The 57,437-nt window shown below is 49.8% G+C and carries 54 protein-coding genes (1 of these 54 only partly in view); 9 read left to right on the forward strand and 45 right to left on the reverse strand.

Going from position 1 to position 57,437, the window contains the following annotated elements:
• The 18 genes in view from rplR to rpsJ are tightly spaced (at most 50 nt apart) and all read right to left on the reverse strand, a layout consistent with a single transcriptional unit that may run on beyond the window.
• Window positions 1-178 carry the 5' portion of a 50S ribosomal protein L18 gene (gene rplR / locus Dia5BBH33_RS07520; RefSeq protein WP_022382695.1) on the reverse strand. 188 nt of this gene lie to the left of the window's left edge, so the window shows 178 of its 366 coding nt (coding positions 1-178); it begins with the start codon at window positions 176-178; the stop codon falls past the left edge of the window.
• Window positions 179-196: 18 nt separating this feature from the next.
• On the reverse strand, window positions 197-739 hold the full coding sequence (gene rplF / locus Dia5BBH33_RS07525) for a 50S ribosomal protein L6 (RefSeq protein ID WP_143332662.1): 543 nt from the start codon (window positions 737-739) through the stop codon (window positions 197-199).
• Window positions 740-756: 17 nt separating this feature from the next.
• Window positions 757-1,155 (reverse strand): 30S ribosomal protein S8, encoded by a 399-nt coding sequence (gene rpsH / locus Dia5BBH33_RS07530; protein WP_022382693.1) that lies wholly within the window; start codon window positions 1,153-1,155, stop codon window positions 757-759.
• 22 nt (window positions 1,156-1,177) lie between these two features.
• Complete coding sequence (rpsN, locus tag Dia5BBH33_RS07535; RefSeq protein WP_022382692.1) at window positions 1,178-1,447, reverse strand: 30S ribosomal protein S14; 270 nt, start codon at window positions 1,445-1,447, stop codon at window positions 1,178-1,180.
• 13 nt (window positions 1,448-1,460) lie between these two features.
• Window positions 1,461-2,000, reverse strand: a complete 540-nt coding sequence (gene rplE, locus Dia5BBH33_RS07540; RefSeq protein ID WP_108850702.1) for a 50S ribosomal protein L5 — start codon at window positions 1,998-2,000, stop codon at window positions 1,461-1,463.
• A gap of 19 nt (window positions 2,001-2,019) precedes the next feature.
• Window positions 2,020-2,349, reverse strand: coding sequence for a 50S ribosomal protein L24 (rplX, locus tag Dia5BBH33_RS07545; protein WP_108850701.1), 330 nt, complete (start codon window positions 2,347-2,349; stop codon window positions 2,020-2,022).
• A gap of 15 nt (window positions 2,350-2,364) precedes the next feature.
• The gene (gene rplN / locus Dia5BBH33_RS07550) at window positions 2,365-2,733 is read right to left on the reverse strand and encodes a 50S ribosomal protein L14 (RefSeq protein WP_022382689.1); all 369 of its coding nucleotides are present in this window, start codon (window positions 2,731-2,733) and stop codon (window positions 2,365-2,367) included.
• 32 nt (window positions 2,734-2,765) lie between these two features.
• Entirely contained in the window at window positions 2,766-3,026 is a 261-nt protein-coding gene (gene rpsQ / locus Dia5BBH33_RS07555; protein WP_022105777.1) for a 30S ribosomal protein S17, read from the reverse strand.
• Between the two features lie 27 nt (window positions 3,027-3,053).
• A complete protein-coding gene (rpmC, locus tag Dia5BBH33_RS07560; protein WP_022382688.1) occupies window positions 3,054-3,260 on the reverse strand; it encodes a 50S ribosomal protein L29 in 207 nt (68 codons plus the stop codon).
• A gap of 1 nt (window position 3,261) precedes the next feature.
• Entirely contained in the window at window positions 3,262-3,687 is a 426-nt protein-coding gene (rplP, locus tag Dia5BBH33_RS07565) for a 50S ribosomal protein L16 (protein WP_022382687.1), read from the reverse strand.
• Window positions 3,687-4,451: a 30S ribosomal protein S3 gene (gene rpsC / locus Dia5BBH33_RS07570; protein WP_022382686.1), complete on the reverse strand. Its 765-nt coding sequence runs from the start codon at window positions 4,449-4,451 to the stop codon at window positions 3,687-3,689. The genes rplP and rpsC overlap by 1 nt, the downstream gene beginning before the upstream one ends.
• Window positions 4,452-4,469: 18 nt before the next feature.
• The gene (rplV, locus tag Dia5BBH33_RS07575) at window positions 4,470-4,805 is read right to left on the reverse strand and encodes a 50S ribosomal protein L22 (RefSeq protein WP_022382685.1); all 336 of its coding nucleotides are present in this window, start codon (window positions 4,803-4,805) and stop codon (window positions 4,470-4,472) included.
• Between the two features lie 12 nt (window positions 4,806-4,817).
• On the reverse strand, window positions 4,818-5,090 hold the full coding sequence (gene rpsS, locus Dia5BBH33_RS07580) for a 30S ribosomal protein S19 (RefSeq protein ID WP_022382684.1): 273 nt from the start codon (window positions 5,088-5,090) through the stop codon (window positions 4,818-4,820).
• 17 nt (window positions 5,091-5,107) lie between these two features.
• Entirely contained in the window at window positions 5,108-5,935 is an 828-nt protein-coding gene (gene rplB, locus Dia5BBH33_RS07585) for a 50S ribosomal protein L2 (protein ID WP_108850700.1), read from the reverse strand.
• A gap of 17 nt (window positions 5,936-5,952) precedes the next feature.
• On the reverse strand, window positions 5,953-6,234 hold the full coding sequence (gene rplW, locus Dia5BBH33_RS07590; protein ID WP_022382682.1) for a 50S ribosomal protein L23: 282 nt from the start codon (window positions 6,232-6,234) through the stop codon (window positions 5,953-5,955).
• On the reverse strand, window positions 6,234-6,851 hold the full coding sequence (rplD, locus tag Dia5BBH33_RS07595) for a 50S ribosomal protein L4 (protein WP_022382681.1): 618 nt from the start codon (window positions 6,849-6,851) through the stop codon (window positions 6,234-6,236). Before rplD ends, rplW begins: the two co-directional genes overlap by 1 nt.
• A 50-nt stretch (window positions 6,852-6,901) precedes the next feature.
• Complete coding sequence (gene rplC / locus Dia5BBH33_RS07600; RefSeq protein ID WP_143332663.1) at window positions 6,902-7,543, reverse strand: 50S ribosomal protein L3; 642 nt, start codon at window positions 7,541-7,543, stop codon at window positions 6,902-6,904.
• A 12-nt stretch (window positions 7,544-7,555) separates the two neighbouring features.
• A complete protein-coding gene (gene rpsJ, locus Dia5BBH33_RS07605) occupies window positions 7,556-7,867 on the reverse strand; it encodes a 30S ribosomal protein S10 (protein WP_022105767.1) in 312 nt (103 codons plus the stop codon).
• A gap of 690 nt (window positions 7,868-8,557) precedes the next feature.
• Here rpsJ and Dia5BBH33_RS07610 point away from each other — a divergent pair.
• From Dia5BBH33_RS07610 to Dia5BBH33_RS07620, 3 genes are all read left to right on the forward strand, one after another.
• Window positions 8,558-9,928 (forward strand): DUF389 domain-containing protein, encoded by a 1,371-nt coding sequence (locus tag Dia5BBH33_RS07610; protein WP_143332664.1) that lies wholly within the window; start codon window positions 8,558-8,560, stop codon window positions 9,926-9,928.
• Between the two features lie 306 nt (window positions 9,929-10,234).
• Window positions 10,235-10,546 carry a hypothetical protein gene (locus tag Dia5BBH33_RS07615; RefSeq protein WP_143332665.1) on the forward strand — a complete coding sequence of 104 codons (312 nt, stop codon included), beginning with the start codon at window positions 10,235-10,237 and terminating at the stop codon, window positions 10,544-10,546.
• Complete coding sequence (locus tag Dia5BBH33_RS07620; protein WP_143332666.1) at window positions 10,510-11,424, forward strand: ISL3 family transposase; 915 nt, start codon at window positions 10,510-10,512, stop codon at window positions 11,422-11,424. Before Dia5BBH33_RS07615 ends, Dia5BBH33_RS07620 begins: the two co-directional genes overlap by 37 nt.
• Window positions 11,425-11,643: 219 nt before the next feature.
• Here Dia5BBH33_RS07620 and tuf read toward each other — a convergent pair whose 3' ends face one another.
• From tuf to Dia5BBH33_RS07645, 5 genes are all read right to left on the reverse strand, one after another.
• Entirely contained in the window at window positions 11,644-12,831 is a 1,188-nt protein-coding gene (gene tuf / locus Dia5BBH33_RS07625; RefSeq protein ID WP_143332667.1) for an elongation factor Tu, read from the reverse strand.
• A gap of 19 nt (window positions 12,832-12,850) precedes the next feature.
• The gene (fusA, locus tag Dia5BBH33_RS07630) at window positions 12,851-14,929 is read right to left on the reverse strand and encodes an elongation factor G (protein WP_022383226.1); all 2,079 of its coding nucleotides are present in this window, start codon (window positions 14,927-14,929) and stop codon (window positions 12,851-12,853) included.
• A gap of 20 nt (window positions 14,930-14,949) precedes the next feature.
• Complete coding sequence (rpsG, locus tag Dia5BBH33_RS07635) at window positions 14,950-15,420, reverse strand: 30S ribosomal protein S7 (protein ID WP_022383227.1); 471 nt, start codon at window positions 15,418-15,420, stop codon at window positions 14,950-14,952.
• 54 nt (window positions 15,421-15,474) lie between these two features.
• Window positions 15,475-15,849 carry a 30S ribosomal protein S12 gene (gene rpsL / locus Dia5BBH33_RS07640; RefSeq protein WP_108850694.1) on the reverse strand — a complete coding sequence of 125 codons (375 nt, stop codon included), beginning with the start codon at window positions 15,847-15,849 and terminating at the stop codon, window positions 15,475-15,477.
• A gap of 67 nt (window positions 15,850-15,916) precedes the next feature.
• A complete protein-coding gene (locus tag Dia5BBH33_RS07645) occupies window positions 15,917-16,168 on the reverse strand; it encodes a L7Ae/L30e/S12e/Gadd45 family ribosomal protein (RefSeq protein WP_022383229.1) in 252 nt (83 codons plus the stop codon).
• Window positions 16,169-16,494: 326 nt separating this feature from the next.
• Here Dia5BBH33_RS07645 and Dia5BBH33_RS07650 point away from each other — a divergent pair, with 326 nt between their 5' ends.
• The 4 genes from Dia5BBH33_RS07650 to Dia5BBH33_RS07665 all read left to right on the forward strand — a co-directional run bounded on the left by Dia5BBH33_RS07650 (window position 16,495) and on the right by Dia5BBH33_RS07665 (window position 18,934).
• A complete protein-coding gene (locus tag Dia5BBH33_RS07650) occupies window positions 16,495-17,052 on the forward strand; it encodes an LOG family protein (RefSeq protein ID WP_022383231.1) in 558 nt (185 codons plus the stop codon).
• 87 nt (window positions 17,053-17,139) lie between these two features.
• On the forward strand, window positions 17,140-17,874 hold the full coding sequence (locus Dia5BBH33_RS07655; protein WP_022383232.1) for a hypothetical protein: 735 nt from the start codon (window positions 17,140-17,142) through the stop codon (window positions 17,872-17,874).
• A 7-nt stretch (window positions 17,875-17,881) separates the two neighbouring features.
• On the forward strand, window positions 17,882-18,469 hold the full coding sequence (locus tag Dia5BBH33_RS07660) for an exonuclease domain-containing protein (RefSeq protein WP_022383233.1): 588 nt from the start codon (window positions 17,882-17,884) through the stop codon (window positions 18,467-18,469).
• 12 nt (window positions 18,470-18,481) lie between these two features.
• Window positions 18,482-18,934 carry a methylated-DNA--[protein]-cysteine S-methyltransferase gene (locus Dia5BBH33_RS07665; protein WP_022383234.1) on the forward strand — a complete coding sequence of 151 codons (453 nt, stop codon included), beginning with the start codon at window positions 18,482-18,484 and terminating at the stop codon, window positions 18,932-18,934.
• Window positions 18,935-19,372: 438 nt separating this feature from the next.
• On the opposite strand, the gene Dia5BBH33_RS07670 is transcribed toward Dia5BBH33_RS07665, so the two are convergent.
• The 4 genes from Dia5BBH33_RS07670 to Dia5BBH33_RS07685 all read right to left on the reverse strand — a co-directional run bounded on the left by Dia5BBH33_RS07670 (window position 19,373) and on the right by Dia5BBH33_RS07685 (window position 26,662).
• Window positions 19,373-20,071, reverse strand: coding sequence for an HAD hydrolase-like protein (locus Dia5BBH33_RS07670; protein ID WP_143332669.1), 699 nt, complete (start codon window positions 20,069-20,071; stop codon window positions 19,373-19,375).
• Window positions 20,072-20,141: 70 nt separating this feature from the next.
• The gene (locus Dia5BBH33_RS07675) at window positions 20,142-20,795 is read right to left on the reverse strand and encodes a TetR/AcrR family transcriptional regulator (protein WP_143332670.1); all 654 of its coding nucleotides are present in this window, start codon (window positions 20,793-20,795) and stop codon (window positions 20,142-20,144) included.
• The gene (locus Dia5BBH33_RS07680; RefSeq protein WP_143332671.1) at window positions 20,792-25,090 is read right to left on the reverse strand and encodes an acyl-CoA dehydratase activase-related protein; all 4,299 of its coding nucleotides are present in this window, start codon (window positions 25,088-25,090) and stop codon (window positions 20,792-20,794) included. Before Dia5BBH33_RS07680 ends, Dia5BBH33_RS07675 begins: the two co-directional genes overlap by 4 nt.
• Before the next feature lie 387 nt (window positions 25,091-25,477).
• On the reverse strand, window positions 25,478-26,662 hold the full coding sequence (locus Dia5BBH33_RS07685) for a multidrug effflux MFS transporter (RefSeq protein WP_144269427.1): 1,185 nt from the start codon (window positions 26,660-26,662) through the stop codon (window positions 25,478-25,480).
• A 163-nt stretch (window positions 26,663-26,825) separates the two neighbouring features.
• Between Dia5BBH33_RS07685 and Dia5BBH33_RS11055 the strand changes: the two genes are divergently transcribed.
• Window positions 26,826-26,972: a hypothetical protein gene (locus Dia5BBH33_RS11055; RefSeq protein ID WP_162501777.1), complete on the forward strand. Its 147-nt coding sequence runs from the start codon at window positions 26,826-26,828 to the stop codon at window positions 26,970-26,972.
• Window positions 26,973-27,498: 526 nt separating this feature from the next.
• Here Dia5BBH33_RS11055 and Dia5BBH33_RS07690 read toward each other — a convergent pair.
• From Dia5BBH33_RS07690 to Dia5BBH33_RS07750, 13 genes are all read right to left on the reverse strand, one after another.
• Window positions 27,499-27,960 (reverse strand): Fur family transcriptional regulator, encoded by a 462-nt coding sequence (locus tag Dia5BBH33_RS07690; RefSeq protein WP_143332672.1) that lies wholly within the window; start codon window positions 27,958-27,960, stop codon window positions 27,499-27,501.
• Between the two features lie 276 nt (window positions 27,961-28,236).
• The gene (locus tag Dia5BBH33_RS07695; protein WP_143332673.1) at window positions 28,237-29,289 is read right to left on the reverse strand and encodes a tetratricopeptide repeat protein; all 1,053 of its coding nucleotides are present in this window, start codon (window positions 29,287-29,289) and stop codon (window positions 28,237-28,239) included.
• 203 nt (window positions 29,290-29,492) lie between these two features.
• Window positions 29,493-30,359, reverse strand: coding sequence for a thiamine pyrophosphate-dependent enzyme (locus tag Dia5BBH33_RS07700; protein WP_022383243.1), 867 nt, complete (start codon window positions 30,357-30,359; stop codon window positions 29,493-29,495).
• Window position 30,360: 1 nt separating this feature from the next.
• Window positions 30,361-32,109, reverse strand: a complete 1,749-nt coding sequence (locus tag Dia5BBH33_RS07705) for a 2-oxoacid:acceptor oxidoreductase subunit alpha (protein WP_108850687.1) — start codon at window positions 32,107-32,109, stop codon at window positions 30,361-30,363.
• A gap of 773 nt (window positions 32,110-32,882) precedes the next feature.
• Entirely contained in the window at window positions 32,883-34,370 is a 1,488-nt protein-coding gene (locus Dia5BBH33_RS07710) for an aldehyde dehydrogenase family protein (RefSeq protein ID WP_143332674.1), read from the reverse strand.
• Window positions 34,371-35,049: 679 nt separating this feature from the next.
• Window positions 35,050-36,324: an S-layer homology domain-containing protein gene (locus tag Dia5BBH33_RS07715; RefSeq protein ID WP_143332675.1), complete on the reverse strand. Its 1,275-nt coding sequence runs from the start codon at window positions 36,322-36,324 to the stop codon at window positions 35,050-35,052.
• A 514-nt stretch (window positions 36,325-36,838) separates the two neighbouring features.
• Window positions 36,839-38,095: an S-layer homology domain-containing protein gene (locus Dia5BBH33_RS07720; RefSeq protein WP_143332676.1), complete on the reverse strand. Its 1,257-nt coding sequence runs from the start codon at window positions 38,093-38,095 to the stop codon at window positions 36,839-36,841.
• A gap of 741 nt (window positions 38,096-38,836) precedes the next feature.
• Window positions 38,837-40,414 carry an IS1182 family transposase gene (locus tag Dia5BBH33_RS07725; RefSeq protein WP_143332102.1) on the reverse strand — a complete coding sequence of 526 codons (1,578 nt, stop codon included), beginning with the start codon at window positions 40,412-40,414 and terminating at the stop codon, window positions 38,837-38,839.
• Window positions 40,415-40,535: 121 nt separating this feature from the next.
• Window positions 40,536-41,837 carry an S-layer homology domain-containing protein gene (locus tag Dia5BBH33_RS07730; protein WP_143332677.1) on the reverse strand — a complete coding sequence of 434 codons (1,302 nt, stop codon included), beginning with the start codon at window positions 41,835-41,837 and terminating at the stop codon, window positions 40,536-40,538.
• Between the two features lie 910 nt (window positions 41,838-42,747).
• Entirely contained in the window at window positions 42,748-44,025 is a 1,278-nt protein-coding gene (locus tag Dia5BBH33_RS07735) for an S-layer homology domain-containing protein (protein WP_143332678.1), read from the reverse strand.
• 688 nt (window positions 44,026-44,713) lie between these two features.
• On the reverse strand, window positions 44,714-47,335 hold the full coding sequence (locus tag Dia5BBH33_RS07740; RefSeq protein ID WP_143332679.1) for an AAA family ATPase: 2,622 nt from the start codon (window positions 47,333-47,335) through the stop codon (window positions 44,714-44,716).
• On the reverse strand, window positions 47,332-48,498 hold the full coding sequence (locus Dia5BBH33_RS07745; protein ID WP_143332680.1) for an exonuclease SbcCD subunit D: 1,167 nt from the start codon (window positions 48,496-48,498) through the stop codon (window positions 47,332-47,334). Before Dia5BBH33_RS07745 ends, Dia5BBH33_RS07740 begins: the two co-directional genes overlap by 4 nt.
• A complete protein-coding gene (locus tag Dia5BBH33_RS07750; RefSeq protein ID WP_108850676.1) occupies window positions 48,495-49,337 on the reverse strand; it encodes a deoxyribonuclease IV in 843 nt (280 codons plus the stop codon). The genes Dia5BBH33_RS07745 and Dia5BBH33_RS07750 overlap by 4 nt, the downstream gene beginning before the upstream one ends.
• A 109-nt stretch (window positions 49,338-49,446) precedes the next feature.
• Here Dia5BBH33_RS07750 and Dia5BBH33_RS11060 point away from each other — a divergent pair, with 109 nt between their 5' ends.
• Window positions 49,447-49,605 (forward strand): hypothetical protein, encoded by a 159-nt coding sequence (locus Dia5BBH33_RS11060; protein WP_162501778.1) that lies wholly within the window; start codon window positions 49,447-49,449, stop codon window positions 49,603-49,605.
• 3 nt (window positions 49,606-49,608) lie between these two features.
• Here Dia5BBH33_RS11060 and Dia5BBH33_RS07755 read toward each other — a convergent pair whose 3' ends face one another.
• From Dia5BBH33_RS07755 to Dia5BBH33_RS11385, 5 genes are all read right to left on the reverse strand, one after another.
• Window positions 49,609-51,249, reverse strand: coding sequence for an IS3 family transposase (locus Dia5BBH33_RS07755; RefSeq protein WP_108850122.1), 1,641 nt, complete (start codon window positions 51,247-51,249; stop codon window positions 49,609-49,611).
• A 739-nt stretch (window positions 51,250-51,988) separates the two neighbouring features.
• Window positions 51,989-53,245, reverse strand: coding sequence for a Glu/Leu/Phe/Val family dehydrogenase (locus tag Dia5BBH33_RS07760; protein ID WP_143332681.1), 1,257 nt, complete (start codon window positions 53,243-53,245; stop codon window positions 51,989-51,991).
• Window positions 53,246-53,767: 522 nt separating this feature from the next.
• Window positions 53,768-55,120: a sodium-dependent transporter gene (locus Dia5BBH33_RS07765; protein WP_022383252.1), complete on the reverse strand. Its 1,353-nt coding sequence runs from the start codon at window positions 55,118-55,120 to the stop codon at window positions 53,768-53,770.
• A gap of 75 nt (window positions 55,121-55,195) precedes the next feature.
• Window positions 55,196-56,551: a sodium-dependent transporter gene (locus Dia5BBH33_RS07770; protein WP_022383253.1), complete on the reverse strand. Its 1,356-nt coding sequence runs from the start codon at window positions 56,549-56,551 to the stop codon at window positions 55,196-55,198.
• A gap of 178 nt (window positions 56,552-56,729) precedes the next feature.
• The gene (locus Dia5BBH33_RS11385) at window positions 56,730-56,858 is read right to left on the reverse strand and encodes a hypothetical protein (protein WP_269459749.1); all 129 of its coding nucleotides are present in this window, start codon (window positions 56,856-56,858) and stop codon (window positions 56,730-56,732) included.
• Between the last annotated feature and the right edge of the window lie 579 nt (window positions 56,859-57,437).

Here is a 57,437-nt window from a genome sequence, read left to right on the forward strand (position 1 = left end):
TATCTAAGGTATTAGCCGATACGAGTGTTACGCCAGCTTCATCATCAATAACCTGTGCATAGATGTTTCCGAGGGAACGGAATACATTAAGACGCGGGCAAGCTGCAGTACCGGAGATTTTCTTACGAAGACGCAGATGGCGGCGGATAACCGCATTTCTGGTTGCATTTTTACGCATATTATTTTACCTCCTGTCTTACTTTGTTGCGCCGGTCTTACCAGCCTTACGGCGTACGTATTCACCGGAATAACGGATACCCTTGCCTTTGTAAGGTTCAGGCTGTCTCCAAGCGCGGATTTCAGCCGCAACCTGGCCAACCTTTTCCTTATCGCAGCCAGATACCACGATAACAACAGAAGACGGGGTTGTAATTGTAATGCCTTCCGGCGGGGTTACGATAACCGGATGGGAGAAGCCCAGAGCCAGTTTCAGGTTTGTTCCCTGCATCTGTGCATTGTAGCCGACGCCCTGGATTTCCAGTTTCTTGGAGAATCCTTCGGTTACGCCGAGAATCATGTTGTGCAGCAGTGTACGGTTCAGACCGTGCAGGGAGCGGTTTTTGATTTCATCATTCGGACGGGAAACGATGATTTCGTCGCCTTCCATTTTGAAATCGATTTCTTCATTCAGTTTACGGGTTAATGTGCCCTTCGGACCTTTTACGGTGACGGTATGGCCATCAAACTTGACTTCCACACCTGCCGGAACCGTAATAGGTTTTTTGCCAATACGTGACATATTATTCCTCCTACTGATTACCAGACAAACGCAAGAACTTCGCCGCCGAGGCCAGCTTTACGAGCTGCTTTGTCGGTCATGACGCCCTTGGATGTGGAAATGATTGCGATTCCGAGACCGCCGAGAACCTTCGGCAGTTCTTCCTTGTTTGCATATACTCTCAGACCAGGTTTGGAAATTCTCTTCAGGCCTTTGATAACCTTTTCACGGTTTGCGCCGTATTTCAGAGAAACGCGCAGTGTCGGATGGTTTTCCACTTCAACCTGTTCTACGTTCTTTACAAAGCCTTCATCTTTTAAAATTGTAAGCACAGCTGCCTTCATTTTAGAAGCAGGCATATCTACCGTTGCATGATATGCATCGTTCGCATTACGAATACGGGTAAGCATATCCGCAATTGGATCGGTTGTTACCATTGTTTAATCCTCCTCCCGAAATTTACCAGCTGGCTTTCTTAATGCCCGGAATTTCTCCGCGGTAAGCCAAATCACGGAACTGGTTGCGGCAAATTCCGAATTTACGCATAAAGCCGTGGGGACGGCCGGTCAGTTTGCAGCGATTGTGCAGACGTGTTGGGGAAGCATTGCGCGGAAGCTTGCTAAGAGCTTCCCAGTCGCCAGCTTCTTTCAGTGCCTGACGTTTGGCTGCGTATTTCTGAACTGCGAGTTCTCTTTTCTTCTCGCGTTCCAACATAGACTTCTTTGCCATATTGTCCTCCTGCTTATTTCTTGAACGGCATGCCGAACTGCTTCAGAAGTTCACGAGCTTCTTCATCAGTCTTAGCCGTGGTTACTACAATGATATCCATTCCGCGGATACGGTCGATTTTTTCGTAATCAACTTCCGGGAAAATCAGCTGTTCTTTAACGCCGAAAGCATAGTTTCCGCGTCCGTCGAAGCTGGTGTCGCTGATGCCGCGGAAGTCACGTACGCGCGGAAGAGCGATGTTGATCAGACGATCAAGGAATTCATACATCTTTTCCCCGCGAAGGGTAACTTTGCAGCCCAGGGGCATACCTTCACGGATTTTCCATGCAGCCAGGGACTTGTGAGCTTTGCAGATCATCGGACGCTGGCCGGTAATTGCTGCCAGGTCGTTTGCTGCTGCGTCTACAGCCTTGCTGTTTTCAGTAGCTTCGCCTACACCGATGTTGATGACAATCTTTTCCAGTTTCGGAATTTCCATGCCATTCTTGTAGCCGAACTTTTCACGCAGGGAATCTCTGACCTGCTCAGTATAAAAATCATGTAATCTGGACACTTGTTATCCTCCTTCCCGCTTAAGCCTTGTCAATAATAGCGCCGCTTTTTACAGCTGCTCTGACGAAAGTTCCGTCATTCTGCTGAACTTTCTTTACGCGGGTCGGTTTCTTTGTTTCCGGATCCAGAAGCATAACTTTGGAAGCGTAAATCGGAGCTTCTTTTTCAATAATTCCGCCCTTTGGATTAGCCTGGGTCGGTTTTGTGTGTCTTTTGATCATGTTGATGCCTTCGACAACAACACGACCGTCTTTCGGCATAGCAGCTTTGATCTTGCCCTGCTTGCCTTTATCTTTGCCGGAGATTACTACTACGGTATCGCCGGTCTTCACATGCAGTTTCTGACTCATACTTTGCCTCCCCTATTAGAGCACTTCGGGAGCGAGGGAAACGATCTTCATGAAATCTTTTTCACGGAGTTCTCTTGCTACCGGTCCAAAAATACGTGTTCCTACCGGGCTCTTGTCGTCTTTAATAATAACAACTGCGTTTTCATCGAAACGAATGTGGGAACCATCTTTGCGGCTTACGCCGTTAACGGAACGAACCACAACAGCTTTAACTACCTGGCCCTTCTTAACAACGCCGCCGGGGGTTGCATCTTTGACCGTACAAACTACAATATCGCCGATATTGCCGCTTCTACGGAAGGAACCGCCCAGGACTTTAATAACCAGGACGTTCTTAGCACCGGTATTATCCGCAACGTTGAGTCTGCTTTCCTGCTGAATCATCGTGCCTTTCCTCCTATATTCAACTTTCCATATTAGTTCTGACGGGCAACGATCTTCTCAACTCTCCAACGCTTGTCATGAGACAGCGGGCGGGTTTCGACGATGCGTACGGTATCACCGACACGGCATTCGTTGTTTTCGTCATGCGCTTTGAACTTTGTTGTGGTATTAATAGATTTTTTGTACAGCTTATGGGGAACTTTACGTTCTACAGCAACGACGACAGTTTTGTCCATCTTATCGCTGACAACAATTCCCTGGCGCACTTTGCGCAACTTTCTTTCTTCTGCCACGTTGAGATCCTCCTTTTGGATTAACTGTTATGCCTTCTTGGCAGCCTTCAGCTCTTCTTCGCGCTGAACAGTCTTGATTCTAGCGATGGTTTTCTTCACTTCGTGAATACGCATCGGATTTTCGAGCTGTCCTGTAGCGAGCTGAAAACGGAGGTTAAACAGTTCTTCCTTTAAGCCGGCAACCTTTTCATTCATTTCGGCAGTGCTCAGGTTACGAATTTCATTGACCTTCATTTTATTCACCTGCCACTTCTTGACCTTTAACTAAAAATTTTGTCTTGATCGGCAGTTTGTGGCTTGCAAGGCGCATTGCTTCCTTTGCAGTTTCCACCGGGATGCCGCCCATTTCGAACATAACGCGGCCAGGTCTTACGACTGCCACCCAGTATTCTACGGCGCCTTTACCGGAACCCTGACGGGTGCCGATCGGCTTAGCGGTTACTGGTTTGTCCGGGAAAATCTTGATCCATACTTTGCCGCCGCGCTTTGTGTAACGGGTCATGGCAATACGTGCTGCTTCAATCTGGCGGCTTGTGATCCAGGACGGTTCAGTTGCTACCAGGCCGAATTCACCGTAAGTAACGGTGTTGCCGCGATGTTCCTTGCCTTTCATACGGCCGCGGAACTGCTTGCGATATTTAGTACGCTTCGGAATTAACATCAGGAATCACTCCTTTCAGAGTTTTTCGGTCTGCGGTCTCTGCGATCACCACGACGGCCGCCTCTTCTGTTGCCTTCATGGCGGTTGTTGCCGCGGTCTTTATTGGTACGAACGTTTTCGTTTTCTTCAACGACTTCGCCAGGAGCGAGTTCGCCTTTGTAGATCCAGACTTTGATGCCGATTGCACCATAGGTGGTGTGAGCGGTTGTTACGCCGTAATCAATGTTGGCTCTCAGAGTCTGAAGCGGAATGGAACCTTCACGGTAGCTTTCGGAACGAGCGATTTCTGCGCCGCCGAGACGACCGGAAACGGTTACCTTGATACCCTTAGCGCCTGCACGCATGGTTCTGCCAACTGCCTGTTTAACAGCGCGGCGGAAGCCGATACGTCTTTCAAGCTGGGAAGCGATGTTTTCGCCAACCAGGATAGCGCTCATATCTACGGATCTGATTTCGAGGATATCGATATCGACATCTTTGTCGGTAACAACAGCGAGGGCTTTCTTAATGTCCTCAATACCTGTGCCGCCGCGGCCGATTACCATACCCGGCTTAGCTGTGTAAATAGCAATCTTAACGCGATTGCCTACGCGTTTAATGCCAATCTTGGAGATCCCTGCAGCAAACAGGTGCTTCTTTAAAAACTGGCGGATTTTGGCATCTTCCACAAGCAGTGCAGCATAATCTTTTTCTGCAAACCATTTGGAATCCCAGTCATCGATCACGCCTACACGCATTCCATGCGGATTAACTTTCTGACCCAAAACGTTTCCCTCCTTCGACTATTCTTTTTCAAAAACTTTTACCGTCAGTGTACTGGTACGTTTCATAATCCCGAAAGCCTGTCCACGGGAGCGTGGATGCACTCTCTTCATAATCGGGCCTGCATCTACAAAAATTGTGGAGATGTAGAGATTATCAATGTTCATGTTGTTGTTGTTTTCTGCATTTGCCATAGCGCTTCTCAGGCATTTTTCAATGATCTTAGAAGCAGCTTTTGGAGTGTTGTGCAGAATAGAAATGGCTTCTCCCGCTTTCTTGCCGCGGATAAGGTTGGCTACGATGCGAACCTTACGGGGAGAAATACGGATATTTCTAGATATTGCCTGAACTTCCATTTGTTTCCTCCCTTATTTCGCCTTATCGGTCTTGTTATGGCCTTTGAAAGTACGGGTCGGAGCGAATTCGCCAAGCTTATGGCCGACCATATCTTCAGTGATGTAAACCGGTACGTGCTTTCTGCCGTCGTGAACAGCGATTGTGTGTCCAACGAAGCTCGGCAGGATTGTAGATGCACGGGACCAGGTCTTGATGATTTTCTGTTCTTTAGTCTCGTTCAGCGCGTTGATCTTCTTTTCCAGAGAGAAAGCGACGAACGGGCCTTTTTTAACGGATCTGGACAATTTTACTCCTCCTTATCTTACTTACGTCTCTTAACAATCAGTTTAGTAGACGCTTTTCTGTTGTCCCTGGTCTTTACGCCGTAAGCAGGTTTACCCCAGGGTGTAACAGGACGCTTACGTCCGACAGGAGATTTACCCTCGCCGCCGCCATGCGGATGATCGTTCGGGTTCATGGAAACGCCGCGGTTAGCAGGACGAACGCCGAGCCAGCGGTTTCTTCCGGCCTTGCCGAGTGTAATGTTTTCATGATCTTCGTTGCCGATGGTTCCGATGGTTGCACGGCAGCGAATGTGTACTCTTCTCAGTTCGCCGGATGGCAGACGCAGCAGAGCATAGTCGCCTTCCTTAGCCATCAGCTGAGCGGAAGCGCCAGCTGAACGAACCATCTGGCCGCCCTTGCCGATCTTCAGTTCAACGTTATGAACGATGGTACCGAGAGGAATGTTGGTGAAAGGCAGGCAGTTGCCGACTTTGATATCGGATTCTGGTCCGCTTACGACCTGGTCGCCAACCTTCAGTCCCTTAGGAGCGAGGATGTAGCGTTTTTCGCCATCTGCATAGTGCAGCAGAGCGATACGGCAGGTACGGTTCGGATCGTATTCGATCGTAGCAACAGTTGCCGGAATGTTATCTTTATCTCTCTTGAAATCGATCAGTCTGTACTGACGTTTACGACCGCCGCCCTGGTGGCGAACTGTCATTTTACCGGAGCCATTACGACCGCCATGATTATGAACAGGAGCCAGAAGGGATTTTTCCGGTCTGTCTGTTGTAATTTCCTCAAAGGTGGAAACGGTCATCTGACGGCGTCCGGGAGTGTACGGTTTAAATGATTTATAAGCCATTTATTATTACTCCTCCTTTACGCTTCGAAGAGCTCAATCGTTTCGCCCGGTTTAAGGGTAACGACTGCTTTCTTCCAATCACTGCGACGACCCTGGGTCCGGCCCAGACGTTTCATCTTGCCTTCATAACGCATGGTATTCACAGCCTGAACTTTTACTTTGAAGATCTGTTCTACAGCCTGACGGATCTGGATCTTTGTCGCGGAAAGCGGCACACAGAATGTGTACTTGCGTTCCTCCATGAGAGCTGTGGACTTTTCAGTCACGATCGGTTTAATGAGGATGTCACGTGCTTCCATTATGCGAGTACCTCCTCAATCTTCTTAACAGCTTCCTGAGTCAGGAAGAGCTTGTCAGTATTTACAATATCATAGATATTGAGTCCGCTCGGAGCATAGGCTTTAACGCCAGGAATGTTTCTAGCGGAAAGAACCGTGTTGCGAGCGCCGTCAACGATGAGGGCTTTGCCTTCGGAGTGAAGGTCAGCGAGCATCTTTACAACGTTCTTTGTCTTCGGTGCTTCGAAGTCGATAGCATCGATAACGATCAGTTCATTTGCGCGGAGCTTTTCGCTCAGTGCAGATTTAACAGCGAGCTGACGTGCCTTTCTCGGCATATCTTTGGCATGGCTTCTCGGAGTAGGTCCGAATACTGTGCCGCCGCCTACCCACAGTGGGGAGCGGATGGATCCAACTCTGGCACGGCCGGTGCCTTTCTGTTTCCATGGTTTCTTGCCGCCGCCGCGAACAAGGCCTCTGGTCTTTGTGGCATGTGTGCCAAGGCGTTCATTAGCCATCTGGCGAACCACTGCCTGATGAATAACAGCTTCGTTATAGTCTACGCCAAAGACGCTGTCATTCAGCTCTATTTCGCCGGTTTCCTGGCCGGCGATATTATACAGCTTTACTTTCGGCATTGAGATGTTCCTCCCTTAATCAGAACAATTTTCTGTTGTTCCAGACAATATTATTTTACAGGCTTTACAGTATCCTGTACCATTACGAGGCTTCCCTTAGCACCGGGAATGCCGCCTTTGACAAGCATAAGATTACGGGCGGTATCAACTCTTACTACCTGAAGATGCTGAACCGTTACTCTATCTCCGCCGAGCTGCCCCGGCATTTTCTTGCCTTTGAATACCTTTCCGCCGCCACCGGACATACGAGCACCGAGGGATGCTGTCTGACGATGGTTCTTGGAACCGTGGGATTCAGGTCCACGCTGATGGTTATGACGTTTAATGGTGCCAGCGAAACCCTTGCCGCGGCTTGTGCCGATAACGTCAACAATTTCGCCTTCTGCGAAAATGTCAGCAGCCAGAGTTTGGCCTACCGTGTAAGACAGCTTTTCAGCGAGTCTGTATTCACGGAGATGTTTAACCGGATCAATTCCGGCCTTTTCAAACTGACCTTTTACAGGTTTTGTCAAATGTTTTTCCTTGACAGCACCGTAGCCCAGCTGAACAGCATTGTATCCATCGCTTTCAACGGCTTTAACAGCTGCAACAACATTTGGCAGAACTTCAATAACACTTACTGGAATCAGGTCGCCGTTTTCAGCGAATACCTGAGACATTCCTAATTTTGTTCCCAAAATAGCCTTAGACATCTTTGCACCTCCTTACAGTTTAATTTCAATGCTGACGCCGGCTGGGAGTTCCAGTCTCATCAGCGCATCCGCGGTCTTCTTGGAAGGATCGAGGATGTCAATGAGTCTCTTGTGAATACGCATTTCGAACTGTTCACGGCTGTCTTTGTTGACATGTGGAGAACGAAGAATGGTGTACACGTTACGTTCCGTTGGAAGCGGAATCGGTCCCGAGACTCTGGAGCCTGTTCTCTTGGCAGTCTCCGCAATCTTCGCTGCGCTCTGATCAACTGCTTTGTGATCATAGCCTTTCAGACGAATTCTGATTTTTTCCTGTTTCGACATTACATAAACCTCCTACGTTCATTTCCTGAATGAACTGCTCCGTGGAAATTCCCCCGCGACGCGGGCCACCTTCCACTTCATAGTTTGTCTGCTGACTTATTTCCCTTCGCTGTACCCTCGAACAGTCCGGGAAGCATTCAGCCTTTTAATAATACTATTTTCAGACAGTGAAATCAAGTTATTTTCTGAAAATTTTTATTTTTTTTCCGAAACCTCGCACGAACGATAAGCACAAGTATTCCGCGGTTTAGGACTCCCTTATTTTAATATAAACACGCCTCCTCGCGTATACTAAATTATCTAAAATCTTTATAAATTTTTTGAATTTTTAGTTTATTTTTTAAATCAAGGACACGTATCGGGGTGTACCGAGGCACTTTACGAAACTATATGTCCGCTTTGTTTCGTCATCGAAAAACGTAAACAGCACATGCGGATCAAAAAAGAAAAAGGAAAATGAAATTTGACATGCCGGATCCAAATTGCCCCTTCCATTATTTTTCCGATATCCCTCTTTTTGATTCCCTATATATATGTATATATAAAGGAAAAGATTCCGGAAGGGGAATCGGATTTGAAAAACAGGACTGTCATTCTCATGGCGTATTTGGGATCGGCATACTTCATTCCTTTCTCCAAACATGGTATAGTATAGAAAATGGATACTTATCTATATAGAGGGTGATGCTTATGTTTGACTGGAAAAAGTTTTTCAATATACGGATAGACAGCGCGCCGGCTGATGAACTTCGTGACAGGATAGAGTCTGACTCGACTGTCACAGGCGCCAACCTTGTCATTCTGATTGCGGCCATCCTGATTGCCTGCGTGGGACTCAATATGGACAGCACGGCCGTCATCATCGGTGCCATGCTTATTTCCCCTCTCATGGGCGGACTTGTCGCAGTCTCCTACGGCATGGCGACATATAACCTGCACTTCCTGAAGAGATCCATGGTGAAGCTTTCCTTCCAGATCGTCTTCTCGCTCCTGACGGCTGCCATTTACTTCGCCCTGACACCAATCACCATTCCAACGGCAGAAATGGCTGCCAGGACGTCTCCTACTATATGGGATGTCCTCATCGCTCTCTGCGGCGGCATCGCAGGAGCCGTCGGCAATACAAGGACAGTGAAAACGAACGTCATTCCAGGCGTTGCCATCGCAACAGCTCTGATGCCTCCTCTTTGCACGGCCGGCTACGGCATTGCCATGCGTTCCGTTCCCTACTTCACCGGGGCTCTCTACCTCTTCTTCATCAACGCCTTCTTTATCACGCTCTCCGGCTACTTCATCTTCAAACTTCTGGACGTCCCCATGAGCGAAACGATTTCACCGGCGCACCTCCGTTTCCAGCGCCATATCCTGCTGCTCCTTGGCATCGTCATTACCATACCAAGCATTTACATGGCAGGTACGACCGTCCGTGAAAGCATCCGCACATCCCAGATCGAATCCTTCATCAACCAGGACATGGACCTTCATGCAGCCAATGTCATTTCCTACCAGTTGAAAGACGGCACGCTTTTTGTGGACGTGCTCGGTGCCAGACTTGACGAGGAAACAATGGAAAACCTGCAAAAGAAACTCAATGATTACGGAAGCTTGTCCAAAGTCCGCCTCGAAGTTGTTCAAAGCCCTGCTTCCTCTCTCAATAAGGAACAGGTCCAGGATCTCATCAGCAGCCGCCTCAAGCAGGCTACGACACAGGCCGGAGGAAAATCATACAAGGAACTTGCGGAGGAATACTACGGATCCTATAACAGGGAGACGAGTACCATTTCCCTTCTGAAAAGTTTGAACAAGGAAGCGCCCGCCCTCTTCCCTGCCATCAAGGAAATCAAAGGCGGCACCGTCTATGGAAAAGACAAAGACGATACGTGGGCTCCGGCTGCATTTGAAGTGACAGTCACCGTCACCTCACAGCTCTCTCCCTCTGACGCTGAGAAACTTAAGAACTGGATAGCATCCCAGACTGAGCTGCCTGTCAGTCTGACAATCCAGATGGAAACAAGTCCTTCTTCCTATTTTGGAAATGGAATCAACTGGAATGGAAATTAAAAAAGAGCCGCTCCCGAATCTGATTCGGGCGGCTCTTTTTTGATTCTTCACGCTTTTTTGTGGGATAAAAATAATAACATATAAAATTGGCATTGAAAAAGAGCATTATCTACTCCAAAATGTAAGTTGCCTAAAACTACGCACGGAGGTCGAATAATGCTCTTTTATTACCATAATGAAATCACTTTTAATTGTCAATATTATCGCACAGAAAATATCACTAACCATCCAAATCCTCATTGCCATACCCGAGTTACCAGTCTACGGACTGCCAGAGATTTTTCCTGTCCGCACTGTCACTCCCGTATGTATAGTTATGGGGCTTTTTCTGTACTCATCAAGGATTTTCCAGATCTTCCTAAGCAAAAGAAGTATATAGAGTTCTCGGGGCACAGATTCCGCTGCACATCCTGCGGGGAGACCATAACGGAAGATATTCCCTGCCAATGCCCTTTCACACGCGTTACTTGGGATATGGCCTTGTGGATTATCCATCTGCTTAAGTGTCATACATCCATTTCTGCCATTTCGGCCATGCTCTCTGTACATTGGAGTGCATACAGAAAATACAAAAGCATATCATGGATAAGGCGTTGGCTGCCTTTAAAACCTGCCTGAAGAAAAGTAACTATCGCCCACGGTATTTGGCCGTAGATGAGTTCGCTATCCATAAGGGCCATCGCTATGCCACCTGCGTTATGGATTTGGAAACGGAATTCATCTTGTGGGCCGGCCTGGGTCGCTCCATGGCAGATTTTGAGCACTTCTTTAAGAGCATTGACCTTTCGCTTCTTTCCAGGCTAAAAGCGGTGGCCATGGATATGAACGCATCCTTTAACAGGCTGTTCCAGAAATATTGTCCGAAGGTCCCCATCGTTTATGACCGGTACCATATGCAGGCACAGTTTGGGCGTGATGTTATGGGAGCCGTGCGCCTGGAGGAAGCACAAAAGCATAGGCAGGAAGCAGAAGCATTAAAGGAATATACGAAAAAAACTAATAATCCAGAGCTCCAGAAGATGGCCAGGGAAAAGAGCCATGAAGAAAGGAAGCTTTATACCGAATTAAAGAAATCCCGATGGATACTGTTAAAGAAGGACGACCACCTGAATGAAAGGCAGAAAACTCATCTGTTGGATATCCTGAGCGAGCATAGGGATTTGGCGATTTGTTATGCCATGAAGCAGGAGATGACTCGTCTGTTCACATTGACTGACTATGAAGAAGCTCTCGCCGGATGGACAAAATGGATTCAGGCTGGACTGGAGAGCGGGATTCCTGCCCTGGTAAAGTTTGCCCGGCAAAAGCAGAAGCGAATCAAGGGACTGGCTGCTCATGCCCTGTATCCTATCAATACGGGGAAGCTTGAAGGATTCAATAATAAGATCAAGGTACTAAAAAGAATCGGATATGGGTACCGAAACATGGATTATTTCTTTACCCTTATCCGATTCCATTCTTTACCTAAAAATTATTCATCCCCCAAATTTCCGTGAAGAGCCACAAAAATAATGCGTATAAGGATTGCCGCCTAAGACAATATAATTAAAAGTCTTATGGGGGTAAGGGGGCTTACGCGCATTTTTACGTAAAAGGCTTACAGCAGAGCTAAAAATGATGAAATAAAGACGCAAAAAAGAGGCTGCAACAAAATGATTAACCATTTTGTCACAGCCCCTTTTTATTTCAGATTTCAAATAGTCTCAAAAAAGAGATTATTTTGCGATCTTAGCTACAACGCCTGCGCCAACGGTACGGCCGCCTTCGCGGATAGCGAAACGCTGGCCTTCTTCCATAGCGATCGGGGTGATGAGCTTAACGCTCATTTCTACGTTATCGCCTGGCATGCACATTTCGGTGCCTTCCGGAAGGGTGATGTCGCCGGTTACGTCGGTGGTTCTGAAGAAGAACTGTGGACGATAGCCGTTGAAGAACGGTGTATGACGGCCGCCTTCATCTTTGGTCAGAACGTATACCTGAGCGGTGAATTCTGTGTGCGGATGAACGCTGCCTGGTTTGGAGAGGACCTGGCCTCTTTCGATGTCTTTACGATCAATACCACGGAGCAGAGCGCCGATGTTGTCGCCTGCCATAGCCTGGTCGAGGGTCTTTCTGAACATTTCAACGCCGGTTACGACGGTTTCGGTCGGTTTTTCCTGCAGGCCGACGATTTCAGCCGTGTCGCCGACTTTGACGGTACCACGTTCAACTCTGCCTGTAGCAACTGTGCCACGGCCGGTGATGGTGAATACGTCTTCGACTGGCATCAGGAATGGTTTATCAGTGTCACGTTCCGGAGTCGGGATGTATTCGTCAACAGCCTTCATCAGGTCACGGATCTTCTGTTCATCTTCCGGGTTGCCGTTCAGAGCGCCGAGAGCGGAGCCAACGATAATCGGCACTTCATCGCCTGGATAGTCATAGGAAGAGAGGAGGTCTCTGATTTCCATTTCTACGAGGTCGATCAGTTCCGGATCGTCTACCTGGTCAGCTTTGTTCAGGAATACAACGATAGCCGGTACGCCTACCTGCTTAGCGAGCAGAATGTGTTCGCGGGTCTGCGGCATCGGGCCGTCAGCTGCGGATACTACGAGGATAGCGCCGTCCATCTGAGCTGCGCCGGTGATCATGTTCTTGACATAGTCAGCGTGCCCTGGGCAGTCTACGTGTGCGTAGTGGCGGGTTTCGGTTTCGTATTCAACGGTGGAGGTGTTGATTGTGATACCACGAGCTCTTTCTTCCGGTGCTTTATCGATGGAAGCGTAGTCGAGGAAGTTTGCTTTGCCTTCTTCAGCCAGAACTTTGGTGATAGCAGCGGTCAGGGTTGTTTTACCATGATCGACGTGGCCGATAGTGCCGATGTTAACATGCGGCTTTGTTCTTTCGTAATGTGCTTTAGCCATTGTAAGATTTCTCCTTTAATTATTTGTTTCCGAGTCTTTCTTCAGTAATCTGCTGGGAAATAGCTTTCGGAACTTCTTCATAATGATCGAATGTCATGGTGAAGGTACCGCGGCCCTGTGTGGAGCTGCGGAGGCCTGTTGCGTAGCCGAACATTTCGGACAGCGGAACGAAGCCTTTGATTCTGGATTCGCCGTTTTCTGTTTCCATGCCTTCAATACGTCCGCGACGGGAGTTGAGGCCGCCGATAACGTCGCCCATGTAATCTTCCGGAACGTCAACTTCAACGCTCATGTATGGTTCGAGGAGGACAGGATCTGCCTTCTTAGCGCCATCTTTGAACGCCATGGAGCCTGCAACCTTGAATGCCATTTCGGAGGAGTCGACATCATGATAGGAACCGTCATAAACGGTAACTTTGATATCAACCATCGGATATCCAGCTACAACGCCGTCCTGCATAGCAGCTTCGACGCCGGTCTGAATCGGGTTGATGAATTCCTTAGGAATAACGCCGCCGACAACTGCGTTTTCGAAGGTGAAGCCTTTGCCAGCTTCCTGCGGTTCGAGACGCAGCCAGCAGTGACCGTACTGACCATGACCACCGGTCTGACGAATGAATTTGCCTTCGGATTCGACGGACTTGCGGATGGTTTCGCGGTAAGCTACCTGCGGCTTGCCTACGGTGCATTCAACGTTGAATTCACGTCTCATGCGGTCAACGATGATGTCCAGATGGAGTTCGCCCATGCCGGAGATGATCGTCTGGTTGGATTCTGGATCGGTATGTACTCTGAATGTCGGATCTTCTTCAGCCAGTCTCTGGAGAGCATTGCCCATCTTTTCCTGGTCTGCTTTGGTCTTCGGTTCAACAGCAACGGAAATAACCGGTTCCGGGAATTCCATTTTTTCAAGGATAATCGGATGATCTACATCACAGAGTGTATCGCCTGTGGTTACATCCTTGAAGCCTACAGCTGCAGCGATATCGCCGGTGTAAGCTACGTCGATTTCCTTACGGTGGTTAGCATGCATGAGGAGGATACGGCCTACGCGTTCCTTCTTGCCCTTTGTGGAGTTGAGGATGTAGGTGCCCTGATGCATTTCGCCGGAGTATACGCGGAAATATGCGAGTTTGCCAACGAATGGGTCAGCCATGATCTTGAATGCAAGAGCAGAAAGCGGAGCATTGTCGTCTACCGAGCGTTCATCTGGTTCTCCGTCGAGGCTTGTGCCTTTAACCGGCGGGATGTCCAGCGGGGACGGGAGGTAGTCGAGGACTGCGTCCAGCAGGAGCTGGATGCCTTTGTTCTTGTATGCGGATCCGCAGAATACCGGGAACAGTGCGCAGTCAAGAACCTGCTTACGGATGGAAGCTTTGATTTCGTCGATGGTCAGTTCCTGGCCGTCGAGGTATTTTTCCATCAGTTCATCGCTGCCTTCAGCAGCAACTTCGCAGATCTTGTCGCGGAGTTCTTCAGCCTGATCTCTCAGGTCTTCCGGGATTTCTTCTACATGGATGTTCTGTCCAAGGTCGTCTTCATACATTTCAGCCTTCATTGTCAGCAGGTCGATGATGCCTTTGAAGGTATCCTGCTTGCCGATTGGAAGCTGCATTGGAATTGCCTTAGCATGAAGGCGGATATCCATGGTTTTTACTGCATGGAGGAAGTCAGCGCCTACGGTATCCATCTTGTTGATGAATGCAATACGCGGAACACGATAGTGATCTGCCTGTCTCCATACGGTTTCGGACTGGGTCTGGACGCCGTCTTTAGCGCTGAATACAGCTACGGAACCGTCGAGTACGCGCAGGGAACGTTCAACTTCTACTGTGAAGTCTACGTGCCCTGGGGTGTCGATGATGTTGACTCTGTAACCTTTCCAGTGGCAGGTGGTAGCAGCAGACGTAATTGTGATGCCGCGTTCCTGTTCCTGTACCATCCAGTCCATGGTAGCAGCGCCATCATGAACTTCCCCGATCTTATGGTTTACACCGGTATAAAACAGGATACGTTCCGTGGTTGTTGTCTTGCCGGCATCGATATGAGCCATGATGCCGATGTTTCTTGTTTTTTCAAGCGGAAATTCTCTGCCCACGATTGTTACTCCTTCTTATATTACCAGCGATAATGAGCGAAAGCCTTGTTAGCTTCTGCCATTTTATGTGTGTCTTCTTTCTTCTTTACAGCTGCGCCCGTATTGTTGTAAGCGTCCATCAGTTCACCTGCAAGACGTTCCTGCATTGTACGTTCGCTGCGCTGACGAGCATAGCTGACCATCCAGCGGATGCCCAGAGTCAGACGGCGGTCTGCTCTTACTTCAACCGGTACCTGGTAGTTAGCGCCGCCTACACGACGAGCACGAACTTCGAGGACTGGCATTACATTATTGAGAGCCTGTTCGAAAATTTCGATTGGTTCTTTATCAAGTTTGCTCTGGCAGATGTCGAATGCACCGTAAACGATGGATTCTGCTACACCCTTCTTGCCGTCAAGCATAACTCTGTTGATGAAACGGGTAACGATCTTGTTCCCATACACGGGATCCGGAAGAACGTCACGTTTCGGAACAGCACCTTTTCTCGGCATTGTTAATTTCCTCCTTTAAAGTAGTTCATTGATCACATTATGATTCGTTTCAAATTATTTCTTGTCGCGTTTAGCGCCGTATTTAGAACGGCTCTGCTGACGTCCGGATACACCTACGGTATCGAGAGCGCCGCGGATAATGTGGTAACGAACACCTGGAAGATCCTTAACACGGCCGCCTCTGATGAGGACGACGCTGTGTTCCTGCAGGTTATGGCCTTCGCCCGGAATGTAAGCAGAAACTTCGATTCCGTTGGTCAGGCGTACACGTGCTACTTTACGAAGAGCAGAGTTTGGCTTCTTCGGTGTAGCTGTGTAAACTCTTGTGCAGACACCACGTTTCTGTGGTGACTGTTTCAGAGCCGGGGTCTTCGCTTTGGTAGCCAGAGTCTGGCGGCCTTTACGAACCAGCTGATTGATTGTCGGCAAAATGGGCACCTCCTTTCCATAAAGGGAAATTTATAATTGATCCTCCGGAGCATAGCCCCGATGGATATTACCGGGATTTGAGAACGGCAGCGGAAGCGGCTTTTACCTTGATCCCGCACGCGCGGCCGATTTCTTTCTTCGTGAATCCCTGTTCCACAGGAATTCCTGACGACTGGCAGGCCTCCATCAATGGACGGGAAATGCGCTCGTCACAGTCCGATGCGATAAATACGCATGCGGCTTCCTGCTTTTCGACGGCCCGCTCCGTTTCTTTCATTCCTACAACAAAAGCTGCTGATTTCAATTCTTCCAGTGTCATTCATTCTCACCTGCTTTACAGCACACTAAATCCACGCAACATTGGAATTATAACATTCCTTCTATCCGATGTCAACATTTCCCATAGCGAATTTTTCCCGTGTTTATGCAGAACTTTTTTACCACGTACCCTCGCGTACCATAGCCTTGAAAATGCCCGTTTCACGGGACTGGCGGCATGCCCTTTTTCCATCAGGAAATGAGAATGTACAAAACATTCCCAAATTCTCCTCTTCATTTTATTTTTATTTTTCAAAAATCTTTCATAAGAAGAACGAAAAACCATCCTATGATACAATAGGAAAAGCGTTAAGAAAGGAACTCATTATGAAACTGGAAAATATCGTCATATACTGCGGCTCGCACTTCGGAGCCGAACTCTCCTATGCATCCTTTGCCGGAGAACTCGCTGAAGCCATTGCCAAGAGCGGCCGCACCATCACATACGGCGGCGGCACTGTCGGCCTCATGGGCATCGTCGCTGACGCAGCCATGGCAGCAGGCGGCAAAGTCATCGGCGTCATTCCCGAAGTCTTCATCCTGAAGGAACAGGCACACCGCGGCATCACAGAGCTCATCGAAGTCCCCGACATGGTCGAAAGAAAGAAAATCATGATAGGATCCGGCCATGCCTTCATCGCCCTTCCCGGAGGCCCTGGCACGCTGGAGGAATTCTCCGATACCATAAGCCACCTGCGCATTTACGGAGAAGGGAAACGTCCGCCCGTCATCATTGCGAACGTCGACGGCTTCTACGATCCCCTCCTCTCCCTCATCAATGCATGGGAAGAAGAAGGCTTCATGGAAGAAGGCGACCGCGATAACATTTTCATCTGCAGCAGCGTCGATGAAATCATGAAAGTCATTTCCGACCACGAAATCTGATTTCCATTCCTTATATTTCCATTCCTTATATATAGAGCGGATGGGAATGGTATAATAATAAAGCAAACTCAATTTGGGAGGTACAACATGAAAGTCACAGCAGACGATCGTCTTTTTGAAGAAATCCCCGGCCTTTGCATCGGCATCATTGCCCTTCGTGCAGCCGACAACCGCGGACTGAACCGCGAAGCAGAACTCTTCCGCCGCAGATGCTGCACGGAAGCCAACCTGCTCCTGAAAATGAACCCCGGCATGGCAGATGGAGACATCGCATCCTACCAGAAAGCTTTTGAAACCCTTGGCGAAGAAGGAAAATCTTCTGCCCTTGAAACTGTCATCCGCGAATACAAGAAAGGCCTTGGCATCGCTGAGGAAGAAGAAACGGACGATGACATTGAAATCCTTACCGCACCGAAGCAGGCATCCATGGATGAACTGGCAGGCTCGGACATTCTCCCCCGCGTCAATCCGGTCATGGACATGGTCCGCGGCGGCATGCTGAAATTCCACGTCGACATCCATGCCTACGATATGGGAAGAAATGACGACGTCCTCAGGATCGAACGCACCGAAAACGGCGCACGCGTCACCCTGGGAGACAAAGTCTCTGAAAACGCTTGGCTGACTGACGGCGAAGAAGCAGGCGCCGTCAACGAAGACTCTGAAAACATCCTCGTCCTCATCACAGGATTCGGGGAAAGCCGCAAAAAGGTCGCTGTTGCAAGAAATGAACTTGCCCGCCGCCTGAAATCCGCCTTTGACCGCTCCGTCGAAGTAGGCTGGATCGAAGCCAGCCCGCATGAATTCACCTCGGCTATCTGAGGCATCCATGAAATATATTGCACTTGACTTTGAAACGGCGTACTGGGGCCCCGCCAATGCCTGCTCGCTTGGAATCGTCACAAGCGACGGACACGAAGTCATCGATGAATGGTACCATCTCATTCATCCGCTCAGCCTGAACTTCGATGAAGGCTGCTCGAAAATCAACGGCATCTATCCGGAAGACGTCATCGACGAGGACGAATTTCCCTACTTCTGGAAGGACATCGCCATGCGCCTTGAGGGCGGCATCGTCTTTGCCCACAACGCGCGCTTCGATATGGGCGTCCTTGCTTCTGCCATTGATACATACCAGCTTCCCGACATCCACTTCCGCTACGGCGACACCGTCGTCCTTTCCAGAAAACTCTGGGCGGACCTGCCGAACCATAAGCTGAACACCGTCGCCGAAGAGCTGGGTTTCACATTCAACCATCATCAGGAGTTAGATGATGCAAGAGCCTGCGAATACATCGTAAGGAGCGCCATCGAAAAGACAGGCGCACCCGATGCGGAAGCCCTCATGAAAATGACCGGCCAGCAGCTGAAGCGCTTCGCCATCAAGCGCGGCGCCAAACGCCTTCTTGCACCGTGAAAGGAGATCCCTATGATATCCTGTATCCTTGCCGTCCCGTGCGGCCATCTGAAACTGACAGAAGAAAACGGATTCATCACTGCATGTGACTGGACAGAGGAAGCACCCTTCCCTGCCGAGACCGCGCTTCTTAAAAAAGCAGAAAAGGAACTGGAGGAATACTTCAAGGGAAAAAGGAAGACCTTCGACCTTCCCGTGCAACCCAAAGGAACTGCCTTTGAGAAGGACGTGTGGAGCGTACTTGAAAAGATTCCTTACGGACATCTCATGACTTACGGGGAAATCGCCAAGGAAATCGGCCGCCCCAAAGCCTCCCGCGCCGTAGGAAATGCCTGCGGCAAGAATCCCGTCTGCGTCATCATCCCCTGCCACAGAGTCGTAGGGAAAAATAATGACGGCGGTTATTCTAACGGCATGAAGTACAAGTATGCCCTATGGAAAGAAGAAGGAATTGAGAGGAAATAAAGAAGGGGCTGTGACAAAATTCGTTAAAACGCTGCTTCTCCCTTTTCTCGAGCAAAGCGAGGTTTAAGGGTGTTAACCTTGCTCCGAAGGAGAAGGTCCCGGCGAAGCCGGGGAATACAGTAGTTCTCGAGTGAAGCGAGGTTTTGTAGTTTTCAGACAGAACCAATAAATACACATGTTGGATAATCCTCTAATGGAATATTCCAATAGAAAAAAGGCTGTGGCAAAATGATTACACATTTTGTCACAGCCCCTTTTTTGTGTGGGGATATGGGATTGGGGAACAGGCAAACTTAGCGCATAAACGATTGATGGAGCAAAACCAAACAACCAGCCTTCGGCTGAGGTAATCAACCCTATCCGCCCTTCGGGCACCTTCCCCGTCTGGGAAGGCGAGTATTTCGCCATCTGGGGACATCACACAGTTTCCTGATTCCTTTATCTCTCTCCGCAAAGGAGGAGTTTTCTCAGGTCTTCTACTGTGTCGGCTACTTTTTCTGCGCCGGCTTCTTCGAGTTCCTGTCTGCTGCCGTATCCGTAAGCGACGCCTACGCCGGGGAGGCTGTTGGCTTTGGCGCCCAGGATGTCGTAGTTTGTGTCGCCAATCATGACGGTCCTGCCCGCCAGACTTTCTGCATTTCCATTACCGGAAAGCTGGCCCATGGCTTTGTGGATGATTTCTGCTTTCTGGCCGCGGCTGGCTTTCTTGGTGAGTTCGTCGCCGATGCCGCTTCCGCAGATGACGTCGAAGGCGTCGGTGAAGCCGAAGCGGTCGATGATTTTTCTTACGAAGGGTTCCGGCTTGCTCGATGCGACGGCGAGGACTTTTCCTTCCTTCTTGAGATCATAGAGAAGGTCTCCGATGCCGTCATAGGCTTCGCAGTCATAGAGTCCGCCTTCGTCTTCATACAGTTTCCTAAAGGCAGTGACGGCGGTGACGATCTGCTCGTCGGTCATGCCGTAGAGTTTTTTCATCTGCACATTGAGAGGCGGGCCGATGAAGCTGTGGAGCTTTTCTGCATCTTCTTCATGAATGCCTGCCTGATCGAGGCCGTACTTTACGGCTTTGACGATGCCCGGAGCGGATTCGGAAATCGTTCCGTCCAGGTCGAAGAAGTAGTAATTGTAAGAGTCCATGGCTCTCCTTTCAGGGAATAAAAGGGCTCCCGGCTTTGTACCGGGAGTCTCTTTTTATGGTTTTCTGTTTTTATTTTACACCGTGCATGATTTCTTTCAAGTATTCTTTCTTCTCGTTCTTCTCTTCTGCATTGTCCAGAAGGATGTCTACATAGCGGCTCAGCGTATCGGAGTCGGTGTAGTTGGAGATGAAGGAATCGGCCTTGTTGCTTTCCAGAATGATCGGGAATTCAACGGCGGAGAAAATCTGCATGGCTTTGAGATCCAGATCAGCGGGATCGGTGTATCCGGTAATCTCAGCGATATTCCGGATGACCTTGCTCCAGCACTGGCTGTGCAGAAGTGACAAGTAAATGAAGTACGTATCCTTGGCATCGTCGCTGGAAGGATTGGAGATGGAGCGGAAAAGTGCCGGGTGCTGGCGGGCGAGATGGAAATAGGCGATGATGTACTTCTTCAGCCTTTCCCTCGCCGAGAGCCTCGTATCGTCCAGGTATGCGACGATATTTTCCAGATTGCCCATCATGTATTCCAAAGCGCAGCCGATCAACTCTTCCTTCGACCCGAAGTAATAACGGACCGAAGCGATATTGACGTCTGCCTCTTTGGCGATCGAGCGGACGGTCGCCTTCTTGAAGCCTTCCTGCTGAAGAATCTTCACTGTAGCGGCGATCATCTTCTCGCGGACTTTTTCTCCTTTTCCAGTCAGTTTTCTATCACTCATAATGCAGTTCCTTTTCTCAAACTTACGGTCTTTCTGACGAAGGAGAGATCATCCTTGGATTCGCTCTTCTCGGTCAGGGCGCTCATCATCAGTTTCAAGCGGTTTGCCTGGTTGACTTCACTGGCACTGGCATCGCAGTCGAGAGCCAGGAATACAGCTTCCGGATACGCGGAGTGCAGTTTGTGGACCATGCCTTCACCGGTGATATGGTTCGGCAGGCAGGCAAATGGCTGCAGGCAGACGACGCCGCGGCATTCATGATACAGAAGATCGATCATGTCGGCGGTGAGGAACCAGCCTTCGCCGGCGCGGTTGCCAAGCGACAGGTACTGGGATGCTCTCTTGGCCATCTTCTCGATGCTTGTGATTTCATGGAAGCGTTTGGAATTCTTCACTGCCTTTTCCAGCGGCTTTCTGTACCATTCCAGGACGTAGCGGGAGAAGGTATCCTTCAGGTCTTCCCTCATGGAGCCGTCCATGAACTTTCTCTGGAAATGGCTGTCGAGAGAACCGTAGAGGAAGAAGTCAAGCATGCCGCTCGTTTCGGCTTCCCCGCCGTTCGCTTCGATTGCATGGACGATATCGTTGGATGCGATCGGGCTGAACTTGACGTAAATTTCACCGACGATGCCGATTCTCGGACGGCGCGGGCTGTCGTTGAGCGGCAGGCGGTCGAAGTCCTTGATGATATTGGCAAGGTTTTTCTTGTACTTGCGGAAGGATTCACCCTTGAGGATGGATTCGCAGCAGCGGTTCTGCCAGTCGCGGCAGAGGATTTCCGCGCTGCCCGGTGTCAGTTCATACGGACGTGTGCGGTAGAGGCACTGCTGCAGGGCATCGCCGTAAATGACTGCCTGTACAAGGTTCGTTGCCAGGGACAGCGAGAACTTGAAGCCAGGCTGCGGTTCAAAGCCCTGTGTGTTCAGGGAAATGACCGGAATCTGGGACAGGCCTGCTTCATCAAGCGCCTTGTGGATGAATCCGATATAGTTCGAAGCACGGCACATGCCGCCCGTCTGGGACATCATGAGCGCGGTGCGGTTCAGGTCATATTCGCCCGATTTCAGTGCACGCATGAGGGAGCCGATCGTGATGATGGCCGGGTAGCAGGCATCATTGTTGACCGAAGCCAGCCCTTCATCGATATCCGCGCGGACCGGGGAAAGGACTTTGACATTATAGCCGGCAGCCCTTGCAGCAGCCTGGATGATCGGGAAGTGGATCGGGGACATTTCAGGAACGAGGATCGTGTAATCCTTGTCGTTCTTCATTTCCTCGGTAAACTCAGCCTTCGCATAATGGATTTCCGGCACATGATCGCTGTCCTGGATTCTTTCCTGGATAGCGGCCTTCAGCGAACGGAGACGGATACGGACAGCGCCGAGGTTCAAGCTCTGGTCGATCTTGAGGCAGGTGTAGAGACGGTCTCTCTTGCTCATGATTTCCTGAACCTGATCGGTAACGACGGCATCAAGGCCGCAGCCGAAGGAGTTCAGTTCGACGAGCTCAAGATCCGGATGGCGTGTGACGTATTCAGCTGCCTTGTACAGACGGCTGTGCCAGGTCCACTGGTTCATGACACGCAGATTCGGGAATTCGCCGCCCACCATGGATACGCCGTCTTCGGAAAGGACAGCCATGCCCAGCTGGTTGATGAGGTCAGGAATCGAATGGTTGACCGTCGGGTCGACATGGTACGGACGGCCTGCCAGCACGATGCCGATCAGGTGCTTGTCATGGATTTCCTTCAGGATGCGTTCTGTCTCATCGCGGAGCGATTTCCTGTATGCCTCTTCCGCCATTTCGCCTGCATTCATGGCAGCTTTGAGTTCATCGCCGGAAATGCCCATCGGCTTGAAGAATTCTTTCAGGCGGCCGTAGAGCTGCTTGGGCGCATGGAGCGGAAGGAACGGATGGTAGAATGTAGTCTTATATTTGGAGAGGACTTCGTCCATATTGGCCTGGATGTTTTCCGGATACGAAGCGACCATCGGGCAGTTGTAGCTGTTCGTGCTGCCTTCGTCCGGACCCTTGTCGATGCACGGGTACCAGATGAAATCCGGATGGTGCTTGGCAAGGTCATAGACATGCGCATGGGCAAGCTTGGCCGGGAAGCATTCGGAATACGAAGGAATCGTTTCCATCGCTTCGGTCGGGATGTCACGCAGCTGTTCGCTGGATGTGACGACACGGTAGCCGAGCTTCGTGAAGAAAGCATGCCAGTACGGGAAATCTTCGTACATGTTCATTGTACGCGGAATGCCGACGGTGCCTCTCTTGGCCTGGCCCGGTGTCAGGGACTTCCTGTGCCAGATCTCGTCGTACTTCCAGCGGTAAATATTCGGGAGCGTGGAATGTGGTGCGCTCTTGCCGGTCAGCATGATAGCGGTGCCTCTCTCGCAGCGGTTGCCGGAAACGAAGGCACGTCCGTCGCTGAAGCGGGTAATCGTAACCATGCAGTGGTTGCCGCAGCCCGGGCAGCGTTTCATTTCATTCGTGAGTGACAGGCTCTTCAGCTTTTCAGGGGTGACGAGCGAGGTCACATGGCCTTCCGGACATTTATCTTTCGTAATCAGCGCAATACCGTAAGCGCCCATCAGCCCTGCGACATCCGGACGGATGACATGGCAGCCGAGGAGCAGTTCCAGTGCGCGGAGGACGGCATCATTATAGAACGTACCGCCCTGGACGACGACCTTATTGCCAAGATCAGCCGCAGTACGCAGGCGGATGACTTTGTACAGCGCATTCTTGATGACAGAATAGGAAAGGCCGGCAGAAATGTCTGCGACCAATACACCGTTCTTCTGCGCTTCACGGACACGGGAGTTCATGAAGACCGTGCAGCGGGAGCCCAGGTCGACCGGGTGCCTGGCTGTCAGAGCGATGCGTGCAAATTCCTTGACGTCCATGCCAAGGGACTGTGCAAATGTATCGAGGAAGGAACCGCAGCCGGAAGAGCATGCTTCATTCAGAAGAATGTCGTCGACAGCGCCGTCCTTGATGCGGCAGCACTTCATATCCTGGCCGCCGATATCCAGAATCGTGGAAACATCCGGCAGGAAGTGCTTGGCGCCTCTGTAGTGCGCCATCGTTTCGACTTCGCCTACATCCGCTTCGAGCGCTCTCTTGATCAGCTCTTCACCGTAGCCGGTGACACCCGCGCCGCAGATGACGGCTTCCTTCGGGAGCTTGTCATAGAGGTCCGTCAGGATCTTCCTGGCACCGTTCAGCGGAGTACCCTTATTTCCTGCATAGTATTCATAAAGGATATTGCCTTCCCTGTCGAGAAGGACAGCCTTGATCGTTGTGGAACCAGCGTCGATGCCGAGCCATACCGGGCCTTTTGCCTTGGAAATATCGGCTCTTGGCGCATGGAAACGAGCATGGCGTTCCTTGAATTCCTTGTAATCTTCTTCCGTTGCAAAAAACGGCGGGAGCGTCTTGGCATTGCCCAGATCGGATTCCTCCGAGTTCTCCACCTTCGTCAGCCAGCTGTCAAGATCGAGCGGCTTGTCGTGGCAGGCAGAAACAGCAGCGCCGATAGCGACATACAGTTCGCCGTGTTCCGGAACGATCATATCCTCGTCCTTGATATCCAGAGTCTTCTGGAAACGTTCGCGAAGGATCGGCTGGAACGTCAAAGGACCACCAAGGAATGCTACCTTGCCGTGGATCGGGCGTCCGCAGGTCAGGCCGGAAATCGTCTGATTGACGACGGACTGGAAAACGGACAGTGCAATGTCTTCATGAGAGACGCCTTCATTCAAGAGCGCCTGGATATCTGTCTTGGCGAAAACGCCGCAGCGGGAAGCGATCGGGTAGATTTCCTTCGCCTTCTCGGCCATCTTTCCAAGGCCTGCTGCATCGACAGAAAGAAGAGATGCCATACGGTCGATGAATGCGCCCGTGCCGCCTGCGCATGCGCCATTCATACGCTGATCGACACCATTTCTCAGGTACGTGATCTTCTCATCTTCGCCGCCCAGCTCGATGATGACATCCGTATCCGGATTGAACGTGCGGATTGCCTTCGTTTCCGCCAGGATTTCCTGACAGAAAGGCAGTCCCATCATCTTTGCAAGTCCCATGCCGCCGCTTCCGGAAATGGACGCGGTGATACGGTAACCCGAATAATCCTTCTGAAGTTCCTTCAAAAGGGAAATCGTCGCGCTTCTGATATCGGACATATGACGCTGGTACCGTCCGAAAAGCAGTTTCAGGTATGGCGACAGGGCCACGACTTTGACCGTGGTCGAACCTACGTCGATACCGACATGGATAACAGGTTTCATGGAATAACCTCCTGGACTCTTCCGGAGTCTTTTTGCCCCGCTCCCAACTGCGGGTGGTGGGAAAGAATTCCCTATACGAAATAATGATTAATGTTTATAATCATACGATTGATTTGTTCGATTATATTTTAACACTTTTTGCACATAAGAACAACGGAAGAAAATCATACACGTGTTTATAATTCATACATTTTTACCGATAAATTCGGATAAAATGATAGATAGCTCATAGAATACTATGAAAAGAGAAAAAAAGATACAGGACTGAAAAAATATTTTTATCAGCCTGTATCTTTTTTAAATGAAAATTTTAGATGCGTTTGATTTTAAATTTTTCTTTCCGTTTTTGATTTTCCATCAAAATGCATGAAATTACAGAAAATATTCCTACTTCATTTCTTTTGCATGAGCCGGGGCAATCCTTGTGTAGAACATGATGACAGCCAGCACATAGCAGACGACCATGATGATTCCCATCGGAAGCGCCGTCTGGTCCCCTGCAATGCCGACGACCGGCATCATGACGCCGCCAAGAATCATGGAGAAGAAACCGATCAGAGCCGAGCCGCTCCCTGCATTTTCACCGCAGCGCGAAAGTGCCAGCGATACGGAAGCCGCGCCCATGACAGAAAGCGGGACGATTGTCACGAAAAGGACGGGAATCGTGTACCAGATCGGCGCCTTCACAATGATGCCTGCCAAAAGGAAGAAGGAAGCGATGAGAGGAATCAGAATGGAATACTTCAGCATGACCACCTCGCGCACCGTTCCTGCCAGTCTTGCCGGCAGCGCACCGACCAGCATGAGTCCCACGCCGATGCCGCCGAAAATATAGCTGTACTGCTGCGGGGTGACATGGTAGATGTTCTGGAAAAGGAAGGAAGAACCTGCGATATAGGAGAAGAAAGCGCCGAATACAAAGCACTGTACCAGGCAGTGGCCAAAGAAATAACGATTCTTCACCAATGTGCCGAACGCCCTGAACCCGTGAGAGAAACGGCGCACGCGGTCCGTCTTCTTCAGCGTTTCCTTGTACGCCATCGTCGCCATGATCTGGATGATACCGACAGCCGTCAGCACAAAGAAAATGCCGTGCCAGGACGTGAAGAGAAGAATCTGCCCGCCAAGAACAGGCGCCGCGATCGGAGCAAGACCATTTACCATCATGAGGATCGCCATGAAGCGCATAAGCTCCGGCCCTTCGCACACGTCCCTTGCAATGGCACGGGAGATGACGATGCCGAACGCCCCTGAAAGTCCCATGATGAAACGGAAAACAAGGAATACATAAATATTCGTGCAGACAGCGCAGACAGCCGATGCAATCGTGAAACCGCCCATCCCGATAAAAAGAGGCACCTTGCGCCCCATGCGGTCACTGACCGGCCCGCCAAAAATCTGCCCCAGCGCCATGCCGATCATCGTCATCGTCAAAGTCATCTGCGTCATCGATGTGGAAATGGAAAAATAAGAGGACAACTCCGGAAGCGACGGCAGGTACATATCCGTAGACAGCGGCGCCATTGCAGACATCACTCCCAGAAAAATCGTCAGAAACGTCAAAGAATTCATCAAACTCCCCTTCCTGCTGCCAAAGAAAAAACTCCGTCTAGTATACGGAGTTCGCCTGAGACCCGGGCCAAGCCCTGCCTCGCTCTGCCAAGCAGCATGCAATTATCAGTTAGTATTGTTATCTATTTTAAAAAATATTTTAAAAATTGGCAAGAGGGAGTTTGTGGATGAGAGAGAAAAAGATAGAAATGGGGGAATTAAAACCATACAAATAGGAAAAGGTGAAACAATTGAAAGATTAAAACCGGAGGACGAGGGAAAAGAGAAAAGATTAAAACCATACAACCAGCCTGACGGCTGTCGGAAATGATGTTTTCGTCGCCTTCGGCGCCACCTTCCTCTACGAGGCAAGGTCAAACACCCTTAAACCAAGGCTTTGCCTTGAGGAAAAGGAAAACCACAAAACCTCGCTTCGCTCGTGGAACCTTTTTAGATTAGAAAGTTCAATGAATAATCAACCCTATCCGCCCGGCATCAGAAACCAGGCCGGGCACCTTCCCCGTCTGGGAAGGTCAACACCATTTCCTTGCTTCGCAAATAGAAAACAGGCAAACCAAGCTGCGCTTGAGGAAAATAATTAAAACCATACGACCTCGCTCCGCTCGCGGAACCTTTTTATAAAAACCAATGAATACTACACCCCTTTCTGCCGCATTCGCGGCAGCCTTCCCCGACGGGCAGGTCAAAACCTTCCGTGCCGGCATGTACTGATATTATCAAAAGTGATTTAAATGCGTATCTTATTTTACGCCGCATTATCACTATCTTCCTATTCCCGCATTCTATTCCCGCATTTTCGCAACAAAAAAAGACCGGATTTCTCCGGTCTCTGTTTGTTAAGCGTTTGCGCTTCTGAGTTTTTCTTTGAATGCTCTGTCTTTTCCTGTAGCACGGCAGTCGCGGCAGTAGCCGTAGATTTCTACTCTTGGTTCTGCTGCTTCGAAGCCATATTCTTCGTCGAGGACTTCTGCGTAGTCGGACTGCAGTCCTACGTCTACCGGGAAAATCCTGTGACAGGAGAGGCAGACCGCATGATGGGAAGGAGTTCCGTGCGCGTATTCGTAGCGGATCAGGCCATCAGCCAGCATGGTGGAACGAAGCAGTAAGCCGTTTTCAGCAAGAGCTTCACAGTTTATGTACACGGTGGACAGGGACAGACGCATGTCCTTTCCACGAACGGCTTCATATACTTCTCCTGCTGTCAAAGGCAGGCTCTTTTCCAGCACTTTCAGAATCATTACGCGTGCTTTCGTCCTTTTTAAATGCTTTTTCACTAAAATTTCTTCAAAGCTTCCCATAGCGGCTCCTTGTTTCTTGTTAATCAGGGTTTCTCAAAAATTCAGCAAACTATCTGTATGTTTTAAGTTTTAAATTATATAGTATGCTATACATTTCATATTATAAGGTCTTTTTCCGTTTTTTCAAGTTTTTTCTTGTGCTTTTACATACACTCAATGAAATTTGTTAGAAAAAACCGCGCTGGGAACGCGGATTTCTTCTTTACGGAATACCTTGAAATGAAAAAAGAGGATGCAGAAGGATTTCCCCTCCGCATCCTCTGTCTTCCGTTCTGCTTACTGCAGTTCGTACTGATAGTCTTCGCGGAGGACGCGGATAGCGCCTTCGTCGCCTTTCATGGCAGCTTTGATGAGCCAGGCCATGGCCTCTTTCTCATCTTTTTCGCAGCCTTCACCGGCGGAGAGTGCATAGCCGTAGTGGGCCATTCCGAAGGCATCGCCTTCTTCAGCGGCTTTCTTGTACCAGGAAACAGCTTTTGCAATGTCTGATTTTACGCCAATGCCGGCTTCAAGGCAAAGACCCATTGCGGAATACGCAGCAATGATTCCGTTTTTTGCTGCTTTCTCATAGCATGCATACGCTTCTTCCTGATGCTTGCCTGTTCTGGTATAGGCATCGCCCAGGCGGTAGTAGACGTCCTTGTCGCCGAGTTCTTCGGCTTCCTTTGCCATGGCTTTCGCCTTTTCCTCATCGACTACGCCGGCCTGTCCGGTGACGTATTCAGCGCAGGATACGGCGAGGAATACGCGAAGTGTGGCATCGCCGTCAGGGTCGCCCATTTCGCGGCCCTTCCTGATCCACATTTCCGCAGCAGCCAGGTCCTTGCGGACACTGGTTCCCTGCGCATAGAAGAGACCGGTCATCAGCATAGCGGCGGTGTCGCCCCTTTCGGCTGCCAGGAGGTAGTACTGGAATGCCTTTTCAGGACTGACACGGCCAAGCATGCCTTCGTCGTAGAGTTTTCCCAGAAGGGATGCAGCTTCGGCGCTTCCGTCGTCGCTTGCGCGTTCAAGGGAGCGTCTTGCCTTTCTCGGGTTCGGCTTTCCGCCATTGATGCCCTTCATGTACATTCTGCCCAGAAGAAGGTTGGCACGGGAAATATCGTAACTGGACGCGATCTTCCAGCAATTTTCCGCTTTCACTTCGTCCTTGGAGACGCCTTCTCCCTTTTCCAGCTTTTCACCGATCTGGCAGATTTCCTCGGCCGCTTCTCTGGCTCCGAGATTGGCGGCTTTCCTAAAGTAGGTGACAGCATCATCGATACTGCCGGTATGGAGGCAGTCCTGCCCCATCGAGTAGTAATATTCCATCATTCTATCTGATGCCATTTGTTCCGCTCCTTTTCTTCTTGAAAGTATCGCTCCCGCCTTTTCCGGATTGACCGCTCCTGCCAGAAAAAATGCATTGGCAAGGCGGCTGAGGGGTTCCCCCAGCCGCCGAATCGCCAGTGATTCTTATACCGTGATGAAATTGGCTTTGCAGAAAAAGTCAAAAGCAAATCGCTTGCAGCCTGCTCATGCAGGTCTTTTTATTATCTGAATTCCTTGCAGAGGTCTTCGAAGAGTTCTGCAGATGGTTTTTCTACGTGGTCGATCAGGCGTACGTCCTTGGACGGTACGATGTCGCCGAAAGCAACGGAGTCCTTTTCTTCGTAGATGACGCCGGTCACGAGGCTGTTCGTTTCGCCGAGCAGTCTGTATGCAGCTGCTTTGCTGGACGGATCATGATCCGGTGCTACGTCTTCCATCTTGACCAGGTGTTCATTGTACCACTGAACGGTGTTCAGGTGGTTGAATGTAACGCATGGTGTGAAGATGTTGACATAGGAGAAACCTTTATGGTCGACAGCTCTTTCGATGACGTTGATCATGGTCTTGCTGTCGATAGCATAAGCCTGTGCTACGAAGGTAGCGCCGGCAGCCAGTGCCATAGCCGGAGCATCGAGCGGAGTCAGCGGGTTGCCGTCCGGGGTTGTCTTGGTGACGAAGCCCTTATCGGAAGCCGGAGACGTCTGGCCCTTTGTCAGGCCGTATACCTGGTTATCGAATACGAGGTATGTGATGTCCATATTTCTCTTGATCGCATGCATAGCATGGCCCAGGCCGATGGCGTAGGAGTCGCCGTCGCCGGAGCAGACGATCATGTGCTGATCCTTGTTAGCACATTTGATGCCCTGTGCGAAAGGAAGAGCTCTGCCATGCGTCGTGTGGGCGCCATAGCAGTACTGATAGCCGCCGATACGGGAGGAGCAGCCGATGCCGGAAATCAGTGTGATATCCTCATTGGCCCAGCCCTTCTTGGCGCATACAGCGGAGATGGCGTTCTGAATGCCATAGTCGCCGCAGCCGGGGCACCAGTTCGGTACGATTGTATTTTTATAATCTCTCGGTGAAGCCATATCAGTATACCTCCTCAGCTTTCTTTACAATCGTGGATGCCAGGAACGGAGTTCCGTCATACTGCAGGAGAGACAGGAGCTTGTCGTGGCAGGCGAAATTGATGGCGAAAAGTTCATGCAGCTGTGCGGTGAGGTCTTCTTCTACGATGAGGACCTTCTTTGCGCCATTGATGTAAGGAGCGAGCGCTTCGGTCGGGAATGGAGAGAGAAGTCTGAGCTGGAGGTGGTTGACCTTCTTGCCCTGAGCTTCCAGTTCTTCACGAGCTTCTTCGATTGCGCCGTTTGTGGAGGTGACGCCGATCAGGAGCAGATCGCAGTCGGTATCTTCATGAGCCACGGTGAATGGCTGGATAGCTTTAGCCACACCAGCGAATTTCCTGTGACGTTTGTTCATTTCCATGACGCGGTCAGCCTGACCTTCAGCCGGTTTGCCGAATACATTGTGTTCGAGGCCGGTGGAGAGGAACATGCCGTTCTTTACGCCAGGAATCGTTCTCGGGGAAATGCCGTCTTCGACATCTTCGAAACGATGGAAGTATGCTTTCTTTGCCGTATCAAGTTCCGGCAGACCTTCGGTAACGAGCTTGCCGCGTTTGATAGCGATGCGGTTCGGATCGAAAGCCGGTACAGACTGTTTGCACATACCAAACTGCAGATCGGAAAGGAGAATGACCGGAGTCTGGAATTCTTCAGCCAGGTTGAAAGCTTCCTGGGTAATGTAGTAGCAGTCTTCGATAGAAGATGCAGCGAGGACGATCTTTTCAGCATCGCCATGGCCGGAAGCAATCGCATAGCGGATATCGCTCTGTTCTACCTTCGTAGCCATGCCCGTGGACGGGCCTGCACGCATAACGTCAATGATGACGACCGGGATTTCTGCGATGGTTGCCATGGAAATGGATTCAGCCATGAGGGAAAGCCCTGGGCCGGAAGTAGCGGTGAAAGCACGAACGCCGGCATAACCTGCGCCCATAGCCATCATGCAGGAGGACAATTCGTCTTCCGTCTGTACGACCGTACCGTTGATCTTGTGTACGACTTTGATCATGTATTCCATGATTTCAGAAGCCGGGGTAATCGGGTAAGATGCCATGAAGCGGGCACCTGCGGAAATAGCGCCGAGGGCTGCTGCTTCATTGCCAAGCAGGTACAGCTGATCTTTCTTCGGAGGAGTTGCCAGAGCACCCAGAGATACGCCCTGCAGCTTCTCGATAGCTACATCATAGCCGTCCTTGAAAATCTGTTTGTTCTTGGAAACGATTTCTTCGCCCTTCTTGCCGAAGCGTTCAGCGATGAAACCATAGAACGGGTCTTCCGGGAATCCCAGAACGCCTGCGCTCATGCCCAGTGCAGCGATGTTCTTCATCTGCATGCTGCCGTACTTTCTTGCCAGCTCCGTGATTGGAAGCGCCAGGAAAATACATCCGGAATGTGCGTCAAATTTCGGGTGGAATGCGTCATCAGCGATGATAACGCCGCCCTTCGGAACTTCATGACCGTGAAGGTCGATAGTCTCCTGGTCCAGGGCTACCAGGCAGTCTACATGCTCACCGATCGTAGCGACTTCTTTCGTTGCGATACGCAGGGCAATCGTTGTATGACCGCCCTTAATGCGGGATGCGAAGAGACGCTGGCTGAAAAGGGAATACCCTTCCTGTGCCAGTACGCGTCCGAGAATTTCGCCGCAGGATTCTACGCCCTGACCCTGCTGTCCGCCCATTTTCCAAATAAAATCACGTTTCGTTTCCACTCCATCTGCCTCCTTGCTGATGAATGTAAAGGAAATAAATATAATATGGGTTCTTTTATATGCGGATTTCCTTATTACGCGAGACATCTATCCATCTGATGTCCTTTCTATTATACCATATATGACATTTTTTCAACCTGAATGGGAATGGTTTTATACAATTTATAGTGCCGCAAAATTGGTTCTGCTACCCGGGGAGAAAGACAAGCAAACCAAGCTGCGCTTGTTGGAACACCATAAGACTTTGGAAATGGGAAAAACATGATAAAACCATAAAACCTCGCTGCGCTCGTGGAGATGAACCTCCTCAGGCGCATGCGCGCCAGCTCCCCCTACGGGGCGAGCTCTGACACCCTTAAACCGAACTTCGTTCGTGGAAAATACCATAAAACCAGCCTGCGGCTGTAAGAACTTCATCTCATTCGTCGCCTTCGGCGCCACCTTCTCCTTTCGGAGCAAGGTTAACACCCTTAAACCTCACTTCGTTCGAAAAAACACCATACATCCTCGCTTCGCTCGAAGGAACTGCACTCCTTTCTGTCACTCCGTGACATCCTTCCTCTCCGAGGCAGGTCTCAAGAGGAATAAAGAAAAGATTTTTAATCTGATTTGTTTGAAACCTTTCTTAATCCTATCCCTACCATACGCCCTTCCCTTCCAGGGCAAGGTCAAGGGCCTATCTTGGCCTTTCGCTCTGCTAAACTCACGCAAAAAAGAAGGACCTTCGGTTGGGAAGATCCTTCTTTTTTATTTGATCCGCTAATGTTCAGGGATTATTTAATGTCGTACATACCGCTGACGCCTTCTCTGAGGTTGATCAGGATATTCTTTGTCTGGCTGTAGTGTTCGAGCATAACCTTGTGGGTTTCTCTGCCGATGCCGGACTGTTTGTAGCCGCCGAATGGTGCGCCTGCCGGGAGGTCGTTGTAGGTGTTGACCCACATACGTCCGGTGCGTACAGCACGTGCTACTTTCAGAGCGGTGTCGATGTTCTTGCTGAATACTGCGCCGCCGAGGCCGTATACGCTGTCGTTTGCCAGAGCAATGACTTCGTCAGCTGTCTTGAATTTCTGTACAACGACAACTGGTCCGAAGATTTCTTCCTGGCATACGCGGCAGTCATTGTTTCCTGCGATCAGGATAGTCGGTTTCATGAAGAAGCCTTTGTCGCAGCCGTTTTCGGTGTAGCGTTCGCCGCCGGTTACGAGAGTTGCGCCTTCTTCGAGGCCGATCTTGATGTAACTGAGGACTTTATCCTGCTGTGCTTTGTAGATCTGAGCGCCCAGCTGGGTGGTCGGATCGGTCGGGTCGCCTACTTTGACGCCTTCGAAGGTTGCTTTCAGATGTTTGATGAATTCATCGAAAATGCCTTCCTGAACGAAGAGGCGGGAGCCTGCGCAGCATACCTGGCCCTGGTTGAAGAGGATGCCTTTGCATGCGCCGTCGACAGCCTGCTTCAGGTCTGCGTCGTCGAATACGATGTTGGCAGATTTGCCGCCCAGTTCGAGGGTGACGGGGATGAGTTTGTCACAGGCAGCCTGGTATACGCCGTGGCCTACTTCGGTGGAGCCGGTGAATGCCAGTTTGTCCAGGTCCGGGTGGTCAAGGAGCCACTGACCGGATTTGGAGCCCTTGCCGGTGATGACGTTCAGCACGCCCTTCGGGAGGACGTCCTGGATGAGGCGGGTGAGTTCCATGAGGGACAGGGATGTATGGGAGGACGGTTTAATAACGATGGTGTTGCCTGCTGCCAGTGCAGGAGCGAGTTTCCAGCAAGCCATGGTGAACGGGAAGTTCCACGGAATGACCTGACCAACAACGCCGACTGGTTCGTGGAGAATCAGGGACAGAGTGTTGTTGTCGAGCATGGTGGCAGAACCTTCCCAAGCTCTCAGGCATCCTGCGAAGTAACGGAAATGATCGGAACCCAGCGGAATATCTGCTGCTGTGGTTTCACGGATCGGCTTGCCGTTGTCCAGTGTTTCCACCAGTGCGAGATGATCGAGGTTTGCGTCGATGATATCAGCGATCTTCAGAAGAATGTTCTGTCTTTCGATTGGAGAAGTCTTGGACCATTCCGGAAGAGCTGCTCTTGCTGCCTTGACAGCTGCGTCTACGTCTTCTTTGGTTGCTTCTGCGAAATAAGCCAAGTGCTCGCCATTTGCCGGATTGTGGGCGTCAAAGGTAGCGCCGTCAGAGGCGGGAACGAATTCGCCATTAATGAAGAGACCATACTGTTCCTGAATGTCTGCTTTTGCCATAATAATACCTTCCTTTCAATCACTTGCGGGGATAATCCCCTGTATGAGATGCTCCGCTGAAGTTTGTACGATATCCGGTGGTTCAGCGGGATGTTTCTTTCAGCTGCGAAAAGAAATACAACCTTTCATACTGTTCGATGGTCACTTTCTTCTGCATGGGTGCTGTAGTCATAGTATATCATGGCGAGGGAGAATATTCAAGAGTATCGATAAGCATAGTAAATGGTTTTCTATGCAGGAAATGGGATTCAGCTCTTATATTTATTGTCCCACCGCTTGCGGGGGGAAGGTGGTGCCGCAGGCACCAAAGGGGGACGGGCCCTTTGGGGCCCGAGGGCAGTGGTGGCGGCTGACTCCGCAAATTAAGAAAAAGGAGCGCGGCTAACGCCGCAGGTTGTGTAGAAGGGTTGTGTTCGCTTCGCTCAGGGGGCGTAAGGGAAAGATTCAAAGGGTGTGGCAGCGGCTCCGCCGCAGTTTTTGGCCGCCGTTTGGCGGTCAGTTCTGCATAGTGTCATTTCGACTTGCAGCGTCCTGCACCCCCTCGCCACTTCGTGGCCCTCTTCCCCTAAAGGGGACGCAAGTTTTTTGCCGTTTACCGTCGTTCCATTAGATGAGATAAAGAGAAACGCGCAAAAAAAAGAAGCCCCTTGGGAGGAGCTTCTTTTTATCTCAGGAGAGATTAGAATACATAGTTCAGGGATACGGATGCTACGTCATCGTAGTCGGTATCGGTTCCCTTGGTCTTCACGTCGAAGCTGTATTCGCCGTGGAGTCTTACGTTCTTAGCGAGGGTTACATCGCCTTCTGCACGCCAGAATTTAACTTCTTTTACTGCAGAGTTTTCGAGAGCATCCAGCGGGGAAGCGTCGTAGGTGTAAGCGCCGAGGAATGCATTTCTTTCAGCATCTACATAGGAAGCAGCTACGCGGAAGGAGCCGACTTTCGCATTGTCCTGTTTGCCATAGCCAAGGCCTGCAGTCCAGAGGTCCGGATCACCTTTGGCATCGGTGTTCTTATAGTAGTCGCCGAATACGTCGAAGCCGCCGCCAAGACCTGCGGTGAGGCCTGCACCCCAGATATTGACTTTGTTGGTGCTAGTGCCATTGACATAGTCTACGTCGTAAGCAAAGCGGCCTGCTTCACCGGAGAACTGTGCATATGCATATTCATGGTCAGGGTTGGTCACGCCTTTATCTGTATATCCAGTCCAGTCATCGAAGCGGCCATAGCCTACTGCCAGGTTGGCTGCATCGTTTGCGTGGAAAGCCAGTTCAGCACCTTTGATTTCAGAATCAAAGAATACGCCGGTCTGACCGAAGAACTGGTCATATTTACCAAGGGTAGCTTCCACTTTGTCGCCGAATGCATGACGGACATAGAGTCTCTGCATGTAGGTATTGCTGGTTTCGCTGTCTTTGAAGTTCATATCAGAACGGAGCAGGCCATTCACATAGGTGGAGTCATTGACCTGACCCTTTACGTTGATACGGATACGGCCAACGTATTTGTCATCAGATTTGCCGGTATACTCTCTTACCTTGCCATCGTCATCTTTAACGGTTTTGTAGGTCTGGTAGAATTTCATATAGCCGTTGCCGGAGAAGGAAAGGTTTCCGACTTTCTTTTCCAGGTTAGCTACGCGAACGCCCAGGTTGGCCAGTTCGTCAGCGTATTCGCCAGCCAGTTTGTCCAGGGTTGCACGCTGTTCAGCGTTCAGCTGGTCTTCTTTAGCCATGAGGCGGGCAATGATCTGAGCCAGTTCATAACGGGTAATGTTTCTTTCGCCCTTGAATGTGCCATCCGGATAGCCTTCTACGACACCCTGGTCGGAGAGGTCTACGACTGCCTGGTAAGCCCAGTCGGACGGTGTTACATCAGAGAACGGGTTTGCAGCGTATGCGGATACGCCAGCGGAAAGTGCTGCAACAGCAGCGATTGCGAGGATCTTTTTCATATTCATCGCTCCTTAAAAGAAATATAAGAAATAAGGTATGTCTCTTATAAGGAAGTAAAGAAGCCCGCGAGTGGCCGAGTTTCCTCTGCGCTGTCTTTTCCTTCCCACCATATGTGAGACAACATATAGTACTTTTTAAAGATACTACAAAATATTTACTCATGCAAAGAAATTTGACATCTTTGTTCAGTTGACCATAGGTCACTACTGTGAAACGTCCGAAAGTACCGGTAAATTCTGCTTGTTCAAGAAATTTTCTTTAACATGTATTAAGGCGTTAATCAGTCTTACAATATTCATAATATATCCAATATTTTTTATATTTTTACAATTATTTTCTATTTCACATATAACAGGAAGAAATAAGTTTCTCCTGCGTTTCTGATTCAGGGCAGTAGAGGCAAAAATGATGCATTTTTTGAGAACAGAATGTTAGATTTTTCGATAAGAAAAGAAACCCCTGCGAAGGAGGCTTCTTTTCTAAATTTTATGTATTTCCAATTCTGAATTTCTTTTAGAATACGTAGTTGAGGGAGAGTGTCCATGCGTCTTCGTCGGCCGCGGAGTGGTCTCCTCCGTTTGTCTTGACGTCGAAGGCGTATTCGCCGTGGAGGTAGACGTTCTTCTGGAGGGTGACGTCAGCGATGGCGTTCCAGTATTTCACGCGATCAGCGTTTGTGCCAGAGTCGGTGAGGTAAGAGAGGACGTTTGTCTGATAGCCGGTGCCACCGAAGTAAATGCCCTGATCGACGCTGTTGTATGCTACGTCAGCGGCGAAGGAGCCCGGTTTCTTCACGTTCAGCTTGCCATAGCCAAGGCCTGCATTCCATGCGGTGTCATAACCGTTCTTCCAGTTTGTATCCTTCCAGTATTCGCCGAATACGCGGAAATCTCCGACAGGAATCGTAAGGCCAGCGCCTGCGATTTCATAACCGGCGAAGGTGTCTGCCTTCTTGTCTCCGGTGAATTTCAAATAGTTCAGGTTCAGCTTGGCAGCGGAGAAGTCGAAGTCACCTTTGGCAAAGAATGCATCCTGATCTTTTACACCATCGGTGTAATCGGACTTATTGAAGCGGCCATAGCCGGCAGTCAGATTGACGCGGCCCTGATGGAACATAGCCTGAGCTCCGCCATAGCCGTATGGGAAGCCGTAGAGCCAGCCGCTCTGGTCGCCGATGACAACCGGCTGACGGCCCAGTCTGACTGTGACAGCATCGCCGAAGTCATGATTGACGAAGAGCTGATCGAAAATGACATTCGTATCATCGCTCGTCTTGAAATTCATTTCTGCATCAAGGCGGCCCTGTACGTAGGTGGAATCATTGACCTGTCCTTTTACATTCAGGCGGATACGGCCGTCCCACTTATCAGCGGCGCCTGCGTCCTTGTTCTGGTAACGCATACGGCCATCGCCGGAGAAGGAAAGGTTTCCTACCTTCTTTTCAAGATTGGAAACTCTGACGCCCAGATTGGAGAGTTCATCAGCGTATTCACCAGCAAGTCTATCGAGAGTGCCTCTCTGCTCAGCATTCAGTTGATCTTCCTTAGCCAGCATGCGGGCAATGATCTGAGCCAGTTCGTAACGGGTGATGTTTCTTTCACCTTTGAAGGTGCCATCCGGATAGCCTTCAACGACGCCCTGTTCAGACAGGTCTGCGACTGCCTGGTAAGCCCAGTCATTCGGAGTTACATCAGAGAACGGGTTGGCAGCGTATGCACATACGCCAGCGGTGAGCGCTGCCATGGCAGCGAGTGCGAGAATTTTTTTCATATTCCTGCTTCTTAAAAAATGAATGTTCTTGAAACAGAGTCATGAAGCAGGGGAATGGCCTCCGTATTCACCGCGCTTCGCTCTTCCATGCCATACGCAGGGCGTATGTTCTGCATTCAGAATACTATAAAATTTTTACATATGCAATCCTGTCCAATCTGTCATTTGAATACCTTCCCGAGATTTTCCTGTTCCCGGGAGGATACCATCTTCCAGGCCCATTTCTGCGCAGAACCCCCTTTTAAATGAAAATCCACCCTTCAAAAGGCTGTCTTAAAGCATCAATTTTAAGAAAAATCACGAGTTCAGACTTCCTCCATAAAGATGAATTTTCCTAAAATCACTTTAAAGACCTTTTTTAGCCTCGACCTGCCATTTGAGGCATAGTTTAGTTACACCCCCTGTTCTTTGCCTAAAGGAAAAAAACAAAGCAGAATTTGATGGATTTTACTCTGTTAAAAGAGTGAAATGATGATGAGCAAATCAGCATGCCCCCCTGTATTATCCATCGAATGAAGTCATTGCTTTTACGGCCGGAAGTGCTGAAGTTGCTGCCAGGATCCATGGTCCGGTGTTTCCATGTCAGGAAATAAAAAAAGGGGCTGTGACAAAATGGTTAATCATTTTGTTGCAGCCTCTTTTTTGCGTCTTTATTTCATCATTTTTAGCTCTGCTGTAAGCCTTTTACGTAAAAATGCGCGTAAGCCCCCTTACCCCCATAAGACTTTTAATTATATTGTCTTAGGCGGCAATCCTTATACGCATTATTTTTGTGATGTATTTCCTTAAATTATAGCCAAGTGCTACCAGGTATAACTCGGCTTTTACAGAATCTATCCCTTTTCTGACGATTCTTTTGTACCATCTGTCATGTTTCATGATTCCAAAAGTTCCTTCAGCCTGGATTGACCGGTTCATTCTTAGCAGGGCTCCATGGATGCTTTCCAGATTATCCTGAACCTCCTGGTACATGTTATTCCGTTCTCTGCTCAATGAGATTCTTTTGTTCTTCGGGGTCTTTTTACATTGCTCTGCCAGCGGGCATCCTTGGCAGTCTTCGCATTCAAATACTTCCTCCTGCCTGCCGTATAAGTTCCCTCTGACCAGATGTCTATAGATAAATTTGAAAGCCCTGTCATTTGGACAACGGATGGTTCCATTCTCATCAACTCTAAAGTTTATTGGCCGAAACGGATTGGTATGGTATTTCTTGTCTTTCGTTTCTTTCTTGTACATGGGGAATTTCATATACTTTTCCATACCGTGCTGCTCGCAATAGATGTAATTGTTGAAAGATCCATATCCTGCATCTGCCACAGGATACTTAGGATAAGCCCCATAGACTTCGTGGAATTCCTCCATCAGCGGTACGAAGCAATCCATATCTGAACGATACTGGTTAACATCAATTACGGCAATAAATTCATCGGCAACACCTATTTGGACATTGTATGCAGGCAGAAGCTGATCATTTCCCATGTAGTCCGACTTGATTCGCATGAATGTTGCATCCGTATCGGTCTTCGAATAACTGTTTCTGGAAGTACCGCATATCTGTATCTTCTCAACATATTCTTCAAGTTTTGATGTATATGCCTTAAGCTGCTCATACTTGCGTTGATGATCGGACTTGCGATGCCCGCTTCCATGAACAAAGGCCGTCTCATCAATCTGCCAGATTTCTTTTAATTTATCCAATACCAGACGCAGATAGTCCGGAGCGTATTCTGTATTGATGTTTACACTCATATGGTCATACTTAAGATCATCATTGAGTAACTCAAAAAGGCTGGTAATCTTGGCAAAAAGCTTGTAGCGGGATTTTTCAGCGGATTTCTTCCATACCCAGCTGTATTTATTTGCGTTCGCTTCAAACTTGGAACCGTCAATATATATATGCTGCAAATCCACGTTGAGTTTGCCGCAGAGTTCTTTCGTAATTGAATAAAAGATATCCTTGAGAGAATACTTAAGAAAGCCCTTCACGAAATGACAGAATGTCCGATAGGATGGGGCTTCATAATTCATCAGGTACATATATCTGATATTAACCCTGCAATTATCTTCAAGTTTTCTAAAAGAGCAATATCCTTCTTCTGCGAAACCATAGATGATCGTTTTCAGCATGTTGACGGGATTATACCTGGGTCTGCCAGCGCCACGCGTCGGTATGTAACGAAGGTACTTTTTAAGATCGATTTCCTCCATAAATCTGTCATACATTAAAACAGGATCATCGACATTGAGAATCTCAGAGGGAAACATTGGCAAAATGCCTTGTTCTGCGGTAAAATGATTGCTAGTGTTGTTATTTTTCATTGTAAAAAATTATAACACGAAAGGCTCTGCCCCGGACCAAATGATCCGGGGCAGAGCCCTTTTTGTTGGGATGAATTTTGTCACATCCCCTTTCTTTGATTCCAGTTTCTTCGATAAGAAATTAGAATTTGTAGTTCAGGGAAACGGTCCATGCATCATCCGGATCAGCGCCCTGATCAGCATCAGCAGCGAATGCATATTCAGCATGGAGCTGTACGTTCTTAGCCAGAGTTACATCGCCCATAGCGTTCCAGAACTTCAGCTGTTTAGCATTTGCTACAGCATCGAGGATGTTGGTCTGCCAGCCGGTAGCGCCGAGGTATACGCCATTGCCTACACTGTTGTATGCAACGGAGAGATCCCAGGTGCCCGGTTTCTTCCAGTTAGCTGCGCCGTAGGAGAGGCCAGCGTTCCAAGCGGTATCTTCCAGTGCACTTGGAGCAGTGGTGTTCTTCCAGTATTCACCGAATACATTGAACTGCTGAACAGGAATGTTCAGGTTTACGCCGAAGAGTTCAGGTTTAGTTCCTTCGAAATTAACTTTAGCTTTGTCACCAGCTGCGTTAATCTTGCCTTCTTCTACTACATTGTGTTTATCCTGATATGCAATGTAATCTACGCCCAGTTTAGCGAAGTTGAAGTCATAAGCACCACGTGCAAAGTAGAAATCAGATTTGTTGTTATCATTTGCATCATAAGCGAAATCGCCAAAAGTGCTGTTGAACTGACCATAGCCGGTAGCGAGAGACAACTTGCCGTTGTTGTAAGCAATCTGTCCGCCATCGTATCCGTCATGACCATTGTTCAGCCAGCCTGCCTGATCGCCGAAGGAAATGGGCTGACGGCCAAGACGTACGGATACATCTTTGCCAAAGTTGTGATTTACATACAGCTGATCCATAGATGTGCTGGAGGTATCATTACCTTTGAAATCCATTTCATTCAGGAAACGGCCCTGTACGTAGGTGGAGTCATTAACCTGGCCTTTAACGTTGATACGGATACGGCCATTCCAGCCATCCTTCTGGTCAAGGCTCTTGCTCTGATAACGCATACGAGCATCGCCGGACCAGTAAATGTTGCCGACTTTCTTTTCAAGGTTGGAAACACGAACGCCCAGGTTTGCGAGTTCGTCAGCGTATTCGCCAGCGAGTTTGTCCAGGGTTGCTCTCTGTTCAGCGTTCAGCTGATCTTCTTTAGCGAGCATACGAGCGATGATCTGAGCCATTTCATAACGGGTGATGTTTCTTTCGCCTTTGAAGGTGCCATCCGGATAGCCTTCAACGACGCCCTGTTCGGACAGGTCTACTACTGCCTGGTAAGCCCAGTCGGATGGGGTTACATCAGAGAAAGGATTTGCAGCGTATGCGGATACGCCAGCGGTGAGTGCTGCTACAGCAGCGAGTGCGAGAATTTTTTTCATGTTCTTCGCTCCTTATAAAGAAAAATGTGGAATGTCTTCCTTTTTCCCTAAGAGCTTGGATGAAAAACGTGGCTCGAGTGACCGTGTTTCCTCTGCGTGTTTTTCTTCTTCGATCTTAAGTGACATGAATCGGAAGACTTGTTTCATGTCTAGGTTGAGAGTAACACATGAGAAAAGTTAAATCAAGTTTAAACAAATCCTCTCATTCCCTTAAAGCTTCCATTTTTGAGTGAAATCTCCTAATTTTAAATTATGCAAATGATTCGCGTTTACCGCCATATGACCGAAAGTCGGCAGATTTTTCATCCCCATTTCGGTACGTTTTGGGGTTATAGGACAAAACGTGTTGGTAAAAATTTATATTATGCTTGTATTAAGGGCAGAATACGGTGCATACTGAAATACGCCCGAGCTGCACTGTAATCCATCTCATCACAATTAGCTGGAAGCGTAAAAGCGCCCATATTCTCAGCACTTCCAGGTTTGTGTTCAAATGCGCACTTTTCCGCATCAGCAGCAGATAAAGACACAATAAGGGCATCTATTTTTCATAACGATAATCTTTCCAGAAGATTAGTCACACTGAAAAGATAAAATCCCATTTTAGCCTGTATTTATCAGGGGTTTGAGGCTTTTTACCAACACGTTTTGTCCACCCTTTAAGAATTACTGAAAATCTTAAAATGCCGATGGAGCCCGATAAACGCGGGGCTCATCGACTATAAAAACAACACGAAATGTCCTATAAGCCACGTTTTGTCAGATTGTTAACCCGCATTCTTCTTTTGCAGCTTATAAAGAACTTCTATAAATGCGATAGCCTGTTTCTATACTTTCTGCAAACATTTCCCACTAAAAAGAGACCTCCCGAAGGAAGTCTCTTTTAATTTCACTGCTGCCAGGTTCTGTATTAGAACTTGTAGTTGAGGGATACGGTCCAAGCATCCTTATCATTCATATCAGCGTTATCAGCGCTAACGTCGAATGCATATTCACCATGGAGGAATACGTTCTTCTGGAGGGTTACATCAGCCATTGCATTCCAGAATGTTACGTTGGTTGCATCATGCTTTGTCAGATACTTCAGAGCATCAGTCTGGAGGCCTGTGCCGCCGAAGTATACGCCTTCGTCAACATCGTTGTAAGCTACATCGATAGCGAAGGAGCCCGGTTTCTTCAGGTTCAGTTTGCCATAGCCGATACCTGCGTTCCAAGCAGTATCATTGCCGTTTTCATAGGTGGTGTTCTTCCAGTATTCACCGAATACGCGGAAGTCCTGAACCGGAATGGTCAGGTTTGCGCCCATCAGTTCATAGCCGGCAACTGTATCAGCTTCCTTGTCACCTGTGAACTTAATGTAGTCAACGCCGAGTTTAGCAACGTTCAGGTCAGCTGCGCCGCGTGCATAGAATGCATCCTGATCTTCAACGCCTTCATCATAGTCAGAGGTGTTGAAGCGGCCATAACCAGCGGTCAGGTCAACTTTCTGTCCTGCATGGAATGTTACCTGAGCAGCATCAGCGCCAAAGGTATCACCATACAGCCAGCCGCCCTGGTCACCAAATGCTACCGGCTGACGGCCGAGACGAACGGTTGCAACGCTTCCGAAGTCATGGTTTGCAAACAGCTGATCAAACTGTACATCAGAATCATCTTCACTTTCTTTCTGTACATCAGAATCATCTTCACTTTCTTTGAAGTCCATGGTTGCGTTCAGGCGGCCCTGAACGTAAGTGGAGTCATTGACCTGACCCTTTACGTTGATTCTCATACGGCCGTTCCAGGAGTCATCGCCAGTTGCGTTGTTCTGGTAACGCATACGAGCATCGCCGGACCAGTAAATGTTGCCGACCTTCTTTTCAAGGTTGGATACGCGAACGCCCAGGTTTGCGAGTTCGTCAGCATATTCGCCAGCGAGTTTGTCCAGGGTTGCTCTCTGTTCAGCGTTCAGCTGATCTTCCTTAGCGAGCATGCGGGCAATGATCTGAGCCATTTCATAACGGGTGATGTTTCTTTCGCCCTTGAAGGTGCCATCCGGATAACCTTCAACGACGCCCTGTTCGGACAGGTCTTCAACTGCCTGATAAGCCCAGTCGTTCGGGGTTACATCAGAGAATGGATTTGCAGCGTATGCGGATACGCCAGCTGTGAGTGCTGCTACTGCAGCAATTGCGAGAACCTTTTTCATGTTTCATCGCTCCTTTAATAGAAAATATAGAGAATTATGCGTGCCTCTATTTTTCCTCGGAGGAGCTCCGACTAGGACCTTGCGCGAGTGACCGTGTTTCCTCTGCTGTCTTTCATCTTTGCTTTTCCAAGGGACATGACCTTGAGGCTTCCTTCATGTCTGTGGTTAGTTTAACACGGACGCAAAGTTAAATCAAGTTTAAACTATTGATAAACCTTTATGATATGCATGAGACTTTTGGTTATTTGTAAAACATTCGACAGAATCAGTTTTATACTGAGTTATCACAATCATTCCCATTAACTCCCGCATGACCGACTATAAGTCATTTCATACATTTTTATATTTTTGACTATCAGTCATATATGAGCGGCGCGCCGGCCTTGAGAGAATATAGATAAGTTTTATGAACTCATGGGTGTCGATATCGAAATAAAAGAAGGACTGTCAAAATGTGCAGGCATTTCGACAGTCCTTAGTGAGAGTTATTTGATTGAGAGAATTAGAACCATACAACCTCGCTGCGCTCGAAGGAAATGAACCTCCTCAGGCGACTCCGTCGCCAGCTCCCCCTACGGGGCGAGCTCTGACCCCCTTAAACCGAACTTCGTTCGAGAAAAGGAAAAAGCAACATTTTAGCGGATTTCTACAGCTCCTTTTGCCTATATATTCCTTTATCCTTATTTCCTCAGTCGATGATCTCGAATTCTGCTTTGCTGCCTTTTTCGGCAGGTGTGACGCGCAGTCGTGCGTCTATGCGTTCTTCGAGTTCTGGGACGTGGGAGATGATGCCTACCATGCGGCCTGTGTTCTGGAGGTCGATGAGTGTATTCATGGCGCTGTTCAGGGAGTCGGGGTCGAGGGTACCGAAGCCTTCGTCGATGAACATGGTATCAAGACGGACGCCGCCCTGTCTGGACTGGACGACGTCGGCAAGGCCAAGGGCCAGGGACAGGGATGCCAGGAAGGTTTCGCCGCCGGAAAGTGTATTGGCCGGGCGGGAACGTCCTGTGAAGCTGTCGGAGACTTCAAGCGACAGTCCGCCCTTCCCCAGTCCGCTTTCGTCTGTCATGCGGTGGAGGGAGTATCTCCTCCTGCTCATGGAGAGAAGACGGAGGTTCGCAGCATTGGCTACGTCGTCAAGGAGTGTGCCAAGGACGTATCTTTCCAGGGTGATCCTTGTCTTCTTTCCGCTTGTGAGGTCATAAAGGCCTCTTATAAGGCCTTCCTCCTTGCGGAGGTCTTCCAGTTCCTTCTCGATGGCTCTGGCGTCTGAAACGGCCTTTTGGAGCGTTTCTGTGCGTTCCTTGAGAGCGGCTGCCCTTTCGGAGGCTTTTTTGAGCTGATCCTGCAGTGCTTTGGATTTTTCATTCAGCTCCAGCATGTCAGGACGCTCCTTCCCTGCAGTCTCCTGCTCTTCTGCTTTGATCCGTTCTTCTGTGCTCTTTCTGTCTGCGCGGTACTGTTCCAGTGTCTTACGGACGCTTTCTTCCGTGTCCTTCTTCTTGTACCATTCCTTGCATTCGTCGAGACTCTGGAAGCCGGCCTTATCGGAAGCTTCCTTCAGGACGGATTCTGTTTCCCTGTATTTCTTCACGAGCTCTTCTCTGCGCTCTTCGGCATTCCTGCATGCGGCCTGGCTGGCAGAGAGGTCGGCTCCTGCTTTCCTCAGCTGGACGGCCGCCGTTTCCTTGTCCTGTTCCCACTTTCTGATATCCGTCAGAAGGCGCGTGCTTTCCATTTCAAGAAATTTAGGATCCCTGTATGCTTCAGGAATTTCCTCAAGCGTCTTCATCTGGGCATCGGCCTTCGCGTGATCGCTCATGGCTTTCGCATAGGCGCCTGTGCTGTGCTTTTCCTTGGTATCATTGGCTCTGTCATAAGCGGCTGATGCTCTTTCATATTCCTTCTGCGCACGTTCGACGTCTTCTGCCTTTGCTACATTGTCTCCGCCGCGGGCCGGGGCCGGATGGTGGATGGCGCCGCAGACGGGGCATGGCACGCCGTCTTCGAGTCTTTCCGCCAGAAGGAATGCCTGTCCGTCGATATAGGATTTCCTGACAGCATCTGCCTTTTCCTTCTGCGCATCCCTTGCCTTCCTTGCCGCTTCGGCAGAAGCCTGGAGGCGCTTCGTTTCCTCTTCTGCTCTGGATAATGCGTTTTGTGCGTTTTTAAGCGCCTGGACGGCTGCCCCGTACAACTTTGCCTTGGGCACCAGGTCCTGCATTTTAAGGGCTGTTTTACGCTCTTCTTCGCGTTTTTCTTTCATGGCGTCCAGCTCCTGGATGCGTTTTTCAAGCGTTTCATTCAGCCTTGCATACGTTTCCATATCCGCTTTGGCTGTCTTGAGTTTCTGTGCCTCCTGCCTGCCTTCCCGGGTGATGCCATCCAGCTGGTCGAAGTAAGGCGCAAGCTCCCGTGCGCTCCGGATCAGGGAAAGGGATGCTTCCATTTCCTTCATGCGTCCTTCTTCATTCTTGAGGGCTGCATCCTGCTTCAATGCTTTATCAAGCTCGGTGAAATGGCCCATCAGGGCAGTTTTCTTCTGGTAGACTTCACGGAATTCATTGCTTTCCTTTTCCTGCTTCCGGGTCGTCTCCACCGCCTCCTGCAGTGATTTCTCTGCTTCTTCTACGATCGAGGCGAGCTGCTTTTCGTCTGCGGCGCCGGCGGTGCTGAGAATCTGGTCTTCTCTTGTCTGCTTTTCCATTTTCTCACGGACTTTTGCATCGAGCCTGTCTTTCAGCCTGTCCTTGAATTCCGAGAAACGCTGTGTCTTGAAGAGCTGCTTCAGGATGGCTTCTCTTTCATCGGCCTTTGCCACGAGGAGTTTTCTGAAATCGCCCTGCGGAAGGAGGATGACCTGGCAGAACTGGTCGGCATTGAGCCCGATGAGTTTCCCTGCGGCTTCTTCAATGCCTGTGCGCAATGTATTGATTTCCTTGCCGTCTTCCAGTTCGGAAAGGGACGCCTGCATGGCAGCCAGTGTCTGTCCGCTGCCGCGTTTCTTATCAACCATCTGCGCCGGGCTTCTCGTTGCGCGGTATGTCTTATCCCCCAGCATGAAATCGAAAATGACTTCTGTCCTTTCCGAGGAGTCGGCATAGTCGCTTCTCATTTTCTCGCCTGTCCGGTCGCCGCTTGTCTTGCCGTAAAGGGCATAGCACATGGCATCCAGGATCGTCGTCTTCCCGGCTCCGGTCGGGCCGCAGATCAGGAAGAGATGGCGTCCCTGCAGTTTTTCGAAGTCGATGACGGTCTCGCCCGCATAGGGACCGAAGGCACGCATCGTCAGTTTCAAAGGTTTCATTTTGCGTTTTCCTTCCTGTATACCTCTTCCCAGACTTCCTGAGAAAGCTTTTCTTCTTCTTCTGTCAGTTCCTGCTCACGGAAATGGCTGACGAAGGCGCGGAAAATGTCTTCGTCGCTCATAGATTCGAGGCGGATCCTTCTTTCGCCGTCATCGTCCTTGTATCCCATGTCCTGCTCGACGCCAAGGGCATTCGGGTACTTCTCGCGAAGCTTTGGCATGGCGTCGATGACAGGTTCGGAGTCGGTCAATACGATCTGCAGGTAGTCTTCCGAGCCTTCCTTAGCCATGATGTCTGCAAAAGAACCCTGGATTTCGCGTACCTGATGGAGGGGCAGCATTTCGCGGAACGTGGTGGAAACATTTCCTTCTCCGTCAATCGTCCCTACGATGATGCCCTTCTTCTGACGCACTTCGTCGAAGGAGTAGCGCATGAGGCTTCCGCTGTACTGGATCTTCTCGGAATCCCTCTTCGTCTTCTGCGGACGGTGGAGGTGGCCGAGTGCGGTGTAGTCGTAAGGCGCAAAGACTTCATCAGGAATCTGGTCATAGCCGCCAATCGAGATCGGTCTTTCCGATTCCGACGACATGCCGCCTGCTGCATAGACGTGGGCAAGGGCAATTTTCCTCATGCCTTTACCTTCATCGGGAAGGAGGGAGAGCATGCGGGAGGAGAGGATTTTTTCTGCTTCCTCATACGTCTTCACTTTTTCTGCCTCTTCCATGCCAAGCTTATTCATCATGACGCGCACGCGGGCGGGTTCAGAATACGGCATCGGAAGGAATGCAACGAGACCCCATTCATCCTTCAGGATGACGGGAGAGAGCCTGTCGAGCGGCCCGAAGATGTAGAGCCCCTGCGAGCGGAGAAGACGGCTTGCCACGGCGAGGCGCTCGGCGCTGTCGTGGTTCCCGCTGATGACGATGAAGGGAATCCCTCTCTTTCCGACGATTTCCTCAGTCATGCGGTCAAAGAGCTCGACGGCATCTTCCGGAGGAAATGAGCGGTCATAGACGTCCCCGGCCAGAAGGATCACGTCCGGCTTTTCTTCGTCGACGATGGGCAGGAAACGGTTTTCCAGGAGCCATGCCTGATCTTCTGTCATAGAGTGTTCCTTCAGAAGCTTCCCCAGGTGCCAGTCGGCTGTGTGAATGAATTTCATGCGTCCTCCTTCCGAAGGCTTCTCAAAAGCGCAATTTCACGCTTGTAGCCTTCCAGATCATTCGGTGTTTCAAGGTAGAAGGGAAGATTTCTGAGAAGCGGATGATTGATGATCCTTTCCATCCCTTCGAGACCGATTGTCCCTTCGCCGATTTTTTCATGGCGGTCCTTGTGGCTTCCCATCGGATTCTTGTCGTCATTCAGGTGAATAGCCTTCAGGCGGGAAAGCCCGATGACTTCATCGAAATGGGCGAGAACGCCGTCGGTATCTCCTGCGATGTCGTAGCCGCCGTCATAGACGTGGCAGGTATCAAGGCACACGCCCATGCGGTCCTTGCGCTCAACCTTGTCGATAATCGCGGCCAGCTCCTCAAACGTGCGTCCGACTTCCGTCCCCTTCCCTGCCATCGTTTCAAGCAGGACAAATGGCGGCAGCTCTTCCTGATCCATGGCGTAATTCAGCATGTCTGCAATCATGGGAATCGCAACTTCTGCGCCCTGCTTCAGGTGGGAGCCCGGATGGAAATTGTAAAGGCAGTTCGGCAGGTGCGCCGCTTTGGCCAGGTCCTCACGAAGCGCCGTGCGGGCAAACTCACGCACCGACTCCTTCGTCGAGCAGCCGTTCATCGTGTAAGCCCCATGGCAGAGAATCGGCCCGAAATCATGCTCCTGCATCCACGCCTTCAAAGCCAGCGCATCCGCTTCCTTCACAGGAGCAGACTGGCTTCCGCGCGGGTTTCGCGGGAAGAACTGAAACGTATTTCCGCCGATCGAAGTGGCTGTCTTCCCCATGGAAAGATACCCGCCCGTGACGGATAAATGGCATCCAAGTATAAACATAAAGTCCTTCTTTCTATTTAAATCCATTCCAATAATCAATTCCCTTTCATTATAGCATGAGGAAATTTTTGGACGGAGGGAGGGGGGAAGATGGAAAGCGTGAGAAAAGATGGGAAAACCGGACAACCAGCCTGCGGCTGAGAAAAACATGATAAAACCATACAAGGAGGAAAAACCATACGACCTCGCGCTGCTCGATAGAAGACCGGACGACCTCGCTTCGCTCGTGGAGAGGGGGTGCGGATATTTTTTTGGACCATTCTGGTAGTACTTACATTATCCCTAAGCTTTCTCTGTATTCTACTGGACTCATGCCGCCCAAGGTAATTTTAATTCGGTCTTCATTATACCAATGAAGATAATCGTCTAGGTAAGCTATGAATTCTTTAATGGATACACCTATCCAGCTTCTATTATAGAACATTTCGTTTTTTACTCTTCCAAAGACACCTTCACAAGCAGCATTATCCGGCGAGCACCCTTTTTTCGACATGGATCTTGTCCAGCCGAATTTCTTCATCAAGGCGATCCATCCAGGCCATTGGTAATGTATACCGCGGTCTGAATGAACGATAGGATGCTTGTCATCGCCCAGGGCCTCTCTCGCTTTTACCAGCATGGTATTGACCAGTTTGGCATTCGGCGACGTGCCGATCGTCCATGCGACAATCTTGCCGTCAAAGACGTCAGTTATAGCTGACAGGTATACTTTCCCTGCAGATATGTGGAATTCCGTAATATCTGTGAGAAGCAGCTTTCCTAATTCGTCGGCATGAAAATTCCTGTTAACGAGATTAGGGGCAGGTGAAATTTCTCCTTTGTAGGAGCTATACTTTTTAGCTTTTTTGCGGTATGGAACCAGATGATCCTCTTTCATAAAGCGGCGGACGAGCTTCTCAGAAAGAATTTTCCCATCTTTTCTGAGCGCTAACCAGATTCTCCGGTAACCATAAACCGACCGGTTCTTCTTAAATTTGTCTTTGATGGTTTCGCGTATTTCCGCATATTTATCTCCCGCCTTCATAGCGGATTTCTGGTAGAAATATGAGGCTTTAGCCATATTTAGCACCGTCAGCAGTTTCTTCAGGGGATACTTGCTGCGGCTCAGAAGGGCATCAATCACGATGGCTTTTTCCCGATTGGTCAGTGTTTTTAGACTGATGCCCTCTTCTTTTTTTATTGTTTCTGCAGCTATCTCGAGGGCTTCGTACTCGATCCGTTTAATAAGAGTCTGCTCGCCAAGCTCCTTATACTCTTTCGCAAGTGTCTGGCACTTTTCATCAAGAGACTTCGTCTTCTCTCCCAGTGACTGATTGGCTTTCAGCAATGCTTTATTCTCTTTGCGGAGGTTTTCCATATTTCTAAGCAGTACTTGCATTTCTTCTTTTAAAGATTCAATCGTTACTTCCGAGTCCTTTTTAGACATTGTTGCCAGCCTCCTTTGGAACAATTCCTCGAGGAAGCCTAAGTCCTTGTAGATAGCGTTAGAGGCTATCTCAATTTCTTCGAATGGATTCTCCTGAATCAGTGGACTGCTTCCCGTCTGTCGATCTTGCCCCCATTTTACAGGGTTCTGGTCAGCTTGCCAATGATCGTTTTCGTTAAGGTTGTATTTCTCAACCCATATTTTCAATCTCTGCGTGCTGCTGGGATAGCCTATTTCCCTGATGGTGCGCCGCAGATCGCCGCAATTTACGAAGTATTTGACGGCTAATGTTTTTTGTTTGAGAGAATATCCGTCATCAAATCCGTCTACTTCGTGAATCTCTCTGGAGAACTTGAATTCCCGGCACCATTGACGCAACACTTTTATGTCGTGAGGATAGCCGAGCGTTCTCATAATGCCTTTGAGCCCCATGCCCGAATCGACGTGCAGTTTGACTGCCTTTAAGCGCTCTTCATGCGAATACATAAATTGACCTCCTGACACCTCTGTCAATTGGTCCAACTTTTTGTCCGCGTCCCCAGATGAACCTCCTCAGGCGCATGCGCGCCAGCTCCCCCTACGGGGCGAGCTCTGACACCCTTAAACCGAACTTCGTTCGATGAAAACCATACAACCTCGCTGCGCTCGGGAACTGCACTCCTTTCTGTCACTTCGTGAGCGTATGCGTCATCCTTGTTCCGAGGCAGGTTTTTTCGATTCTGATGGATATTATTGAACGAACACCTTACCGTTTTCATTTACGGTTCGTATTTAAATCACTACTGATAACATAGGTAAGCGCCGGTGCGGAAGGTTTTGACCTGCCCCAGCGGGGAAGGCGTCCAGCCAATCTTTTCATAAATTTAAGACAAATCAGATTTGAATTTTTTTATTTCTCATCGCCGAGCTTCCCCCTACGGAGGGAAGTGCCCGAAGGGCAATAGGGGTGCAGTTTCTAAAATCGGGGTGTAGTATTCATTGATTTTTATAAAAAGGTTCCACGAGCGAAGCGAGGTTTGCTTGTTTTCCAAGTTCGCGCTCCGCCGCGGTTGTACGGTTTCTTTATAAGAGCTCTCTTTTATAGATGCTTTTTTAAAATAAAGCGTACCTTGGCATTTCCTGCGCTGCGGCGAAGGCGTACCTTGGCTTTTTCGCTGATGGCGAGCGCGCCAAAAAACAGGATGCATGAATGGATCATGCATCCTGTCTGTATTTCCGCTATAACTTATCCTAAGAAGCCTCTGAGTTTCTGGGCTGCCATGACTCTCTGGAGTGCGAGCATGTAGGAGGCGAGGCGGTAGGTGACGTGGTATTTTTCTTTGAGGGCGTAGACGCCTTCGTATGCTTCTCTCATCTTTTTCTGGAGACGGGCGTTGTATTCGTCTTCGGTCCAGTAGTAGCCTGTGCGGTTCTGGACCCATTCGAAATAGGAGCCTACGACGCCGCCGACGTTGCTCATGACGTCCGGGAGGACTTCGATGCCGTGTTCTTCGAAGTATTTGTCTGCTGTTTCATCGGTCGGGCCGTTTGCGCCTTCGAGGATGAGTTTTGCTTTTACTTTTTCCATGGTGGATGCGTTCAGCTGGTTTTCCATAGCTGCTGCGAAGATGACGTCGACGTCCTGGGCGAAGAGTTCGCTGTCAGGGATGAAGGATGCGCCTTCTTCTGTGTAGCCTTTGAGGGATCTGCCGTGGCTGTTGGCATAAACGTACATGGCTTCGATGTCGAGGCCATTCGGGTTCTTCCATGTGCCATTGATATCGCCTACAGCGATGATCTTGACGCCTTCTTTATGCATGAGGAGGGAGCCTACGGAGCCAACGTTGCCGAAGCCCTGTACGACCATGGTGAGGTCTTTCATTTCTCTATGGTTCTTTTCGCACCAGGTCTCGAGTGTGAAGAGAAGGCCGCGGCCGGTAGCTTCGTTTCTGCCGAGGGATCCGCCGACTTCGAGTGGTTTGCCTGTGACGACGCCTGGCTGCCATTTGCCGGAGAGGGCTGCGTATTCGTCAGCGATCCATGCCATGATCTGGCCGTTGGTATTGACGTCTGGTGCCGGTACGTCCTGGTCTGGTCCGATGATTGGATAAATGCGGCGTACGTACATGCGTGTCAGTCTTTCGAGTTCACGCTTTGACAGTTTATGCGGGTCGACTTTGATGCCGCCTTTAGCACCGCCGTAAGGAATGTTGCCGATGGCGTTCTTGATTGTCATCCATGCAGCAAGGGCTTTGACTTCGTTTTCATCGGACTGCGGATGGAAACGGATGCCGCCTTTTGCTGCGCCGCGTGCGGTGGAGTGCTGTACGCGGTAGCCGGAGAATACTTCTACATGGCCGTCATCCATGGTGACCGGGATGCTGACTGTCAGCTCGCGTTCCGGATAACGGACGAATTCATAATCATTTCTCGGGCAGCCGAGTACTTCTGCTGCCTTATCCAATACATGAAGCATATTTTCATACGGATTGTAACCTGCCATGATCAAGCCTCCAAGAAGAAATGGGATACGAATTCCAATAAGTGGACTCTATATCCTGAAACTTATGGCTTTACTATACCACCTTTCTTCCTGTTTGAGAAGATAATTGCATACATAAATGAGTATTCAGCATAGGTTATATTTTAAGTCATGCTTTATTTGCCAAACAAATGAAGAGGGGAAATGGGGATTAGAACCGTACGATCTCGCTTCGCTCGTGGTAATCAACCCTATCCACCGCGAAAGGAATATGCTTTACTTATTACTGCACCCCTTTCGGCGCATGCGCGCCACTTCCCCCGAAGGAGGCAGCTTCGCAGAGAATAAAGAAAAGATTTTAAATCTGATTTGTTTTTGCCCTTTCGTACCCCATCCCCTACCATACTCCCTTCCCCGTCTGGGAAGGCGAGTTTAATGCACTCCACCCGAAGAGAAGCTGGATTTTGCTAATTACTGTTCCCCATTTCCTGCATCAAAAAACGGCGCCGAAGCACCGTTGATGATTTTATTTCCCTTATCCTTTTACATCAGGCCTTTGACCAATACGAAGAGGATGAGGAGCGGGAGTACGTAGCAGAAGTAGGGACGGATCCAGCGGGGCATTTTCATGCCTGTGCCGGTGTTGACTTCTTCTAAGTACTTGTCAAAGCCCCAGCCGTACTTGGATACGCAGAAGAGGGCGAAGATGATGGAGCCGAGCGGAAGGATAAGGCCGCTGACGAGGAAGTCTTCCATGTCGAGGATGCCTTTTCCTGCGATCTGCACGTCGGACCATACGTTGAAGCCGAGTGCACAGGGAATGCTGCCCAGGAATACGAAGGGCAGAAGGATGAGGACTGTCTTCTTTCTGCTCCAGCCGAAGTCGTCCATGCAGTTGCCGATGAGGCTTTCGAAGACGGCGGTGACGGTGGAGAAGCTGGCGAATGTCATGAAGACGAAGAAGAGGGATCCCCAGAATTGTCCGAAGGACATGTTGATGAATACGTTTGGCAGTGTAACGAAGATGAGGGACGGGCCTTCGGATGGTTCTACGCCGAATGCAGAGCATGCCGGGAAGATGATGAGGCCTGCCATCAGGGCTACGAATGTGTCAAGCGCGGTGATTCTGACTGCTTCGCCGCCCAGGGTGTTGTTGCGGCTCATGTAGCTGGCGAAGATTTCCATGGAGCCCTGGCCGACGGAGAGTGTGAAGAATGCCTGGTTCATGGCAGCAGCTGCCACGTTTCCAATGCCTGCTTCGACGGCGCGGTTCCAGTCAGGAAGAAGGTAGAATTCGACGCCTTTGGCGCTTCCCGGAAGGAGAAGGCTGTTTACGGCGAGGATAACTATGAGGCCCAGGAGGCCGAGCATCATGACTTTCGTGACTTTTTCAAGGCTCTTGGCAACGCCGCCTGCGCAGACGGCAAAGCCGACGAGGACGTTCAGGCCCATGAAGAATATGAGTTCATAAGGATCAGCGACCATGGCATCGAAGGTGGCTGCAACTTTCTCAGGCCCCATGCCATTGAAGGATCCGTTCAGGAATTTCCAGAAGTAGTCGACCATCCAGCCGGATACGACGGTGTAGTAAATCATGAGGACGAAGCTGCCCAGAAGGCAGATCCACCCGTGCCAGTGCCATTTGCTGCCTTTCGGCTCCAGTGTCTTGAAGCCCATCATGGCGCTCTTGTGGCTGGCGCGTCCGACGGCCAATTCCATCGTGACGACAGGTATCCCCAGTATTAAAAGGAATAACAGGTAAAACAATACGAACACGGCCCCGCCGTACTCCCCGGTGATGTACGGGAATTTCCATACGTTCCCGATGCCGATGGCGCATCCGGCGCTGACCAGAATAAATCCCAGGCGGGATTTGAAACTGTCTCTTTCTTCCATTCTTCTTTCCTCCATTTTATCTTTTCCGGATCTCCCGGTCCGCTTTGCCGCAAAGGCTTCCCGCGGAAAGGAAGCTTACATAAGGCCTCTGATCAGGATGACCAGGATCAGAAGCGGCAGGATGAACTGGAAATATGGTTTGATCCAGAGCGGCATTTTCAGTCCGCTGCCTTTATTGACTTCGGCGATGTAGTTGTCAAAGCCCCATCCGAATTTCGTCACGCAGAAGAGCAGGTAGACGAGCGCGCCGCCCGGAAGGAGCAAGTTGCTGACGATGAAGTCTTCGCTGTCCAGGACGTCTCTGGCTCCGATGATGTGGACGTCGCTCCAGATGTTGTATCCCAGTACGCAGGGGATGGACAGAACGAATACAATGACAAGGTTCACGAGGACGGCTTTCTTTCTTGACCATCCGAAGTTGTCTCTCGCGCATGCAATGAGGTTTTCAAAGACCGCGGTGACGGTGGAGAAGCTGGCAAATGTCATGAAGACAAAGAAAAGTGTGCCCCAGAGCTGGCCGAAGGACATGTTCTGGAATATGCGCGGAAGTGTGATGAAAATGAGCGACGGGCCTTCATCCGGCTGTACGTTGTAGGCAAAGCATGCCGGGAAAATGATGAGTCCGGAAAGGACAGCGACGAAGGTATCGAGCGCTGTGATCCTCACGGCTTCGCCCGTCAGTGTGAAGTCGTCTGACATGTAGCTGCCGAAGATTTCAATGGCAGCGATGCCGAGGGACAATGTGAAGAATGCCTGGTTCATCGCAGCAGCTGCCACGTTCCCGATGCCTGCTTCGACTGCCCTGTCCCAGTCCGGGAGAAGGTAGAAAGCAAGGCCCGGTCCGCCGCCTTTGAGTGAAACGCTGTGCGCAGCAAGGACGACGATGAGGACCAGGAGGCAGAGCATCATGACCTTCGTGATGCGTTCGACGCCGTTATGCAGGCCAAGGCCGCAGACGCCGAATCCGCCGAAAACGGTAAGTGCCATGAAAATTCCCATTTCCGTGGGAGATGCCAGCATGGACGTGAAGACGCCGCTGACAGCTTCCGTCGGAACGCTCGCAAAAGCGCCGGTCAGGAATTTCCAGAAATACGCAAGCATCCATCCGGATACTGTCGTGTAGTACATCATGAGGAGCAGACAGCCAAGGATACAGAACCAGCCATGAATATGCCATTTCTGCCCGGGCTTTTCCAATTTCTTATAGCCCTGGACAGCGCTCCCGCGGGATGCGCGGCCGACGGCAAGCTCCATCGTCATAACGGGGATGCCCATCAGTAAAAGAAACATCAGGTAAAACAATACAAAAACAGCGCCTCCGTATTCCCCGGTCACATACGGGAATTTCCAGACATTCCCGATGCCGATGGCACAGCCTGCGCTGACAAGTAAAAATCCCAACCGGGATTTGAAACTATCTCGATTTTCCATCTCCTGCTCCTGCCTTCCTACCCATTTTTCCGGCCGCCCCTTCCGGCAGCCTTAAAAAGACTTTCTCCCTATCATATATCAATAGACGCTATTGGGCAAGTGTTTGGGAAAGAGAAGCAAGAAAAAAGGAGCCATGAAATGAGTGATGTGCATTTCATGGCTCCTTTTAATGACTATATTACATGCCGAACGGCTCTCTTCCGCATCCCGGGATCTGATAAATTCCATGGCTGGTACGGAACAGGAAGAAATCAAAAGTCCTCTTTCCCCATCCGGAAAGAAGTGAAATCCAATGAAAGGACATCATGACCGCCTCCATCTCGCTGTCGAACTACGTTCACAATAATGAACACTTTGTTCTATACATATAGTACCACTGGAAAAATAATAAAGCTATCATCACTTTTGGATGGATATATCTTATGGGATTTGTCGAACAAAGTGTACAGGAAGTGGTGAGATGGAAGTGCGGGATGCGGGAGAAAACTATACAACCTCGCTGCGCTCGTGGAACTGCACCCCTTTCTGCCGCATTCGCGGCATCCTTCCCCGACGGGCAGGTCAAAACCTTCCGCCATCATTCAATGCCGCTAATATCACTATCATTTAAATACGTTTACCGTAAATGACAATCGTAAGACATTCTTTCGATACTATCCACCAGCACCGAAACGAAGGACTTCGACCTGCCCCAGCGGGGAAGGCGCCCGGTTTATCTTTTCATAAATTTAAGACAAATCAGATTTGAATTTTTTTATTTCTCATCGCCGAGCTTCCCCCTACGGAGGGAAGTGCCCGAAGAGCGATAGGGGTGCAGTTTCTAAAATCGGGGTGCAGTATTCATTGGTTTCTATAAAAGGTTCTGCGAGCGAAGCGAGGTTTGCTT

The organism is Dialister hominis (assembly GCF_007164725.1).
Classification (GTDB): domain Bacteria; phylum Bacillota; class Negativicutes; order Veillonellales; family Dialisteraceae; genus Dialister; species Dialister hominis.

Bases quoted from the DNA above. Each gene is read 5' to 3' on its own strand.
- rplF (WP_143332662.1), bottom strand. From the start codon at position 739: ATGTCACGTATTGGCAAAAAACCTATTACGGTTCCGGCAGGTGTGGAA.
- rpsH (WP_022382693.1), bottom strand. From the start codon at position 1,155: ATGGTAACAACCGATCCAATTGCGGATATGCTTACCCGTATTCGTAAT.
- rpsN (WP_022382692.1), bottom strand. From the start codon at position 1,447: ATGGCAAAGAAGTCTATGTTGGAACGCGAGAAGAAAAGAGAACTCGCA.
- rplX (WP_108850701.1), bottom strand. From the start codon at position 2,349: ATGAGTCAGAAACTGCATGTGAAGACCGGCGATACCGTAGTAGTAATC.
- rplN (WP_022382689.1), bottom strand. From the start codon at position 2,733: ATGATTCAGCAGGAAAGCAGACTCAACGTTGCGGATAATACCGGTGCT.
- rpmC (WP_022382688.1), bottom strand. From the start codon at position 3,260: ATGAAGGTCAATGAAATTCGTAACCTGAGCACTGCCGAAATGAATGAA.
- rplP (WP_022382687.1), bottom strand. From the start codon at position 3,687: ATGTTAATTCCGAAGCGTACTAAATATCGCAAGCAGTTCCGCGGCCGT.
- rplV (WP_022382685.1), bottom strand. From the start codon at position 4,805: ATGGAAGTTCAGGCAATATCTAGAAATATCCGTATTTCTCCCCGTAAG.
- rplB (WP_108850700.1), bottom strand. From the start codon at position 5,935: ATGGCTTATAAATCATTTAAACCGTACACTCCCGGACGCCGTCAGATG.
- rplW (WP_022382682.1), bottom strand. From the start codon at position 6,234: ATGGAAGCACGTGACATCCTCATTAAACCGATCGTGACTGAAAAGTCC.
- rplD (WP_022382681.1), bottom strand. From the start codon at position 6,851: ATGCCGAAAGTAAAGCTGTATAATATCGCCGGCCAGGAAACCGGCGAA.
- rplC (WP_143332663.1), bottom strand. From the start codon at position 7,543: ATGTCTAAGGCTATTTTGGGAACAAAATTAGGAATGTCTCAGGTATTC.
- rpsJ (WP_022105767.1), bottom strand. From the start codon at position 7,867: ATGTCGAAACAGGAAAAAATCAGAATTCGTCTGAAAGGCTATGATCAC.
- Dia5BBH33_RS07610 (WP_143332664.1), top strand. From the start codon at position 8,558: ATGTTTGACTGGAAAAAGTTTTTCAATATACGGATAGACAGCGCGCCG.
- Dia5BBH33_RS07615 (WP_143332665.1), top strand. From the start codon at position 10,235: ATGTATAGTTATGGGGCTTTTTCTGTACTCATCAAGGATTTTCCAGAT.
- Dia5BBH33_RS07620 (WP_143332666.1), top strand. From the start codon at position 10,510: ATGGATAAGGCGTTGGCTGCCTTTAAAACCTGCCTGAAGAAAAGTAAC.
- tuf (WP_143332667.1), bottom strand. From the start codon at position 12,831: ATGGCTAAAGCACATTACGAAAGAACAAAGCCGCATGTTAACATCGGC.
- rpsG (WP_022383227.1), bottom strand. From the start codon at position 15,420: ATGCCGAGAAAAGGTGCTGTTCCGAAACGTGACGTTCTTCCGGATCCC.
- Dia5BBH33_RS07645 (WP_022383229.1), bottom strand. From the start codon at position 16,168: ATGACACTGGAAGAATTGAAATCAGCAGCTTTTGTTGTAGGAATGAAA.
- Dia5BBH33_RS07650 (WP_022383231.1), top strand. From the start codon at position 16,495: ATGAAACTGGAAAATATCGTCATATACTGCGGCTCGCACTTCGGAGCC.
- Dia5BBH33_RS07655 (WP_022383232.1), top strand. From the start codon at position 17,140: ATGAAAGTCACAGCAGACGATCGTCTTTTTGAAGAAATCCCCGGCCTT.
- Dia5BBH33_RS07660 (WP_022383233.1), top strand. From the start codon at position 17,882: ATGAAATATATTGCACTTGACTTTGAAACGGCGTACTGGGGCCCCGCC.
- Dia5BBH33_RS07665 (WP_022383234.1), top strand. From the start codon at position 18,482: ATGATATCCTGTATCCTTGCCGTCCCGTGCGGCCATCTGAAACTGACA.
- Dia5BBH33_RS07670 (WP_143332669.1), bottom strand. From the start codon at position 20,071: ATGGACTCTTACAATTACTACTTCTTCGACCTGGACGGAACGATTTCC.
- Dia5BBH33_RS07675 (WP_143332670.1), bottom strand. From the start codon at position 20,795: ATGAGTGATAGAAAACTGACTGGAAAAGGAGAAAAAGTCCGCGAGAAG.
- Dia5BBH33_RS07680 (WP_143332671.1), bottom strand. From the start codon at position 25,090: ATGAAACCTGTTATCCATGTCGGTATCGACGTAGGTTCGACCACGGTC.
- Dia5BBH33_RS07685 (WP_144269427.1), bottom strand. From the start codon at position 26,662: ATGAATTCTTTGACGTTTCTGACGATTTTTCTGGGAGTGATGTCTGCA.
- Dia5BBH33_RS07690 (WP_143332672.1), bottom strand. From the start codon at position 27,960: ATGGGAAGCTTTGAAGAAATTTTAGTGAAAAAGCATTTAAAAAGGACG.
- Dia5BBH33_RS07695 (WP_143332673.1), bottom strand. From the start codon at position 29,289: ATGGCATCAGATAGAATGATGGAATATTACTACTCGATGGGGCAGGAC.
- Dia5BBH33_RS07700 (WP_022383243.1), bottom strand. From the start codon at position 30,359: ATGGCTTCACCGAGAGATTATAAAAATACAATCGTACCGAACTGGTGC.
- Dia5BBH33_RS07710 (WP_143332674.1), bottom strand. From the start codon at position 34,370: ATGGCAAAAGCAGACATTCAGGAACAGTATGGTCTCTTCATTAATGGC.
- Dia5BBH33_RS07715 (WP_143332675.1), bottom strand. From the start codon at position 36,324: ATGAAAAAGATCCTCGCAATCGCTGCTGTTGCAGCACTTTCCGCTGGC.
- Dia5BBH33_RS07720 (WP_143332676.1), bottom strand. From the start codon at position 38,095: ATGAAAAAAATTCTCGCACTCGCTGCCATGGCAGCGCTCACCGCTGGC.
- Dia5BBH33_RS07725 (WP_143332102.1), bottom strand. From the start codon at position 40,414: ATGAAAAATAACAACACTAGCAATCATTTTACCGCAGAACAAGGCATT.
- Dia5BBH33_RS07730 (WP_143332677.1), bottom strand. From the start codon at position 41,837: ATGAAAAAAATTCTCGCACTCGCTGCTGTAGCAGCACTCACCGCTGGC.
- Dia5BBH33_RS07735 (WP_143332678.1), bottom strand. From the start codon at position 44,025: ATGAAAAAGGTTCTCGCAATTGCTGCAGTAGCAGCACTCACAGCTGGC.
- Dia5BBH33_RS07740 (WP_143332679.1), bottom strand. From the start codon at position 47,335: ATGAAACCTTTGAAACTGACGATGCGTGCCTTCGGTCCCTATGCGGGC.
- Dia5BBH33_RS07745 (WP_143332680.1), bottom strand. From the start codon at position 48,498: ATGAAATTCATTCACACAGCCGACTGGCACCTGGGGAAGCTTCTGAAG.
- Dia5BBH33_RS07750 (WP_108850676.1), bottom strand. From the start codon at position 49,337: ATGTTTATACTTGGATGCCATTTATCCGTCACGGGCGGGTATCTTTCC.
- Dia5BBH33_RS11060 (WP_162501778.1), top strand. From the start codon at position 49,447: ATGGGAAAACCGGACAACCAGCCTGCGGCTGAGAAAAACATGATAAAA.
- Dia5BBH33_RS07755 (WP_108850122.1), bottom strand. From the start codon at position 51,249: ATGTATTCGCATGAAGAGCGCTTAAAGGCAGTCAAACTGCACGTCGAT.
- Dia5BBH33_RS07760 (WP_143332681.1), bottom strand. From the start codon at position 53,245: ATGGCAGGTTACAATCCGTATGAAAATATGCTTCATGTATTGGATAAG.
- Dia5BBH33_RS07765 (WP_022383252.1), bottom strand. From the start codon at position 55,120: ATGGAAGAAAGAGACAGTTTCAAATCCCGCCTGGGATTTATTCTGGTC.
- Dia5BBH33_RS07770 (WP_022383253.1), bottom strand. From the start codon at position 56,551: ATGGAAAATCGAGATAGTTTCAAATCCCGGTTGGGATTTTTACTTGTC.
- Dia5BBH33_RS11385 (WP_269459749.1), bottom strand. From the start codon at position 56,858: ATGATGTCCTTTCATTGGATTTCACTTCTTTCCGGATGGGGAAAGAGG.